The sequence below is a fragment of the Alteromonas sp. ISO5 genome, from assembly GCF_058105165.1.
On record NZ_CM176572.1, the window covers coordinates 4,150,857 to 4,208,527 of the forward strand.

Below are 57,671 nucleotides of genomic sequence, written 5' to 3' on the forward strand. Positions count from 1 at the left end.
TTGGCAATACGAACGACCCCCCGGGCAAGTTCATCTGCAGATAAGTCAAGCTGTTGCGCGAGTTGGTCAAGGTGCTTATCGACTTGCGACATATCGGCCGTCACACTACCACCGCAGAAAAAGTCCGGGTTAATGCGACCTAAGGCCAGATTAGCGTCTGTAGTGGTTATGCCGGTACCGCCTCGCCCATAAGCAACGGGGCCAGGGCTGGCTCCAGCGCTCTGAGGTCCCACATGTAAACGGTTAAATTCATCACACCAGGCGATGGAACCGCCGCCATTACCAATTTCAATCAGGTCAACCACTGGTACCATAATGGGATAGCCTGCGCTTTTGTGGTTACGTTCGATGTAGTAGTTCGACGTAATGGGCAGGGCACTTTCACTAATTAAGCTGCACTTTGCCGTTGTACCGCCAATATCCAGGGCGATAATATTGGTTTCACCAATCAAACGGCCAATGTATGCAGCTGCTGCTACACCGCTCGCAGGGCCCGACTCAACCATGGTAATAGGCACTTGTTTAGCCGCTGCCAGTGTGTCTACGCCACAGTTCGACTGCATGACGTAAAGCTTGCCGTTAAATCCATCGGCATGCAGGCCATCCTGAAGGTGCTGTAAATATCGCTCGGCAGTGGGTTTAACATAAGCGGCAAGGGCTGTACTACTGGTTCTTTCATACTCGCGCCATTGCCGACATATCTCACTGGACGTAATCACAGACAAGTCCGGTTTGGCCTTTTTTAGTATATCGGCGAGCTGTTGCTCATGCACCGGATTACAATAAGCATTCAGCAAACAAATGGCGACTGATTTCACTTGTTGTTCACTGAGTTGAACGATTAGCGCGTCAAGCTCATACGATGCCAATGGTGTTTCAATATGGCCGTGATGGTTGATTCGCTCGGTGATTTCAAAGCGCAAACTGCGCGGAATGAAGGGTTCTGGTTTACAGTAGTTAAGATTAAAAAAGTCGGGGCGGTTACCGCGCCCAATTTCTAACACATCCCTAAAACCACGAGTAGTAATTAATGCAGTGACTTCGCCTTTGCGCTCAGTTAGAGCATTAATGACGACCGTTGTACCATGAGTCATCATAGTGACATCTGATAGTGTTATTCCGGCTTTGTGTATAACATTGAGCACGCCTTGCTCAAAATTTGGCGGTGTTGTGTCTGATTTGGACGTTTTTATTATCTGGTGTCCCTGTTCATCCTGAACAAACTGTACCAAATCTGTAAACGTTCCCCCCACATCGGTGGAGACATAATTTTTCATCATTCAGATACCTTTATCTAACGAATACTGTAACAGGGCTGAAGTAAACCACGGGTAAAATTGTTGCAGGGTATTGATTTGAGCAGGGCCATACTGTCCTTCGGCGGCGAGAATATTCGCTGAACCTATTAGCTGCTTATTGATCATTACCGGCAGATTAATTACCGCACCGAGCCCCAACGCAGCAATGGTTTCGTAATCGAAGAAAACGTCCTTAATCGCCGCCAGTGAATTCGCCACAAAGATTTGTTTGTCTCTAATGACTTTATCAGTCCAGGCGTTTTGCGGATATGACTTGGTACCGGATAGCGGATAAACGATTTCATTGGATGAGTAAACCCGGGTCGCCAATTGCCGCTCATCGTCTACTTTACTGAGGGTAAACAACCCCACTGGGCAGGCCCTTGCGAGGTGTTGATTCAACACTTCGCAAGCCTGGGCTAAGGGGCGAGTTTCAAAGGCGGTATTCAAGCTGATAGATTGCATCGTGTTACTCAAAATCCCAACGAACCTCAACGCCATACGATCGTGGTATGCCAGGTTGAACAAAACCACCTAAAACGTACTCAGCGTTGTATTCTTCATCAAGCAGGTTTTTGGCCCACAGAAAAACACTCCACTGGCCATCGTCACTTAACAACCCAACACGGCTACTGACCAGGTTTAATGCGCTGCGCTGAGTCGTGTTATTGGGTTCCCAGTACTGTGCCCCCCGACGTTCCCAGTCCACTCTGAAAGAGCCGCTCCAACCATCGAAAACTGGCTTTAAATAGCTGAACCCGGTATTAAAGGTGTAGTCGGCTACATAAGGCGCTTTATTACCGATGGCTGCCGGCTCAAGTGAATAGGCCTTGATATCGCTATCGGTGATTCCGGCATTGACATAAAATGACAACGCATTGGTTATTTGCTGTTTATATTCAATTTCACCACCTGACAATTCAACTTCATCAATATTCGTCAGTACCTGGGCGCCAACATCGCCAACAAACAGGTAATAGTGTTGATTGTCGATGGTATTGTGGAACACAGAGGCGTTAAACTGGGCGTTTAATGCTGGCAGTTTCGCTTTCAGGCCAATCTCAACGTTTTCAGTTTCTTCGGCTTTGTATAAATCATTGACGCCTACCAGGCCAACACTCTCAGCTGCTTCACCAACGCCACTTTGATTGAAGCCACCACTGCGAAAGCCCTGAGCATAGGAACCATAAAGACTGATATTCTCAATACCTTTATAAACGATTGAAACTTTGGGCTGGAATTTTGAAAACTCAGCCTTGCGTACTTCACCACTGTTAGTGTCAAAACTCAGCGGCGCTTTATTGGTTTGCTCACGTTCGTCTTTGTCGTACCGGCCGGAGACAGTCACTTCAGTAGTAGAGGTCAGATCATAGTTAATCTGGGCGAATACAGCTTGTGCAGTATTGTCGTTATCATCGGCTAAAAAGCTGGTCAGCGGATTAGATGCTGTGGCCAAGCCGGGATCCCGTTGTATGCGATTGATACCTAATCCCAGATCATAGCCGGTAGACGATGAGATAAATCGATCAGTTTGCAGGGAATACACACCCGCAATCCAGCGTAGCCGACTATCACTATCTGAGGTAAACCTGAGTTCATAGCTATCGGCGTTGGTATCCAGATACTGAGTCTGAGTGCCGTCCAGCACATATTCGCCAAACAGCGAAGTGAGTGAGTTGTAGCGAGAGTAGGGGAGTTGATCGCCGGCAATATATTCTTCGATGGTGTCCTGTGCTGCGGTAAAAGTAGCGGTACCTACCGCCACCTGCCAGTCAAGCTTTAAGGCGATTGAAGAAATCGTCCTTTCGTTCTGGCCCAGGTTATTCGCCTCGATATCCACAGTAGTATCATTGGCGTCATCTATACCGAACAAGGGCTGATACACATAGTTAAGTGCACCACCATCCGTATCAATATAGTTTAGTCTTAGATCCGCGCTAAAGGTATCGCTAATATCCCACACAAAACGCCCTCTGGCACTACTCTCATCCTGGAAATCAACGGGAGTATTAAGATATACGTTATCGATTAACCCATCGAAAGTCTTAACCGCGCCGGAAACACGGTACCTGAAATTCTCGGTTACCGGGCCAGAGATACCGGCCGTTAACATTTGTAGTCCACCGTTACCTAAATCGAGTTCGGCAAAACCGGTTGTAAAGTCATCCGGCATTTTAGTGGTAATATTAATTGCCCCACCGATAGCATTACGGCCATACAAGGCACCTTGTGGACCTTTAAGGACTTCAATCTGGGCAATATCAACCAATTCGGCATTAAACTGATTCGGACTCACCTGTAAAACACCATCAACCGAAATGGCAACGGGCGATTCGCCGTTCCTTACCTGAGAGAGACCCCGAATGGTGATGAAACTACTCCCTGCGTTTTGCGCTTCGGTTAATGTCACATTGGGCGTTAAACCAATAAAGTCCGACGGCCGCTCGATCCCCATTTCCTGAATTTCCAGCGCACCAAAAGCAGTGATAGCAATTGGCACATTTTGAATGCTTTCTACCCGTTGACGTGAAGTAACTTCAATAACTTCAAGCATTTTTTTATCCTGCGGCGCTTCTTGCGCCAGAGCAATGCCTGAAGTTGCGCTAGCGCCGAATAACGCACTGAGTATCGCGATGCGCAGCTTTGTGGGTTTAGGATGGGGCGATGTGTGCATGGATCTATCCTCATATATTATTTTTCGCAGGTTGGGGCGATCGTTTATGCCACAACCGGTTGAAAGCAAGCGTATGAAAATAAGTGGTTGATGACTACAAGCCGAAGGGGTAGGATAAAATCAGCACTACCCGTTTGGGTAGTTACATAAAATGGGCTAAACCCAGCCGTCATACAAGGTAGATACGCTTCCATCGCTATGCAGGACTCGTCACTGATTCAGCAAAAATTCACACCTCCCAGACAGCACTTAAAGGTCTGTCAGCGTAGTGATCTAATGGCTAAAATTGATACCGCCGGACCGCTGTTGCTAACCCAGGTAGTAAGTCCCGCAGGGTATGGTAAGACAACATTTTTGTCGCAATATGCGGCACATGTAGCAGCGCAGGACAGTGATGTTACGGTAGCCTGGTTTTCTTTGGAAAGTTCAGATAACGAGGAAAATCAGTTTTTCCGATTGATCAGTGCTGCAATGGCCCATCTGAATATTGTTAGCTGGACATCACTTCAATCGAGCAACAATGCAAACAGTCAGATGCTCGATAACTTTAGTCAGGATATTCTGGATGCCCTGATTAAGTATTCCAGGCCTGTGGTCTTTATTTTTGATGACTTTCATCATATTCGTTCGCGGCGGATACTTCAGTTTGTCGAGGAATTACTGAGCATCAAGGCAACCGGTCTCCACTTACTGCTGGGCTCAAGAGTCACCCCGAACATGAATATCGGCCATTTAATAGTGTCAGGAACGGCCTTGCAGCTTGAAACCAGTGACTTACGTTTCTCCCGGACTCAGGTACAGGAATTACTGGGTGAAATTATGAATGAAGAGGATCTGAATGCCTTTTATGAGCGTTCGGAAGGATGGCCTGTTGCAGCCCAGCTTGCCAGCATATGGTATCGTCAGCGCCCGCAAAGCAATTACCGTGATATCGTTGCTGGCAGTAGTGAAATGCTCAATCGCTATTTAGAAGAACAAGTGTTTAGCTCACTTGCTGATGAAACGCAGGAAATCATTCTGGGGATTTGCTTTCTGGAAAGATTTAGTGCACAGCAGGTAGATTACATGCTGCAACGTGACAACAGCCTGGAAATTCTGCAACCGCTGTTTACGGAGTACGCTCTATTATTGCCGATCAATGAAGCCCAATTTTCTTTTCGTTTTCACCACTTATTTGCGTCATTTTTGCAAAAAAAAGCACTGCAGACATATGGCAGTCACTTTATCAGGGACATGCGCTTAAGAGCATCCGCCTGGTATGTGATACGAGATGAAGTGTTAGAAGCCGTTAAACAGGCTATTAAAGCGGATAGACCCGAGCATGCCATAGAATTGATAAAGCAAGGGGGAGGGTGGCAAATTGTTATGACAAAAGGAATTGGGATTGCAGAGTCTCTGGTCAATCAATTTTCTACCGATATTATTTCGTCTTCGGTAACCCTAAGTTTATTAAAAAGCTACCTGGCCATTAAGTTTGGTCAGTTGTATGCGTCATTGGAGTATTTTGAACTCGCCAGGCAATTGGTTGAAGGCATTGAACCCGGCAATGATTTGCATAAAGATGTCCATACTATTGATGTGTTGCTATCGACTTACCGTAGTGAAGAAATGTCATTGGCAAGGATCAAAGAGTGTCAGGCGCTGATCGGTACGCTGCAAGAGGACGACTACGTCCGGCATGCAACTCTCCTGGCGTTTGTAGTGATTAGTTTCAACCATATTGGTGAGTTTAAAAAAGCCGAACACTACGCTCGCCAGGCCATTACTCAGATGCAACTCGGACAGTGTCAGGTGGGGGTGAACTATCTGTTAATTCATTGTGGTCTGAGCCTGTTATACCGCGGTTTTTTAGACGAAGCGAAAGATATTTTTACACGTTCAGAAGACATGTCTAAACAGCTATTTGGACTTGATACCGGACTTAAATATATGTCGCAGGCTGGTATGGCGTTGGTTTATTACCAGCAAAACCAGCAGGAGGAGGCAAGCAAGGCGCTTGGCTCATGCTTGCCAGTACTGGAATCAATGGATTGTTGGGTGGAGTTATATATTGTTTGTTATCAGGCTGCGATAGATATTGCTCTGTTGAATAATAATGTCACACAGGCCCGGGAGCATATTGAAAGAGGGTTGATTGTTGCGCGTAAAAGACGGTTTACCGTATTGCGTCAATACCTCAATATATCAGCATTAAAAGTGGCGGTGTTAACCAATGAACTGCCAGATTCAGTGTTGCCCTGGGAAGGATTGTTAAAGCAGGAAGATGCCATTGTACACTGGTCAATCAGACTCACATTGGCTAATGCACTGTGTTTGTATTTCTATAAAAAGCACTTTTTAAGCAAAGCCTGCGAATACGCAGAATACAGCTGTCAGGAGTCACACAACATTCATGCGCCATTTGAGTTTGCTTATTCACAAGGGCTAAAATGTGTTTGCTTACACGGCCAAGGTTATTCTGAACAAGCTTGTAGCACAGCAATTGCTTTGCTTGAGCAGGTGCATACACATAATCTGGTGCAAGTGTTAATGTTATTACCCGACGCATTTGAAGGGATTATCGGACAGATACGCAATCATTATTGGCACGAGTGCAACCCAATGGTTCGTCAGTTAATTGAAGCTTACAGAGCACAAAAATCTGAACGAAGCGCTGTTCGACATCAAAACGCATTAGTGCTATCACATCGCGAATCTCAGCTTGCAGATTTGTTATGTGAGGGGCTTTCAAATAAGGCAATTGCCAATCAGCTTGGCATCTCAGAAAACACAGTGAAATTTCATCTCAAGAAACTCTTTAAGAAACTCTGTGTGAATAAACGAGCGCAGGCAATAACGCTTCTGCTTAATACCGGGCTCGTCACACAACGTTTACAATAACTATCCCATCGGCAATACCACGGGCTGTATGCACTCAGGGCCTGATTAACGTAATAATATGTATGACTAGCCGTTAAAGAGAGAGCATTATGAATGTATCGGAATTTTCGAAGCGACTGAATATTAGTCCTCATACCATTCGCTATTATGACAAGGTGGGGTTACTGGATGATATTCACCGATTATCGAGTGGACACCGGTATTTCCAGGAAAAAGATATAGTTTGGTTTGAATTTATCCAACGCCTGAAAGACACAGGGATGCCGATTAAACAAATACGCGAATATGCGGAGTTGCGCAAACAGGGGAAAGCCACACTAGCTTCGCGACATGCCATACTCAAGGCCCATTCATCAAAGCTCAGTGAGCAGATTCAAACACAGCAACTACATCTCGAAAAACTTAAAGATAAGATTAATCTTTATCAATCCGAGCTGGAGGAAAAAGAATGCTTGACTGAGAGTAAACTCTAAGCTGTAGCCTAAGAGTCACGGTAGAGCAATGAATGGTGTTACGGTGCTGACAAACAAGGAAATGCCAAACAAATCAAGGCGTAGTTTTCTAAAAACGTCGACAATCCTAATTGCTGTTTGTTATGGCCATCTCGCTTTAGATGGCTGCTCAATCCTGCCGAAACCAACTTTTAGGGAGAACCAGGAAATGAATAACGACGTGAGTGACAGATATGCTCGAGGCTGGCAAAAACTTAAAGAAATAGATGGGGAGGCTGGCGAGAACGTTATTGACGCTTTGAGTGATATTGCGCCAGATTTAGGACGTTACATAATAGAGTTTCCTTTTGGGGATGTTTATAGCCGAGATGGCTTAGACTTAAAATCACGAGAAATCGCCACCGTTGCAGCACTCTCTGCGATGGGTAATGCAGCTCCTCAGCTAAAAGTACATATAAATGCAGCACTTAATGTCGGGTGTCTGCCGCATGAAATTGTTGAGGTGATCATACAAATATCGGTATATGCAGGGTTTCCAGCCGCATTGAACGCCGCTTCAGTAGCTAAATCTGTGTTTGCAGAACGAGGCGTTATCTAGCACAAAAAATAGGTAAATAAATTGGACCCTCTCTTACTGGTGATGGCGGAAGAGATTCGAACCACCAGTAAGATCTCTTTTCAAACGCTGTAACTGAGTAAAGCAATGCTGACGGTATAAATACCAAGGGATTTTCACTTAATCACACTATGTTGTTACTCTCCGCCATGCTTTGCCAGGTACACAGAATGCTCCCAAACAACGTTGTAGATCGCGTACTGCACTCTCTGAATAGCATACTACATGTTTTCAATCTGAAAGGAGCAGGGATGTTTGCTGAGTTAACTGGATACCGTTGCCAATGACTGATTCTGTTTAACCCGGTTGATGTCGGTAATGGGGGGCGCACCAAACAACCGGCTGTATTCACGACTAAATTGTGAAGGGCTTTCATAGCCCACCTGATAGCCTGCTGCAGAAGCTTCAATGCCTTCATACAGCATAATGCGACGTGCTTCATTCAGGCGTATATGTTTTTGATACTGAAGCGGGGACATTGCAGTAATCGATTTAAAGCCGCTGTATAACGCTGACTCACTCATATGCACTACATCAGCAAGATCTTTCACTTTTAGCGGTGAATTAAAATTCTTACGAATAATTTCAATGACTTTACTAATTCGGTTAGCGTTGGAGTCATATAACAAAAACTGTCGAAGTTGATTACCGGCAGGGCCTTTAAGCATACGGTACATCAGTTCCCGTTTTAACATTGGCAGCATGATCGGAATATCCTGCGGTGAATCATGTAACGCGAGCAAGCGTGCAAAGGTTGACATGGATTCAACATCGGCATCGACCATCTTAATACAGCTTTTTTGACAGGGTTCAGATTTGTGTTCGGCCATGTCAATCAGCAGTTCAGACAATTCTCGCAAATCCAGTGATACACTAATTCCGATATAGGGGCTGGTTTCACAAGCTTGCACAATTTCACCAGTGACCGGCATCATAATCGGGATAATGAGATAGCTTAACTCGTTGTAGTGAATTTTCTGATCACCCACGTACAGATTTTTGCTGCCTTGTAAAAGCAGACACACCATAGGCTCATAAATAGTCGGACTATTGCAGGTTTTAGACGAACTGCGTAACGTTCTGACACCTGGTACATTGGTGTCGTTGAAGCCTTCTTCAGTGCTAACTCGCTCCGTCAGCGCGATTAACGACTTTTGATATTGTTTGAGTTGCTGATCCATAAATCCCCCGAATTAACGGGTTTAGTATAACCGCTATTTTCTTATCGCCTATAGAAAGCCCCTAAAATATGTAGAATCATGCAATCATTGAATAGAATTGCACAATCAGCATTATTGTAGGATCAGGAAAGCGGTAAATACCTGTATGCATACAGGCGTTTATGTAAAAGCCTCTAAAGCGGACCTCTATTATATTTATTCACTTGCACGATTCTCGCGCACCTTTGCACGATCCTTTAGTAGCTGCAGAATCGTGCAATCAACAGCAAGGATCAGATATTAACCAAATGACCTTCCTTTAATAGTATTCAACTCGTTCGAGGATTCGGCCCAAGGTCACGTTTACTTGATGCCGTCCCGTTTGTTTTTATTAAAAGGAGTGATTATGTTTCCATTAAACAAAGCCCCATTGATCATTATAAGTGTTCTGGCTACGGCTGTTCTGGTTGGCTGCAGTGCAGATAAAAATGAGCAATCGGCACCTGCTATGAGTGCTCCTACCGTTAGTGTGGCCGAAGTCGTCAGTTTACGCTTAAGTGAATGGGATGAGTTCAGTGGTCGATTAAGTGCACCTGAAACAGTTGCTCTGATACCGCGTATTTCAGGTTATATTGAGCGAGTACTGTTTACCGAGGGAACATCAGTAAAAGAAGGTCAGGTTCTACTACAAATCGATCCTGCTCCATTTCAGGCAGAAGTAGAGCGTTTACAAGCACAATTAACCAGTGCAAGAAGCCGAGTTGATTTAGCTCGTTCGGAGTTTGAGCGCGGCAAAACACTGATTGGTCAAAACGCGATATCGCAGGAAGCTCTTGATAATCGTCATGCGGCTGTGCAACAGGCAGATGCTGATGCTGCTGCGATTAAAGCAGCCTTAAAACGTGCTGAGCTGGACTTATCTTACACCATGGTAAAAGCGCCAATATCAGGTCGTGTATCGCGTGCACAAATTACCCAGGGTAACTATGTTACAGCCGGGCAAAGCGAACTTACCCATATTGTTTCAACCAGTAAAATGTACGCGTATTTTAACGTGGATGAGCAAACCTACCTCAATTATGTTCGCGACGAACTCACTGAGTCGCAAAGCGGAATGCGCCAGCCGGTATCAATGGCTTTAGCGGGTGATACTGCCTTTGGTTATTCCGGTTACATCGACTTTATCGATAACCAGGTAAGTGAACAAACTGGCTCTATCACGTTAAGAGCAACTTTCGATAATCCAAATAGAAACCTGATGCCCGGCTTATATGCCCGGCTACGACTAGCTGGCACGCCAACGCATGATGGCATTCTGATCGACGAAAAAGCCATTGGTACTGATCTCAACAACAAGTTTGTGCTGGTAGTAGGAGAGGGAAACATCGTCGAATACCGCCCGGTAAAACTGGGCGAGTCATTGGGCGACCTGCGCATTGTCAAAGCGGGCCTCGAATCCGGCGACAACATCATTATTAGTGGCCTGCAACGGGTGATGCCGGGTATTCAAATCACACCTGATGTAACCACGATGGCAAACCCTGCTGCCATTGCTGCTATCGAGACGGCTCAACGTAAACTCGATCAGAAGCAAATTGCGTTAACCGCATCGTATACCTTTCTAGCTGGTCAGTAGGAGTCGACTCGGATGTTTTCTCAGTTCTTTATACGCAGGCCGGTGTTTGCATCGGTACTGTCATTGCTATTTATTATTACCGGGGGCATCGCCGTATGGCAGTTGCCCATTACTGAATATCCAGAAGTGGTTCCGCCTACTGTTGTGGTAACTGCCAATTACCCGGGGGCTAACCCTCAGGTTATAGCCGAAACCGTAGCCTCACCACTGGAGCAAGAAATAAACGGTGTTGAAAATATGCTGTATATGTCGTCGCAATCTACCGCAGACGGCCGTATGACACTTACCGTTACCTTTGCCATTGGCAGTGATGTGGATTTAGCGCAAAGCCAGGTGCAAAGTCGCGTAGACAGAGCATTACCGCGCTTGCCACAAGAAGTACAGCGACTCGGCGTGATCACCGAAAAGGCCTCACCAAACCTTACTCTGGTTGTGCATCTATACTCTCCTAATGAACGCTATGACATGCTGTATCTGGCTAATTACGCAACACTCAACGTGATTGATGAGCTGGCCAAAGTCAAAGGCGTTGGTCAGGTTCGCCAGTTTGGTGCGGGCGAATTCAGTATGCGAGTGTGGCTTGATCCTTCACGGGTGGCGGCGTTAAACCTGACGCCTGTAGAGATTTCGAATGCTATCCGCGAACAAAATCAACAGGTTGTGGCCGGAAGCCTGGGCGCTCAGCCGGTAGCGAGTGCCGATTTTAATATTCTGATGAATGTGAAAGGGCGCCTGGACAGCGTTGAAGAGTTTGAAAATATCATCATCAAAGTCGGCGATAATGGTGAGATTAGCCGCTTAAAAGATGTTGCACGCATAGAGCTGGGGGCCGATTCCTATGCGTTGCGCTCAACCATTAACAATAATCCCGCGGTGGGAATGGGCGTGTTTCAGGCCGCAGGATCGAATGCAATTCAGATTTCAGATGATGTTCGCGCTACCATGGAGCAGCTTTCACACAACTTCCCTGAAGGGGTCACTTACGAAATCGCTTACGATCCAACCGTTTTTGTAAAAGGTTCAATCAAAGCGGTAGTCAAAACCTTGCTTGAAGCTGTTTTGCTTGTGGTGATTGTTGTTGTTTTGTTTTTACAAACCTGGCGGGCTTCAGTGATTCCATTGGTCGCCGTGCCCGTATCACTTATTGGTACCTTCGCATTTATGCAGTTGATGGGTTTCTCACTCAATGCGCTATCGTTGTTTGGTTTGGTGCTGGCCATAGGGATAGTGGTTGATGATGCCATTGTCGTGGTTGAAAACGTTGAAAGAAATATTAGCGAGGGGTTATCACCGTTTGATGCCACAGTTAAGGCAATGAAAGAAGTCACTGGCCCTATAGTCGCTACGACGCTGGTACTGGCATCGGTGTTTATTCCAACCGCTTTTATGACCGGCCTTACCGGCCAGTTTTATAAACAGTTTGCGCTCACCATTACCATTTCTACCTTTATTTCTGCGATTAATTCACTAACGCTGAGCCCGGCTTTATCGGCACTATTATTAAAAGGCCACGACGCCCCAAAAGACCGTTTAAGCCGGATCATCGATACGCTATTTGGCCGTTGGCTATTTGCCCCGTTTAATCACTTTTTTAATAAACTTTCCCGAGGCTACGGGTTTGTGGTTAAAAAGGTTATTCGTGGTGGCGCGTTGGTTGTTACACTTTATATTGTGTTAGTAGGCATCACCGGATTGCAGTTTCAAACCACACCGTCGGGCTATATTCCGGCGCAGGACAAACAATATCTAATCGCTTTTGCCCAATTACCCAATGCCGCATCACTGGACCGGAGCGACCGTGTAATTAAAGAAATGACATCTATTGCGCTGGCCCATCCAGGGGTAGAAGCAGCGCTTGGCTTCCCCGGACTGAGTGTGAACGGTTTTACCAATGCAACGAATAGTGGCATTGTGTTTGTCATGCTGTCTGACTTCGATGACCGCAACGATCCCTCCCTGTCGGCAAATGCAATTGCCGCAGAGCTAAACGGCCAGTACAGCAGCATTGAAGAAGCTTTTGTGGCGATATTCCCACCGCCACCGGTAATGGGACTGGGAACCATAGGCGGCTTTCGCTTGCAAATCGAAGACCGGGCAGGGTATGGCTTTAAAGAGCTTAACGACATTACCTCACAAGTAATGCAAAAAGCTTATCAAACGCCTGAACTGGCCGGAGTATTCTCCAGCTACCAGGTTAATGTTCCGCAACTGGACATTGCCGTTAACCGGGATAAAACCAAACAGCAAGGCGTGGATCTCAATCAGTTATTCTACACCATGCAAGGTTACATGAGCTCAACTTACGTAAACGACTTCAACCTGTTTGGTCGCACCTTTCAGGTCAACATGCAAGCTGATGAACAGTTTCGCGCATCTGCTGAGCAAATAGGGCAGTTAAAAGTGCGTAATAACCATGGTGAAATGGTGTCACTGGACTCGTTTATACAGGTAAGAGATATTGCCGGACCTGATCGTGTTATGCATTACAACGGTTTTACTACTGCCGAAATTAACGGTGGTCCGGCACCCGGTTTTAGTTCCGGCGAAGCACAAGCTGCTATTGAGCGTATTCTGCTCGAAACATTGCCTAACGGCATGACCTACGAGTGGACAGAGCTTACTTATCAACAAATCCTCACGGGTAACGCCAATTTGTTGGTTTTCCCGCTAGTGATAGTGCTTGTTTTTATGGTACTGGCTGCCCAATACGAAAGCGTTCGATTGCCGATGGCAATAGTGCTTATTATTCCGATGACATTATTATCAGCGTTAAGCGGCGTGCTGCTTTATGGTGGCGATAACAACATTTTGACCCAAATTGGCCTCATTGTACTGGTAGGACTGGCAACCAAAAATGCCATCCTTATTGTTGAGTTCGCTAAAGAGTTACAGGATCAGGGCATGACCATAGTGGATGCTATTTTAGAGGCCGGTCGACTGCGTTTACGCCCAATATTAATGACCTCTATTGCTTTTGTAATGGGCGTTGCACCATTGGTATTTTCTTCTGGTGCCGGTGCAGAAATGCGCCAGGCCATGGGAGTGGCAGTGTTCTCTGGCATGATAGGCGTAACCGTATTCGGGCTCTTACTCACCCCGTTATTTTACTACTATCTGGCAAAGCGAGTTTCGGTGAATGCTGCACCGGCACAACTTGCACATAAGGAAACAACCAATGAATAAACACTGCCATTATATAAGTGCATTGGTGTTATCCAGTGTGCTATCAGCCTGTACGGTTGGTCCTGATTACCAACCACCTCAACAGATTCTTTCCGTTAATATGGAGAAAAGCTATCAGCCAGTGTTTTCACTATCGACATGGTGGGATAGGTTTAACGATGACCAGCTAAGCAGGTTGATTGAACAGGCACTAGCCGAAAATCGCACTATTATTCAGGCTTCCGCCAACGTTGACCGGGCTTATGCGGTATTTTCGGGATCACAAGCCGACCGCTTGCCAAATGGTACAGTATCCGGCGGTTATCAGGCCTCGAGAAATGCTTCATTGCTCAGCCAGGATAATGGTATAACAATGCGAGGGTTTACCAACGGACTAAGCCTCAGTTGGGACACTGACTTATTTGGCAAATTACAGCGTGCTACTGAAGCTGCTAAAGCGCGAGCCGAGCAATCTGCTCTGTTGTGGCAAGACGCGCGGTTACACATTGTTAGTCAGGTGGTAAAGAGTTACGGCCAATACCGAGGCGCGCAGCTACGCCTGACTTACGCTGAGATGAATTTGCAGTTCTTGCTACAAAGCAAAGACATCATTCAGGCACAAATGAACGCAGGTAGCGCCACTAGACTAGAAATGGCTCAAATCGATACACAGATATATCGTGTTAAAACAGATATTCCGGCTATTCGTATCGCCTATGCTACGGCTAAAAGTACACTGGCTGCGTTACTGGCAACACCGGTACAGGAACTACAAATAAGTAGTTCTGCATCGCTACCACGCTTAAGCCAGCCGGCTTCCATTGCCGACAACAGCAACTACTTAAAATTTCGGCCGGATGTGGCAAGCGCTGAACGCAACCTGGCTGCGAGTACCGCACTGATAGGTGTCAATAAAGCCGATTTATATCCGTCACTGACAGTCAGTGGCTTCCTTGGATTCATTTCGTCACCGGGACTTGCGTTAAACAATGCCAGTGAGAGCTGGAATACCGCTCCGACGATACAGTGGTCTGGGTTGAATATGGGTGCGGTAAAAGCCCGTATCAAAATGGCCGAAGCTGACGCGGATATCGCCATGGCACAATACGAGCAAACCGTGATCAATGCGGTAAACGATATGCAGTTATCGTTAAACAATTATCAGTTGAGTCGCGAACAACTGGCTAATGCCGAGCGTCAGTTTGACAGCAGTCAGCAGGCGGTCGCCATATCCCGTTCACAATATAAGGCGGGTAAGATTGATTTCTTACTTTTGCTTGATAGTGAAAGAGAATTGCTAACAAGCCGCGATCAACTCGCACAAATAGAGCTGTCGCATTTTTTGCGGATGGTTGACGTATACAGGGAATTCAGCGGAGCAGTAACACTATAAATGTATTCGTATTAACATAGAAAATGAGTGCAGCTCCGTGGACCGGGTGAGAATTTTTTGCCAGATAAGGTCTACGGAGCAGTCAGCCAAGCCCCCTCAACCGTCCATACACCTTACTGCGCATAATGTATATTATGTTAAATTAGCTATTGAATGATAGTTTCCCTGTTCTGCTACTGATGATTGCCACACAAAGCGAGATTTTCTGCCAGCAAGAGATTTCTGGAACTAAAGTATGTATCAGCCTTCCGATTTTATTCTACGTAGAATGATTCAATTGAGGCCTTTCCTGTAACCTTGCCAAACAACTCAGTAGTCATAACGCTTTCAAAAATTTTGACCACTTCATCTGGCACTACTTCGTTATTATGTTGAAATAATACTGCATCATGCATAGGGATTAAGATTTGAAGTCCATTAATTTTTGAAATCTCTAAAAGAGCTTTTTTGAAAATATATGTCGCAGTGCCTTGTATTACATGATTAACGGCACTACGTTTCTCTTTTTCTGTAGGCTCTGAATTCGATTGCCTATTGAGATTATTTGCAGCAATTGTAGAAACTCTTCCTTCACGTGAGAAATCACTAACGACCTTTGCTTTCCAAGCCTCAAAGACAGAGAACTCTGAGAAGTAGTCACTTGCATTTTTCTGGCTTCCACCCATTTCACTAACAGCAATAGAAATGTTCTCAACTGACATACCATAAGCATAAGATAAAAATAATTTTTTAGCCGTTTTCCTCATTCTTTTATCATTAAATACATAAAGAGCAAAATCAGTATAAGTATCTTTATTTTCATATATATGCTTCATTTTTGGGTCGGCTGAAACAGCAGCCATAATACCAACTTCAAACTGATCATAATCGATATAACAAAGCATCATCCCTTCATCGGGTATGAAAATATTCCTGTATTGTTTAGATATGTTCTGTAGATTTGGCGACCGATGATAGATTCTGGATGTAGATGTCCAATGAGATTCTACTATGGGCGTCAATCGATGATACCTGTATGATATAGAATTAAACGCCCGATATGTTTTATGAATTTTTTGCAAACTTCTTAAATCACTGGAAAAGCCGTCTTTTGAGGGTAATAAATCTAGTAAAAAATCAAGACTATAACCTTCTACTTTGTAACCTACCTTTACCAGCTTTTCCTTAATTTCGTCATTATTCGGTATTTCATAAAGTACATTATGCTTTTCTGCGAACGATTTCAGTTTCCTGTAATAATCCAATTTAAGATTGTCTTTAAGTTCACGAAGTAAAGCATTATTAATACGAATACCTCTGCAAGCCGAAAGCGTTAACATGTTAAAAAGCGGTAGCTCCAGGCTGTAAAACCTTTCAAGCTCACCTAAATTTGAAGCTAATGTCGTTACTTTTTCATAGTATTCAGCTAACTTATGTGCAAAGAGCATATACACGTCATGTAGCAAATCATTTCGCCGATAATACATACTCATGTACTGCTCAAAGTCGTCAGCTGATTTATATAAAGGCTTTATAGTTTTTGATATGTCCCATGGCTGAATATCCCCTCTTACTGATTTTACTCCAATAACAATTTTGGATAACAAAACGACATCAATAATATTGGTTGGCAAGCTGCAATGTTTCTTAAATAAAGAGCTAGAAATTAACCAATAGTCATGTGTAACAAGTAAGCAATCAAGTGCTACAATTTTTTCTGAAGATACTTCACTGAAAGCTTCACCATCGTATATAAAATATCTATCCTCTCCACTTTCGGAAAAATCTTTCTGGTACGTGAGATATATTACTTTTTTATTACTCATATGGTGATAACTCATCATAGATCTCATCGATAGTTGTCATATCGAAATCCTTGAGATACACAGTATCGCCTCGGAAACTTTTATTATTCTTGAGTCTTGATACAGTTCCTCGAAGCCTATAACCAACCTTCCCGAACATAGGTTTAAGTTTTACATTTGGTGTATTTTGAAGAGCTATTAAAAAGTATCTTTGATGTTGATATGGCCAAGTTTCTTGAAAGACTGGAATGAATTCTTCTACAGTTTTTTCTAGCCCGATCGATGCAAGATAAATGAAACACGCAGGGACTTCAGGTCGATTTATACTTTGTCCTATTAGAGTTTTACAATGTTCTACCAACTCAATTGAATGGAATTTCTTGTATGCCAATAGCAAAATTAAGTGATAATTTTGCCATCCGTGGATCGCTACATCTTTATCCAAAACAAAATTGGCTATTAATTGGTTTTGTTCTTCAGAAAGATCAAGTTGCATCAATAGTTTACAGAACTGGTCAGTTGAAACTGGTTGCCTATCAAACTCCTTGATTAATGTGTCGGCGATTTGATTTGCTAAAATTGACTTTGAGTCAAACAGATTTGACGAAATAAGTGTTTTGAATCGGTTAATACAATAACGGAACGGTCGACTTTGTGTTTCTCCATCTTCAATCTGTTTATTCAGAAAATCAAATAATACAGGAATAGATCGAGCTATAACTTTCTTGCTCTTAGACTTCCACATAGTATCAATAAGAGTCATTGTGTCATCAGAGCTTGGAAAAAACTCTTGAATGTTTTCACTATACTTATCAAGAATAACTGTTTTCTTAGAGTTTATATTTAAGCCAAGTTTTCTTAGCTCGAATATGAGATCGTTTAGTGCTCTTTTTGCTTGATGTTCGTCGTTACATATTATTCTAATATCATCAACATAACGAAAATAATCATAACCTTTTTCGACCATTTTCTTATCAACAGCATCTAGTACCACATTTGCAATAAATGAGGATGCATCTCTATTTTGCGGTAAGCCATGTCTTTCACTGTAACACCACTTTTCAAGTAGAGTCCTCAACGTACTAATCGCACTTCTAACTTTATTCTTATCAGCTCCACTGCCTTGAATTTCAGAGATCAAGTTCACAAATGCATGTTCTATTGCATCTATCGATATTTGTTCAAAATAATTGAGCAGGTCTGTTACTAATAGAGTCTTTTCGTCAATCAGAGCAAGTTGACTTATATTCTCGAAGGAATTCCATAGCTCAATCCTATGCTTAAAAAGGTACTTTTCTTTTCCATATTTATTATAGCGGTGACTGAATACACGATTAGATAATAATGGGTCGAAGTATGGTATTAGGTACGTACAAATTGCCTGATAGAGAAATCTATCATAAAAATCTAATTCTAAAGTATAGCGAAGCCCTAACGCCCTTTTCGGAACATCATAGACAGCTTTATAACCAGATTTGTATTCACCATGATTTATCTCAAGATTTTGAGATAGTATTTCATGAAGGTTTTTCCCATTAGATAAGAGATCTTCATAACGAACAGCATCGTAAAACCAATCATCTCTCATATCCTGACGGAGGTGCTTTAGTGTGGCACCTATGTTAATTGGAAACGCAAGTAGGTTTTCATTCTGTAGTCTAGTCACAAAGTACCTGTACTTAATTAATTTGATAGCTGGATTGGTCTGAACAGACTGGTTCCACACATTGTGCATCTTTAATTCGTTTCAATCTTTTTTCCTCCCACTCGGACATAGGATCTAATTTGTCCCAATATAAATACTGGAGCTTTTCTGCATCAGATAAAGTTACGCTGTACTCTTTCGCCATATAGAGATAAATCCGTGCAATGTCCCCTTTAACTTCATTGGATGGCTCAGTAGTATCCATAGCGAAATCATTCTCAAAATCACACTTGCCATATACCCTCTCCTCACCAGGAATTTCACCATAGGCATGATTTGACCTGTCGCCGTTTAGCTCGCCAATGGCTGGCACTAGGTTCATGAGGTCGTTGTGAGCCTTTTTGAACTCAGGATGGACTTTATACGCGCAATCACGGCCGCTCAGAAATTTCCCATCTGATTTCTGGCATTGAGGATAATTCTGCGGGTTCATCCACCCATCCAGATGACCACCAAGTTTTTCTGCTGGAACAACATGTTCCCACTCAATGCGTGAAATCCGTGCGTTTGGTTTGTTGGTGCTGGTAATGGGATTTCGTGGCGTATAGCCACAGGATGCTGGCATGACCATGGTTTCCTTTTTATCGCCATCACCATCGATATCGCTGGCGTCGTCAAAAACGAAATCACACTGACAATAAAAGGTTTTTAGGTGGTCAAAATAAACTAATTCTTCAGCCATTTTCTTAGCGGAAGAAAAGCTTCCTGGATGATCAGCTAGGGCGTTGAAACAGAGGCATAAAAAGGTGAGTAAGCAAAGTTTGCTCGCGACTTGATTCATTCTCATTTGGCACCTCCCTATCAAACCCCAGACTCAACTTGTCCGTGTTTATATCCTTTATGTTTACAACTCTACCAGATAATAACTCAATTGCATGAATTTCTTGATGAAACTCCCCTACTTCTTCAGTTTCATAAGTAAGGAAAGCTCGGATGGGGAGTGTCATGTACACACGAAATAGTGCTTCATATTCATTAATAGATAGGGACATTGGTCTGACTCCTTGAGTAAGAATAGAAGTTTAACCTTACTTTGGTTTACACCATTAAAATACTGGTCTGAAGGAGTGAAATTGGAAAGTGTTGGCCCTGCATTACGCCGCTAAAATGTAACAAAATGTTTCAGACTAGACATGAAACTCTTAAAAAGGAGGTGTTAAACTTTTAAAAAGTGAGTGCCTGAGAATAAAAAATAATCACAAAACCTTTAAAAAGAATATGCCCTTTCTCCTCTAGCCCTTATCCCGCAAGGTTTTGCAACTCATTGATTGAGTGGTCAAATTTTAACCGGAAAGTGATGAAAATACTTCAACGTAAACCATTGATATTGGCTACACTGCTGCGAACTGGTTAAAAAAACAGTTATGAAGTGTCTCCCGCCGAGGGGAGTTCATTTGCTAACGGGTTAACTTTTAAACTTAGCATTCTTTATCTATATATCAAGTAAAGAAGCCCGTTGTTGAAGGCGAAAATTTTTTGGATGGAAGTCTGATGAAACACATCACTACACACCATTGCTTGGACGCGTCGACACAAAAATGGACTAATAATATAAACCTGGTTTCGCGGCATATTCCTTTTCCGCGCTTCATCACAACAAGTCATGTCATGGCGTGGGGTGCGATATGAAAGGCAGAAACATCCCCCGTTATTCACGGCAACATTATACGATCCACCTTTGCTCTTATAAAATGGGCTTTACTGTTAAAGTTGAATCCTTCGCAGAATTACTTTACGCCTATCAATGTGAGTTTAGTCAGCATGTGAGGCAATATACCTCGCAACCAGCTAGCTTCTGGTTCACTATTGACGGGAAAGAACGTCGTTATACGCCAGATTTCTTGGTCGTTATGAATGATGGCACTACGAAATATGTTGAAGTTCATTCCCTGAGTGCAATTAGCGAACGATTGGGTGAAAAGCTCGCTCATTTTCGAAATTTGGCGCTTACCAATAATTGGGAATATGACATCGTCGATGCCCCTAAAATCGGCCAATCTGAACAATCTTACCTTCAGAATTGTGCACGCATAAATAGTGTTCGCACAAAACGGCTTCCAAAAAACATTGAAGCGCTCTCCTTTCCAACAACAATTTCATTCGGTGAACTCATTAGCTACCTTAAAGGCCATTCCAACGCCCCCGTTCAGGACGCGATGGCATTGCTTGCTCAAGGAATATATAAGATTCCTAATCGCGATTTGGTAACGTCACTAGTATTGTCACGGGGTGATTTATGAGTGCTGACTTCGTCTTTCCCTTATCAAATACTCAATTCACCAATGAGTATGGCAATATTGAGTCTATATTATTTGCTGATTCAGACTCGGTGATGATGTCTGGCGATGAAATTCAGACATCAAAACGAATCTTATCTCGCGAAAAATTAAGGGAGCAAATCAAGAGCCAAAAGCTATTCACCAGGCATGTAACCCAAGCCTCACACATAAAACTTGAGCCGTATCAAATACAACAACGAGACGAACGTTTAAAAATTGTCACTGTATTAAATGAGCTAGTCCAGGAAGGTTATAAATACTCACGTGAAGATACGTATTCACTACTCAAGTCCAGAGTTCTTGCACGCCATCCTGAGTTTCATGGCAAGGCATTCCCAGGAAAATCGACGATTTGTAAGTGGATGTACAAGTGGAATAAAAAATCCCAAGACAATGATGCTCTCTGTGGTGTTAAGAGAAGCCGGAGTAACAAACTTACGCCAGCGACAGAAGCGCACCTTGAACATTTTGTAGCCACTATATTTAGTGATTCAGGGTCGAATATCATAAAAAACCACTATAAGGCCTATCGTTCAGATGCATTAGAAGCCGGTAAATCAAATGCGTCACTCCACCCTGCCTCAGAGCGTACGTTTTACAGGCGACTTTCCAAGATGGCTACATTAGACACTTTACTCAAAAATAAAGAATTGCCGCCTAAAATCAGAAATAGACTGTTGTTAACCTGCCAACAGAAAATCCGTACGGTTGCGCCGCTTCAACGGGTGGAAGCTGACAGGATGGTTGCTAACATGTATCTGCGCGATGATAAAACAGGCAAACCGATTGGTCCTATTAGTCTTTATTTCGCCATTGATGTCCATACCAGAGCGATACTCTCGACAATGATGACTTACGGCTCAGAGCAATCTGAAGATGTCCTTAATTTGTTGCGACACTGCGTCTTACCGGACATTAACAATCCTTGCAAAGGATTACCTAAGGTATTGATATTCGACAATGGTAGCGGTTTCAACAATGAACTGATGATTAAAGCGGCACAGCGGATGGGGGCGCAATTAACATTTGCGCCATCTAACGCACCTCAGAAGAAGCCTTTCGTTGAAGCACTGAATGACAAGGTTCGAATCGAATTCTTTCAAGGTTTCAGGGTTTATTACCCTGACGACAATAAACAGACTATTGGCTTCATCAGTTATAACGGAAAGCGATTGAATTCTGCTGAAGGCGATTCGTTTGACTCAGCAAAAATAGCTGACATTTATGAATCAGATTTTAAAGAAGCGTTGGCAAAATATGTGATTAGCTATAACAACACACCACACAAAGCATTAAACGACAGTACACCGGTTGAAGTGTGGCTGCGTGAAACGGCCAAGCGGCCAGATTTACTGTGCATGGATTACGACAGTATGAGCCGTGCCTTTCATGTGAAACGAGCGAAAGCCAATACTGTCATCAATCATAACGGCTCCGTTCGAAGCAATAAAATGGATTTCTATAGTGATGAGTTAAAAGCTTTTTACCTGGAACATACAAAGTATGTCGGTAAAACGAAATCGCTCACTTGTGACCTTCATTACGATCCGTTTGATTGTCGGACGGTAACGGCGGTCGTCACTGATGGCAATACCTCAAAAGAAATTATTTTAACCAATACGATAGCGGATATTGCCGAATCGCTAGCCCCTGTAAGCTTTTATGAAGCACTCGAACAAGATCAGGATACCATACCTATACTCAGTAAAATTAGGTATGACGTTAATGACGCTGATTTCGACCGGTCAATTCGTTTATCAACCGTATTCAGACCAAAGCCAAAAGTTTCATCTTCAGACGAACCAGGGAAAAATGAGCGTCCAGTGGTAGAAAACATGCCTGAACGCACTTCGGAAGAAGGTACGACCTTAATTGAGCAGATCATGAAACCAAGGCATAACGAAAACGCCCACGCAATCACTAAGCCGTCTATAAAAAATGAAGAGTTTGCACAAGGCAAAGTCACACCGCTGTCGAAGTTCGAATCTGACGATGAACCAGACCTTTTCTGATTAGACCAAGAATAAAACTATGAATAATTATCAGCTAATGGACATCTTCCTGTCACCATCAACTTCGAATGCACTTAAGGGTATCGAAGGCGTTCACGGTGTGTTTTATGAAACCGACGCTGTTAAGAAAGGCGTCCTCATCCATGCTGACTCTGGACAAGGCAAAACCTTTCTGGCTAAGCATTACATTAAGCGCTACCCGCCAATCAAAAACGATGAGTTAACCACTATTCCTATCTTTCATTTTTCGTTTAAGTCACCCAAGAAAACCGGAGATGAAATACTTAAGCTACTCATCGTCGCGTTAGGCAGTGATGTGCCAAAACGCAGTGCCACTTCTGCCGATTTAGAATTGCAATTCATACATCTATTGAAAGAAAAACAAGTTGAATTAATAATTTTCGATGAAATCCAGGCGCTAGTGACAACCTACGATGGTATTGAGTTTCAGAGAATTATTAAGTTCTTTTGCTGGGTGTTAGATTGTGAAGAAATACAATGCTCCTTTGTGATGATGGGCACGGAAAGCGCAAAGCGCTTTATGACTTTTGGAAAAACAGCTCCCAAACTTGTCGATACCGAGCACTTTTCGCGAAGAATGCGTCGCCCTATCCCATTACGATTGTTACGCCCTAAAAAACAAGAATGGTTGAACTGCGTTAATTGGTACATCGCCCGGTGCTGCCTTCCTCCACTCACGTTTCAAACCCATAAATCTTTCCTCTGTAGGCTTTACCTTGCCTACTATTACGAGAGCTACATGAGCACCCTGCGTGACCTATTGCTCAAAAAAAACTGTCAGCAATGCTCTACCATTGAAGAACTTATCCATGTTGTGAGAGAAAATTTTGATACTGAGTGTAAAAGCGACACTAACTACTTTGACCTTGAAGATATTTCCGACGCAAAAGTCTTTGATGAAATAAATAACATCAGTAAGACGGCTAATATGCCTAGTGGCTCAAACCATCCTGTGGGGATAAGCGTTTGAAGCTAAGTATCTTCCCTAAATCATTGCCCAATGAATCACGAATAAGTTACACGTTACGAATATTAAAGCGTCATGGCTTCCAAAACGTTCTTCACTACCTGTCAGTACCGGTTGTTAAACGCCTTGCCGCGGGTAACCTAGGAAATATCCCCGAATTGGATGCACTCCTACCACCAGGAGGCTTGAAGACAACGTATAACCTTCCATTCGCTAAATCATTACGAGTGGAATCACCCAAAGTCTGTCCTGACTGCATTAGGGATACTGGATATCTGAAAGATGAGTGGCAAAGTGCCTCAAGGGCGCACTGCGACGTACATAGTTCATCTCTCATAGACACTTGCTCTTATTGCAGTTCATCACTCTCATGGGATTTACACCTACTCTCAGCGAAATGCGCTAACCCACTATGTGGTAAACAGCTGAAATCTTTATCTACTGAGCATTGCATGGACGAGCAGCAGACGCTCGACTGTATCATGGCCTATTACGTCTGGCACAGCTGGCCGAATGCGATAGGTTTAAACCGTAATAAGCTAAGCTTTCAAGCGCCTTATCAAACTATTGTTGATTGGGGATATCGCTTTTTGAATCAGCCAGACAAGTACGAACAGTTGAATGAACACGTACGTTATTCATCACCAACGGCTTTGCCTAGTAGTTTTATCCAGGCCAAGTCACTCTTTTTATCGGCCCAGCTAAAAAGTATTTGGAACAACGACTCAGAGCTTTTGATTTCTTCAAATGAAAAGCAATTGAGCGTGAATTATGACTCACCATTTATTTTAAATAAATCAATGCTCATTAAAGTGCTTAGGATAACCAGCCTGAGTCTTGACCGGTTGCTAGAAAAGCAAATTATTGTGACATCGAATGGGCGAAGAAGTACGTCCTCATCACTATACAGCGTTTCGCCATTACTGACATTATTAGGCAAATATCATGAAGATGTTCCCCCGAACAATAGGGATAGTTTAGCAAACCAGAGAGTTACTCTCCTACGCAACGGTATCGACATCTGTGATGTCCTCATTGCGATGAAGGATAACGCGTTGGGTGTCACCTATCAGCCTATGGCTTGCCTTTTGACTTCCTTGTATGTAGAGCCTGAAGAACTTAACCAATGGGCAAGACGAGTCTTTCGTGAAAAGCAAGATGTTCAAATAACGTTACAACAAGCAACAGAGATACTCGGTATTACTCAACCCAGATTAATCAGTCTAAAACGAAAAGGGCTTTTAAAGCAGCCTGCTTATGACCAAACGGGTGATTTTGTGATGTTCGAAGATGTAAAACGTTTAGTATTTGAGTCGGAAAGACAGATTGCTCTTTTCCATACCAAGAATGGATAACAGAGAATACGCTCCCTGAATGAGAAATGTAAATCAGTGAACGGGTCATCTGAATAGTATGGCTCTTACACTATCAGACAGTTACTTATTAAAAATTGGACTTACGCTTTAGACAATGAGCAGTCATTCAATCTTATAAAACTGGATTTCTGCCATTGGTCATAAGCGGACATCGTGGTACTGGCTTGCCACGGACTGCTTTGTACGTATAGCAGACATTTTACCTTTCCCATGAAAATACAGCATATGGTTTTTCAACTGAAGCGAGTGTTACTATGATGTTTTAGTAATATGCTGTTAGCTTTCATGGAGATTTCGGGAAATATGAGAAGAAGTAATGTTTTCGGAGAAAGAGCGCTAAGGGACTTTCTTGAGGCGAGCAAATCGAATTTGGCTCACTCTATTGAATCCGAAAGGGATGATTACATTCTAAATGTTAACGAAGATGATTATGTGGCCCATAAAGTATCAGAGGCGACTGTCGAATATTTAGAAATTCATGTTGAAAGCATCTACGCTTCTTCTAGCGAACATATGATACCTGCCGAGAGTTTTCCTCGCGATTTTCAAGTCTATTCAGGTAAATCCTATAAAAAGGATGTGATTAAATTTCATGTTCCGATAAGTGGCAATATTCAGTTACTACACTGCATGCCCAGTAATAGAATTATGTGGACCATGGAGATAGAGGTTAGTCCTAATGAATTTTGCTTTGAAATAGTCAACTTCAGAGATAACGCTGATGAGATAGTTCGTAGAAAGGACGAAAACATCAGAAATATCATGCAGCAATATGAAAACGTGAAAGCCGAGGTGAAAAAAGCGAACGCTAGCTTGGAACAACATATTCGTAATGCATTTAATATGCGAAAACAGAGAATTCAAAAGAGCACTGGAGTGCTAGCTTCATTAGGTGTTCCAATAAAAAAATCTAGTGCGACATCAGAAACATTCTCTATTCCTGCGCCACAGAAGCGAAAGAAACCTATTTTAAATAGGCCAAGCGTACAGGAGGCGGGCTTTTCACAAGAGCCAAGCCTTGATCAGTCTACATATATAGACATCTTGAAATTAATCCACGATGTGGGAAAGGTATTTGAGCGGCTGCCTAGCTTGTACGCTGGAAAAGAAGAAGAGCATCTTAGAGATCACTTTCTAATGATGCTAGAGCCAAATTTTGAAGGTTCTGCAACTGGAGAAACATTTAATAAAACTGGTAAGACAGACATATTGCTTAGGCATGAAGGCTCAAATGTATTTATTGGTGAATGCAAATTCTGGAAAGGTGAAAAAAGCTTCTTAGCCACAATTAGTCAGCTATTGGGTTACCTTACGTGGAGGGATTCAAAGGCTGCGGTTATTATGTTTGTTCCGAACAAAGACTTTACCAGTGCGGTTGAAACTGCCAAAGAAGCATCTCTAAAGCATTCCAATTTTCTCAAGTACATTGATGAAAAAGATGAAACCTGGTTTAACTACGAGTTTCATCTTGATGGTGATAGAAACAGAGTCGTAAAGCTGGCAGTTATGCTCTACCACACGCCAAGGTAAAAGCTAACAAGGCGCTGCTGCCGGACAAATTTCCGCCGCGCTCCGAATTTGCCCCAAAGAGCGGCGTTAATGTCCGCTATTCGCTCATTTGAGCCTTAAACAGTGTCTGCCGAGACGAGAAATTGTCAGAAGTAGACATTACGACTAGATGTGGGGTTTTTCATGACGCAATCCCCGACACGAAACCTTCGACATGACACTGTCCATTTGTTTGTATAAGACAGCTTACGGAACTCAAAAAGTACACTATTTGTGTGTACTTTTATCGGCTGTATTTCTTGATTTTAGCTTGTCGCTCTTTTAACTGGGCGTCAGTTTAGGGTGGCGTTTCAACTGTGACTCCATCAACTCCAATTACAACAGTTGTACCGTGCTCTCTGGCAAGTCTGTGCACCTCAAACATTGGCATCGTAACAGGCTGCTTCACCAGCTTTCTCTATTTTTTCGAAGTCTTCTTTTTCCGTAAACTGTGCTTTTTTCTGGAATAGATGCCGTAAGTAAAAATTGCAACTATCGCGAGTGTCAGAATTGAATAACCTATCACTGCGTAATCGTTCATATTAACGTTCACCTCCTGAGAAGGACACCCAGGTCGCAAATGCCAGTAAAACCGCCAATCCGATTATGCCGATGATGAAGCCGTCGAGTGTCATGTATCACCTATAGTGTTGCCTATTCAGTGCTATTATAGTTAACTAATAACGAGTAATACACCGGAGGTAATACCGCAATGAGTATCATCCACGAGTTATAGGCCATTTTCCTCTCTCTACTTCCCATGTTAATTTTGGCTGTGGTTATTGTGGCGGGTGTGTCTTATGTTTACCGTCACCCTGAGGAATTATGAAATCAGCATCCAAAATTTCGAAGGTGAAATGACGCTATATGTAATTATCGGTATATCTCTTTTTGTTGTAGGTCTGACTGTCTTTACAGCTCATATTGGCTATCGAGAATGGAGGAAGAGTAAGAAGAATGGATAGCATACAGGTCATTGTGATTACATTGAGTATCGCAACGCTGTTAATTGGATATGTTGGTACAGCTTATGTACTCAGCAGACAGCCGAAATCAAAGGGAAAGAAATGATCTGGTTAGCAGTTTTCTTGGCGTTTATGCATGTTTTGCTGTTAAGTGCCGCAGGATTTTTTGTGATTCACAAAGCACAGTTACGGAAAAAACTGTAATTATTCGCTACTATTTGCTACTTAGATTGGTTCACGTGGTTTCTGTTGCTGAGAACCACGTTCAGGAAAATCTTGCCTCACCATAGGCTGCTCAGTACGTGAAGCCGCCGATCAGCCCCATGAAATATCTAGAGATGGAACGGTGTAAAAGCACTATGCCATGTAGAAGTTGTTTTAACCCCCAAATTAAAAAGGAAAATACAAAATTATCAATTAAAAGATGCCCGTCTAAACTTCAGTGAATACTCTTCGTTTTCATGTTGGAAATACATTTCAAATTCTCTTAGCCCCGCCTCCTTTAACTTTTCCGAGTTTTTGAAACTTAGATCGACTGGTCTGCTTGCTAGATATATAGAACCCAGCTCTGAGTCCGCGGGAGTTTTGTAGAACCGTGGGAAATAGTAGACTCCAACATTTATTTCTTTGTTTAAGTTGAACTCAGATATTTTAAATTGTGGCCCGTTTCCGAACGTGACTATTTCGTAAGCTGAATTCTTTTTATCCCACTTGAACAAGGCCCTGACGGTTGACTGATTAATTCTCCCTGTTTGATCATGAAAATTTTCAAGTTTGTCATTTAGATAATAGCCTCTATGCCAAATGCGTAGATGCCATATACCTTCCAATTCATGGTCTTCCACTATTGAAATACTATTCGCATAGATAGCACCAGTTGTGCCAAGTATTGAAGCTAGACCTGTTAGCCAAATTGATTTAACTATCCAAGGATCCTGAATATATATCACCGAAGTAACATGAAACACCCAAAGTGACAGCGTCAAGGCCGAAAATGCAATGCAATGCAAATCCATGATACTAATACGCGAATTCAACTCCGAAGTGCACCACTCGCTAAATTAGGCAGCCTTGCGTAATTCATTGAATATCGCGACAGGTTGTCTGAAGCCGAGACACTTTCTCGGTCTGGCATTTAATGCCCGTTCAATCTCAGCAATTTGCTTGTCCGTTACTGTCCGCAAATCGGTACCTTTACGTATGTATTGGCGAAGCAAACCGTTAAAGTTTTCATTCAGTCCGCGCTCCCAGGATGAATAAGGGTTCGCGAAGTAAATATCCGTTTTAAGCTTCTCTGCGACCAGCTCGTGGTCACAGAATTCGCTGCCGTTGTCCGCCGTGATAGTTCGGACATGACTGCGATATTTCCACAACATGCCAACCATGGCACGGGCCACATCGACTGCGCTTTTCGCTGGCACTTTGCGTATCAGATACAGCTTACTTTTACGCTCCACCAAGCTAACAATCGCGCCCGTTCCTTGCTTGCCTAAAACCGTGTCAGCTTCCCAGTCACCGAACCGCTTCTTCTTGTTCACGATAGCGGGACGATGCTCTATGCCAACGCGATTTGGGATAATCACACGCTTCGCGCGGCTACCTTTACGGTATCTTCGGCGGCTCTGACGTAGCTGTTTATACAACTTGCCACCACTTAACTTATCGCGCTGGACATAGCCATAAATCCACTCGTGACTGACGTGATGACCGATGATTTTACCTACACCAGCTATCTGCTCAGGGCTCCACTTTTCGTTAAGCCCGAACTCAACAAAAGTAATCGTCAGTTCAGATATCCTGTACTTTGCGGCCTGACAACGTCGTTTTAATGCCTTGGCCTGAGCGACTTCTGGTAGGTAATGGCTATCTCGAATTCGATTACGTTTAACTTCTCTACTAATGGTGCTGTGACTCACATTAAGACGCTTTCCAATCTCTCGATAACTGAAACCCTCGCGTAAGTAGGACTCGATCTGGTATCGTTGTCCTTCGATCAACTGCTTGTAACTCATGGTAATACTCTAATTGTTTGGCGACTTTAGAATACCACCAACAGGCAGTTGATCGTCTGTCACCCATTAACCATGAGTGGTGCACTTATTATCTGAATTCGGGTATACTAATCGGCGGCTTAGTAAACTGTTCCAACTGAAAAATACTAGCAACCACTTCTTCAGGTAAGACCATGTAAAAAATTACGATTATTGTTATAACTAAAACTGCAAAGATGAAAGTGAACGAAATTAGTTTTACAAGTATTTGAGTGATTACTATTTCACAGTATTGTTTAAACACTTCCGGTGACCAACTGCTCATTCTTGATTCCTTTTTGTTATTCCCTAGCTGCTCAATTACGTTTGTAATAGAGTAATTATCTTAGTATCAGTGCACTTCATAACCAAATTTTTTATCCTTAACAGTGTGTTGGGGTCTGAGACCCGTCGTTTTGGGCAGCTTTTCCCACGATTCAGATTTAGCGATTGATATTATGCAATCGGCAGGCTATAAAATGAGCAGTTGTAAATTAAATTATAACAGCCGATTTCTGGCTAATAATGTCATTTACCAAAAGGAATAGATGCGATGTCTGAAGGAAGAAACTTAGTTGTCTGTTGTGATGGAACATGGAATTCAGCAGATAACATGGACGGCGAATCTCCAGCACCGACGAATGTTTATAAACTCTTTTCATCTCTTGAAGCAGACAGTACAAACCAGTTCACTCGCTATCAGGCGGGTGTTGGAACCGAAGGTTTCATAGACCAGATTACTGGAGGTTTACTTGGCATTGGTTTGAATGAAGATATCCGGGATTGTTACCAATGGCTGAGCGATAAATATCAACCCGGTGACCGGGTTTTTTTATTTGGCTTCAGCCGGGGAGCATTTACTGCCAGAAGCTTAGGCGGCCTAATTGCTTTAAAAGGTTTAATGGATTTTGAACAGACACAGGCTAATACGGACAGTTCAAGACAAGATATTGTCGATGACCTATTTCAAAAAGCGTATAAAGAGGAGGATACGAGTTCCGACTACGTATTTCACCCTGAAACTGACAGCGTTTATTTTATAGGCGTTTGGGATACTGTAGGCTCATTGGGCATTCCCGATGATAAAGCTATACTGGACATGTTCGATAGACCTGAGAACTATAAGTTTCACAATACGAAGCTAAATAAGAATGTTAAATTCGCTCGCCATGCAGTCGCGCTAGATGAACGTAGAAGTAGTTTTAGCCCCACACTTTGGTCTGTGATACCGCCTACTTGTGACGTGAAACAAGTATGGTTCCCGGGTGTGCATTCTGATATTGGTGGTGGGTACAAGGAAACAGGCCTTTCAGATTGTACACTTGAATGGATGATCACAGAGCTAAAAGCACTGCCCCATAAGTTATTGTTTGATGATGAGATGATCAAGCAAATAGATCCAAACCCTCTGGACCTGCTACATAATTCGTACTCCGGCGTCATGACTGTGTTACGTAGTTTGCCAAGAGCTTTCCCTAATATTCTTAGTAGCTGCGATGTTAGTGATTACGCCAGAGACAGGTTTAATACCCCCCCTATTCAGCAAGGTAAATATTTACCTCATCGTGAGTTTATAGATAACAAAGTTAGTGTCGATATCTATGCAAAACACCGTTGGTATTGGACTGGTATTTATTTGGAAGAAGGCACTTACGAATGTACAGCTGAAGGTGAATGGGTCGATAGGACAATACCCTGTTCCCCGAAAGGAATGAATGACGGTAAATTTCATGTGGGTGAGCTGGTTCAAATGCTCGGTACGGTACTGGGCTGGTTCGAGACAGCTTTAAACCGGGTCCGCAATAATGAGCATAACGACGACTTTATTTCTGTAACAAAGCGTGTTGAAGAAGCAGACTGGTTTTCGTTAATAGGCGTAATTGCTAATCAAGAAAGCCCGAGAAATGATGGCGATCCACCTCCTCCACAAATCGAAATCATCGGCGACTCTGCAGTCATTTCCGTAGAAAAATCAGGTTATCTATATTGCTTCGCTAACGATGCCTGGGCAATGTACGATAACAACCGCGGCTACGTAAAACTTGATATTGAGAGGTTGTCTTAGGAACTCTGATTTAGAGGGTAGTTAGTACCGGCCGTTCGATTAAGCGAGAGGCCGACTTCATCCTCCGTTAAATAGTTTTTTGAACATGGAATACGGCATATCAGGCAGAGGATAGAGAGCGTCTATGTTGCTATGTATAGTATCGACTGGTGTTTCAACACATTTTAATAGCCGAGCACGGATTAATATCCCAAATCCCAATGCGATTGACTGTAATGACAACTGGTTGTGGTGGCCTATTCAAGCCACATTTCGGCGTCTTTTAGTTAAATTAGCTGTAATTCTGAGTTAATTTGATTGTTTTATTGACTTAAATATTCAAGTGAATTTCTTAATCTTAATTTTTATGTTCGAGATCAGGGCTATTGGAATTATTATTAGATTGAACAAGCTTAATCCGCCCGGTTCCTGGCTGCAAAAAATGTTTAACTAATGTTTCAAAAGTCTTCTCATCTTTAACTAAACCATTTAACATTTTTCTCATTTGAACTTTTTGAAGTTTTCTCTCTTCCAGTTTTTTCCCGATATCAAAAAATATTTCCATAAGAAAGTCAAGTAGACCGATAAGCCTATCGTAATCTTCATTTCTAATTTCAGCCCTTAGTTTTGTAATCGCAATACTAAATTTTGCATGTTCAGCCAAAGCTTTTGTACTTTGGGCATACATTTCTTTATCAGATATCTCATGACCATTCTCTAACAACTTTTTAAATGTGCTAATTGCTTTAAAACCGATCTCCTTGAGATCGAGGATTGAGCTATGAACTCTCTTCCAATTTTCCTCATTCAAATTAATCCACATCTTTTGTTTAGATATTTCAACTTCTAACTGTGCCTTAAGCGTCTCCAATTCACTTTTCCCTTGATTTATAATGTCCAAATAATCTCTCTTATATTTATCCTTTAATTCTTCTAGATTTACTTGTGATTGAGAACTAAGTTTAGATATTTGGATATTAAGTGCATTTTTTTTATCTTCAAGATCCTTCTTTAGCTTATTATTCATTTTCGCAATTCTATGATTATTGTAGGCCGTAACTGAGACACTAACTAAACCTAATATCATTGATGTATATAAGATTTCTGCGGGTATGTTTGACATATTTCTTCTCTCAAAGACAAAATTAACGATATATAAGCAAAAAACAGCCTCTTTACTTCTGATCTTTAGTACCAAAGACACCTACTTTGCAATCAAAGCCGTCTACTTCGTCCACAGGCAATCTTTTGGCTAACGCCGTCTTTATATCTATACATTGTTGAAACAACACGGCCGCGTCTGTTATCCTCGCAGATTTACTATTATGTTCACGGTTGACTGAACCAAAATTAGCACCTAAAAACAACATCGATGCTATCAAAAAAAGAAAATACGACAATTTCAAAGTATTACTTTTTTTGTTTTCACCTTTGATCGCAACAACACTTGCCATCAAAGTAACCAAAAGAGGTATTACTGCATCAATGACTGGTTCTCTTGAATTTCCAGCCATATAGCCTGATATTACAGATGCAAATGACAAGGAGACTGACAAGATAAAATAGTTAAAACCGAACTCTATTTTATCTTTCCTGAAACGTTTTCTTGCGCCATTTAAAAAAAGTATAACAATAAATGTCATAACTGGTATGGCAAAAGATATCAAGATTAAATTTCCGATAGCGAGAAAAATCACTTCAAATTCAGATGAAATCACTTATAGTCCCCGGAATCTATTAGTTTTAAACACTCTTTTGTTTCATTTTTTTCATCTGATATCGCAGATCTTTTTGCTAAATCTTTTGTTGTTTCACTTCCTATTTCAAAAGGTATTGGCACTCTAATAATTGGTGGGCTGGTATTATATTTCCAATCAAACGGGCAAGTTCTAATTAAATTATCTTCATCATTACTTGTTGGAAATTTTTTCACCAAATCACTACATAGAGATTGGCATTGTTCCTTACTTGTTGCACTGCTTACTGCGCTCCAAAACGTTAAAACTATTGAAATAAAAAAATATCTACTATTTATATTCATATAAACTTGCTATTAAAACGTCGCTGTTAATGTCAACATCCATCCACCTACATCATGTTTTCCCGTCAATTTTCCAGAATCTTGTATGGCTGTAGAATCCCCTGGCTTTAAGCCGTCTACTAATTTTGTAAAGTCAGTATCTTTAAAATAGCCAATACCAACGTTCCATGATTTCCCTTCACCTTGATATGCACCAAACATTACGCCCAAACCAAAAATAGAGCCTAAGTCAGTTCCTTCTTGAGTCGCTAAACTAACCGAAGCGTATGGCCCCACTCCTAGTTTATTCTTACCGGATTCGTTAAACGTGAAATAATAGTGAGCCTCTAACATCAGTGCTGCTTGGTAATCTATCTGTTTACCAACTCTAATCGTCCCCTCAGTGTCGCTTTCGTTTGCTTTCTCAATTGATATGTCGTCTAAAATCGTATCATTATAAGCAAGCATCACTAATGCAGGATTCCAGTCGAAACCTCCAAAGTTGGCTGCCTTTTTCTCTTCTTCTTCAGCACTAGCGGCTGCCTTAGCCGCTTCGACAACATCTGCTGGAGATGGATTCTCTGTTGGTGGAGTATTTGTAGCTGTTACGCTGGCGGCCAAAGCTGGGCCATTAGACGAACAGCGAAGTCTACTCTCAAACGGGTCAACTCCTGAAGAGATTTCTGCGAGTATTGAAGTTCGGTTTTGAGCGGCTTTTGTCTGTAATTCAGGAGGCAAATCTGGGTGGTTTTTGGGTGCGCTAAAACCTCCTTCAATGCATGATGCAATAGTTTGATATTGGTTAGCATATCCGCTAGTAATACCTTTAAAGTATCTTGAATTCTCGTCGTGACAGAGACCAGTCGATGTGATTTTTATTGGTGTATTAGCCACATACGGGCCGAAATCACATGAGCCTAGAGTCGAAAACGATATCGGTAGTAGTACAATTAAAACTAATAAATTTTTAGGAGTCTTCATGGTAATCCTTTACTAAAAAATGTTCCAAACCGCTTTTTAAAGTTTAATCTCTGATATTTATAATGTTGCCGATGGAGGCAATGAACTTTATCAAGTCATCATGCTCGTAAAGTTCCTGCATAATTTTGATTGGTTTACTTCTGAGGCTGTCTGCTTTTTTTATGGCATTCCAGTCTAGCTTTTTCAGAGAAACACCAGGACGTGCCGATTCAATTACCTTCATGAACTCCCAAGCTATAATTCCTTGTCCGATAGCTGTTGGGTGGACTCCATCTAGACTAAAAATCCCCCCAGACGCTATTTTTCCATCTGGTGTGGTATCATAGTATTTGGTATCAATTGGTGGATAATCGAACTGAAGCTCCTCTGGCAATTCATAACTCGGTTGTCCTAAATTTCTTTTCCAAGCCATATTAGTTAGAGCATTACCAATATCGACAATATGAAACCGCTCTACTCCAAGCTCATCATTTTTCTTCTTCACCAAATCCTTGATGATTTCATTGAATTTCACAATTGTCTTATCAATGAAAACGGCGTCTCTAAATGGTAAAAATTGACCAGTTTCTTTTGCAGATTTGGGGGTTAAAGGGAAATAAGAATAAAACTCATAGTACAAAGCTTTTTTACCTGGTCGTGATGGGTCATCAATGATTCTTTGTTCTCCCATCCCTTTAGCTAAAGGAGCAATGGTGACCAGGGGCACCGTACCTACAAATACCTTCCAGTCACTGTGTTGGTTGTTTTCCATCGCAAGAACTACTTTTTCAAGTAGTTCCTTATACTCAGCACGGAAGTCATTTGGGTGCCAAAGGTTCCAGCCACAACGGTCTTTTCTGTTTGCAGAAAGAACTTTGACAGGATCATTTGGTGTTGGCTTTATTTTAAGCCCAAGAACAGTCCCTAGCGCATTATTAGCACCTAACCATAAACATAAGTTTTCTACCCCTTCATCGGAAGCACATTTTTCTAGCCAATCTACCGCTGAAAAGTCTCCGTATACATCCTCTTTAGTCTTTCCCTCAGGGTTTAATATTCGATATGCATTTCGAGAGAATGGATTACTAACACTACTAAGGTAACCATCACCGCTTCCGTCACCATTCTCCACGGCTTTTCGACAGGAATTAGGAGTGACCATAAATGCGTCACCTACATCCATGCCCTCGACAGCAATATTGTGAAACCCTTGAGAGTCAAATGGGCTGCCAACCGGTTTACCTATCTGGCCCTCACCTCTCTCATAGTAGTCTTCAGCTTGGTCAATAACGTTGTTGATGACAGATAGAACTCCTAGCCATTCAAGGCCACGAATATTCGTCCCAAATTTTTTCTCTAACGCTCGTAAAATGCGCTCTAAATCAATTTTAGTCTTGTACCTATCGTCCCAACGGTAGTAACGATAATTTTGTTCTGAGAGAGCTTCGGCAAGTATGGTGCTGTAACTGAGGTGTGTATTGGCCGCGCAGCCAGACATGAAACCTTGAGAGATGCTATCTCCGATGGTGAATATCTTGGTCATTTTTAAACATCCATGTAGTGCTAAAAAAGGCTAATTTTAGTTTTATTGTTTCACTACAGCTCAAAGTGACAGTATAAAAATAAAACAGATTGGCTATTATTTCAACAGTGTCTAGTTTAATAATAACTTTTAAAGAATTAGTCGCAGTGCTGATACATGTATTTTATAGCTTACGATTTATGAGGGACTAATTAAAAAAGCAGGCGGAGAGAAACTTAACCCGCTACATACCACTGGAATCAAGGACAGAATATTATGCCCAGAACGTATCGAGAGCGCAGAGCAAGTATAGCTATAGCTAGAGGTGAGACAAAAGACTATCTTACCTATCGCAGAATGATGCGCACGCTTGCGAAAGATCGTGTCAATATTGTTACACAAGGAGATTCTTGGTTATGACTGAGCTTCGCTCAGGCCAATACCAACCTTCACCTGTGAAACGCGTTGAGATTGATAAACCTTATAGCGGTAAACGTCAATTAGGGATCCCAACAATCGTTGATCGCGTGATCCAACAAGCGATTGCCCAAGTCCTTATGCCTATTTTCGACCCAACCCTCTCAGATAACCAGCTTAGCTAAATTGATAGTATGTCGAAATAAGCATAAAGTATCCATGGATGAACGCTGTTCAAGGATGATGAGTAATGAATAAGCCAGAAATTGAATAGTCAAAAAAAGCTTATGAACTTCTAAAAACATTTATACGGGCAAATGATTTTAGAAGTGACTATTATTTCGGCCTTACAAGCCATATCAGATCCCCAGATGAATATATAAAAATTCGTCGGGATGAATTAAACCAAATTGATAAAAACTCATCGGACAATAACGAAGAAGGAATGAAAAATAAGGCGAATAAGATTGCCAAATTCGAAAAATGCCACATGAATAATGCTAATATACTATTCCAAAGACACAAGTTTATTAGTCAATTCATGCCCAAAGCGCATTTTAATAATGTTTATGATGCGGCATTTGCAATTTTGAGTGGAATCGCTGGACTTTTCAGGGTTAAAAACTATGAATTTAGATTCGGAAATGAAATTTTCCATAATAAACCAGGAAAATATCACCTAATACAACTCTTAGATTCATCACATGATTATGCAAAAATAACACGTTTTTTTAGAGGTCTATCATCAGTTAAACACAAAAATATTACACCTATGGACAGGCCTGTTAATAATGCTGAGTATGTTTCTAAAGAACTAAGACGCGAAAGACATTACCGCATAGAGCATTTCAGAAAATATTTACGCAATAACTTCACACTCTACAATGACATTTTTTGTGCTGCAAAACCTGAAGACATTGAGTTTTTAGAACTTGCATTTATGCAGCACTTCAAGAGCGAAGCCTGCCTCCATCCTCCTCTACTTGATATCACTTATGACCCTTTGACCGCTCTTTATTTCGCATCCTCGAATCCTAAAGATGGAGAAATCGGTATCGTATATATGGTAAGCAAAAAAGACGTGAATGATATGGAGAGTATTGCTTCCGTTAATTTTCAAGCTGCTATTTTGCCAGATATCACAAGAATCTCACGTCAAAGAGGATTTATAATTGACAGTCTTAGCGCCGGTGTATTTGAAGCAAATATCCCCTATAAGATTACTTTTGACCAGCACGCCAATGTCAGATATTTAGATTCTGATATAGCAATTGATGATTCACATAACCTAGATGATGACAACATCGCTAAAGGCTTCTGTCTAAACTATGCATCGAAATTCAAATCATTAGCAACTGACTTAGCATTTGAAGTTGAAGAACCTCCCCTTCTATTTGATAAAGTGCGGAATAATATGCACGAGTATGCTGAAACTCAAAAAAGTGAATACAAAGTAGAGCCGGACGTAATTCACGATAGAATTGATAAGCTTATTAATTTTCACCAGGCCGCTATTGCAACTGGGGAGTTCCCTATTAATTGGACCTCATTAAGAAATATAAGAAGAGCAGTAGATAATATCGTCACATGTTCATTCATCACCGTAATTGATTACTACGATTGCAGACTTTATTCAGATGACAATGAACGAAATAAATCTTTCTATAAACTGTGGGACCAGCACATGAATTAAACCAGGGTTCTACCCCGTTTTTACGGACGCTTAATAAAGAACAGCTACAATGCACTTATAATCGCCTTTTACCTGAACAGTGCCTCATGCTTTTTATTCTCGATATCCATAATAAGATTACGAAGTTCATCATCATCACTTTCGTCACCATCATTCAGCAGATATAGCGTATGGAGAGCTTTCAGGACATCGAAACGATTATGACCAGCGGCTATGAGTATTTTTACTTCACTCAGGTAATCATCATAGGTTTTCATAGTTACTCCTTCTTTTGGCTCCAATAATATAAGTTCTGTGCAACTTCTCATCTAAGGCTTCATAAATATACAATTTAGGTTATATCTTTTGTTGTTTCCTGCTAACGAAGAGTCGTCATTGTGAGCAGATGTCTTCTAGCCCTAAGGAGGAGCCAGTCGAGCCAGGATAAGATGTAACGAATTTTAGGTTACTCCGGTCTTTGGAGAAGTAGCTAAACTTTGCAAACAGTGTTTAGCAAGTCTTTCGCAACGTAGTCGGCCTGCAAAACCATGAAGCTCCCAATATCGAACAACGGCTTTTATGGTAAATACCTTTTCTCCCCCGATTAGCCTCATAATGCGTTAGCTCATTGCCGGAAACCCGTGGTTGGTTCCATTTTCGAACATACCACGCTGTAATACCTTCTCTGGAATTGCCCGTCCGCCAGTAATAATGTTAATGCGAGAGCGCGACAGGACGAGATGATATTGAGCGCATCCCGCTGCATCGTCTGTCTAATTATAACGAATTCGTTATAATTAAAATCATCGGAACCCGATGAATGGGCGAATGGATAACATTCAACTCTATTGTCCTCAGCGGCACAGTAGCGACATTTGTCGGTTTCATCGCGAGATTCACTTTGCAAAGCAGCAGGCCAGAACCGATGATTAGCTTCCAGGAAATTTGGGATAATTTTTCCACGCTGATGCCACCGATAGTTACATTTGCCGTGATCGTCGCAGGCGCGATGTATATCTTGCGTCACCCTGAGAAATTATGGGTGCGTAGCAGGTTGTGCTTCTTGTATTGCTTATTGTTGCTACCCAGGCAGGGTGGCTTTAGCCCAGGCTTGTCTATGTGATGATTAATATTGCTAAGAAGGAATATGCAATAAGTGCATATTCCTTCTTAGCGCAGGTTGAGATGTTGTATTTTATGCAACAACTCGCTGCACACCCTAACGGAAGAATACAATGCTCGAAGAAGCCATTTTTTATTGCCTTTAGCGGTGATGATAGGTGCCACGATGTATGTTGCAATTTATCATCTAAACGGACGAGCACTCTCAAATATTCTGATGACCCATTCTCAAAAAGTCCGATAGTATCTCTCGAAATAATTGACTATCTGCGAATTCGAATGAGTAATGAGAGAGAGCGAGAAGTCATCAAGCAGAGGTTTTCTCTCGTTTCGACTGGCTTGGCGGCGCTGCGATTGTTCGTTGTCCGATATCTTTGACCATGGCGTAGCAGCGTCAGTGTGGCTATCCATCCAGTGCACGTCGAGCAGTTAACTCTTTGTACTGCGCCAGGTCAATTGAGTCTCTCCTACATTGAACCGCTACACTTAAAGCCTACCGACTGAGAACACGCTAGCAATCGACAAATAGGAGATTCGATAACATTACATAGCGAGAAAGCTCACCTGATGGCTATTAGTTGCACCGTCACGAAGTAGTTGCCTGAGCCGCATTAGCGGCGATTCAAGCCTATCATGATAAAGTCATAATGAAACTATCATAATGATACTTTCATTATGAATAAAAAATAAGCTACGCTTTGTTTAAGAAAGTTCTGTTCAGCGTTATTGCAGACCTCCACACTTACGAAAGCAAGAGTCTTTTTCATGCCAGTGGCTGCCATTCATTAGTTCTTGATTGGACGGCAGCTGTGTACGTGAACCGGACCTTGGTGCTATGCACTTTCCACCCTATTGATCAGTAGATTTACATGAAAATCATCTACACACTGTGATGCCAATTCACGGCAAGGACGCCAATGAGTTGAGTATTGAGTTTCCCAACCCGCTTCGTTTATTGCTTGCCAGTGTATCCCAAGCATTTAAACAAAATCATGCAAATAATCCACCGTGCTATTGCAATAGACATTATTAATCGAGCCGTTTTTTTAAAAAAGCAGGCTAAGACAACAGCTGACTTATGTTCAAAGGTATTGGCTTTAATTGTATAAGATAATCTGTATATTGCGTTAGTATAAGAATAGTTAATGCAATAAAACTAAGGATATTTATGATTAAGTTGTTAAAGGACTTTATTGGAGCAATTGAGTCAACTTTCTCAACGTCACCACAAATGCTTGAGGATTTACTTGAGTTGCTGGAAGAAAGGTTAGAAATCGAGAACAATCGTTTGTCAGACAACTTAACGGCTTTTGATTTAGAGCAAGCAATTGAATATGTCTCTTCAGTTATTAACAAGAAACATTCCTTATTGGGTTCTGGTGAACTCATAGCAGAAGCAATTCGTGATAGCGTTATTGTTGATTACCTTTTTGAAAATAACTATGTGAAGCCGTTGCAGTTGAAGTTCCAACAACTCGTCTACACTGATGAGTATGGAGATTTAGTCCTCGAAGCTTTTTATACAGAAATGAGACGTTTCGGAGAATCAAAACATTGGGAAGCTAAGGCTCATCTAAAAAAATACATAGATCCGAGAGCTTTAGCATTCTTCAAGTCTAAAAGTCTCTTGCCTATTTACTTATTAGACGATCCATTAAATGATGAGGGTGTGTATTCTGCATGTTCATCGGTAGCGCAAGCTACGCCTCTGGATAAAGAGCCACTACTAGATTCTTTAAACTCCGTAACAGATCCCTATCAATACGAACAATTAATTAGCTCTTATATTCAATCTCTCGGTTTATCAAGCCGAGTTACAAAAGGTTCAGGGGATCAAGGAGCAGATGTAGTTATTGAATTTGAAGGTATCGTTTGTGTCGTTCAATGCAAGTTGTACAGTGGAACTGTAGGAAATAAGGCTGTTCAGGAAGTGTCAGCGGCTAAAGGGTTTTACAATGCAGAATCAGCGATTGTTGTGACTAACTCAACATTTACAAAATCAGCGAAGCAACTTGCAAAAAGTTTAAGCGTTCAAATTACTCACCACACCAGTCTATCAGATACATTATCGAACGTGTTTAATTTAAACCTAAATGAACCTAATGTAGATGACAGTTGTAGCTATGTCTATAACGGTGACCGCCTTGATAAAGCAATTCAATCTAATGACACTCAAAGGTTGTTAGACCATTTAGAGTCAACACTAAAAAAGTTAGATTTCATATATTACCGCAATGAAAATCATTTTAAGTTCAGTGGTATAGATGGATTTACAGACATTTTGTTATTTTGTATTTCATCTGAAGAAGAAGAACCTTTTTATGACTTTTTAACCTTTTATGATGAAATGGAAAAAAGGGATGTATTCAATTGCGATATTAAAATTCTTTTCACTCTTAATGACGTTAGTACCGAAGTTGCTAGAAAAGCAAAAGCGTTAGGTTTTGAATTAATAACCGACGAATCGATTATTGATAGAATTAGCGAGTTACAAGTTCCTGAAGACTTTTATGATGACGAGTTATGAATTAATTTGGATTAGTAACCGCGATTTCGGGACGACTCAATCTGACATTTTCAAAAATAAAGCACGACTAAAGCTGACAGTCCGTAATTTGTCTCAAGTTGCCTTTGAAGCCGTGGGGCTGAAACGTACTTAAAGCTGACATTGACAATTTTACTACTGAAATCACAAAACATGGTTATTCGGTGGGAACGAGTGTTACGACGATGCTGCTGTAGATATTTTTTAATCGCGAAGATGCACGATTTAGTTCAACTTTAATAAGCATTCCAATAAAAAATTCACCAGCCTGTTAAAATGGCTTTTGCAAAAGGAATTGAAATGAGTTGTATAGCTCAACTATCTGACAACGCTAAGTTTAGTCTACTCGCTTCCGTCTTTTCCAAGAATTACTTTTTATGGATTGGATCTGGTTTTTCGTACAATTTTGGATACGGAAGTTGGGAAGCTGTTCTCATAAAAATAAGTGAATTCATTAATTATCCTCTCGAGCTTGATGTTAAAAACCCTCTAAAAGCCGCTGAGTTACTATGCTCTTTCGCAATAACTCATTGCGACTATGACGAATACAAGTTTAATTCACTTGTCGCGCAGTCACTGATAGACCTCAAAAAAGAGGTAGATGACCCTGACTGGTTAAGGAGGTTCAGAGCCTTTGCGCCAAATAATCTAGTTACTACAAACTGGGATAATCTTTTAGAAACTATTTTCGACGGAATTCCTAATGTCGTCGTTAGAAAAGACAAATGCCCTCAAATATCCGCGACAAGGAAAAACATTTTTAAAATTCACGGTGATATTGGTAGGCCAGAAAGTATTGTTGTTACACAGAGTCAATATTTTTCGTTCCAGAGAGAAGACACCTATCTCAATAGAAAAATATACACCCTTTTTTCAGAGGCTTCACCAATCTTTATTGGTTACAGCCTAACAGACCCAAACATTGGATTTCTCTATGACGAAGTCTTTGCTCACCTTGGAAAAGATAAGCCAGCAGCCTACATGATTGTTCACCCAAGTGTGAGTGAACATGTTTACAAAGAGTCTCAGTTGTTATTCGAGAACAAGAACATATTCATAATTAAAGCTGAGATTAGTGAGTTTTTAGAAGACCTTGCGGAAGAGTTTAAATCTTACAAAAAATCTACAAAAAGGTTTTTTGATGAGCATGAAAATATTCGAGAAAGGCTTGATGGATTAGTAGATAAAGTATCCGATAGAAAGCGTATTTCAAGTGACGACGTCCTTAGTATATTTAGCAACAAGGATTCTCGACATCAAGCAGTGGCAGCGTTAGTGGAGATCCTGTCCAATCAAATTTTATATCAAGAGTTTGGTAAAGAATTATTAACTCCTGAAAACAGGATGTCCTATCGTGAAATAGATCAGATGATACAATCTGTCATATGGATGACTAATGAAGATGGATATCCAAACAATAACGTAAAAGAAAAACTATATGCTGCTGTGATGGAGCTTTGTGCGAAGTCAGACGGAGTTTGGGATTTTTATTCAGCAGAAAAGCCGTTTATGAATATATTAAAAATTTCTCCGGGAATTGAAAGTGATATATTTGAAGAAAGAATAGATCATATAGTTGAAATTTTGCGATGGTCTGGCCCCGATAAACTTGGTAAATGTTGGGGGACATGGGAAGTATTCGTTAAAAAAATAGACTGGTTAAATGAAGTCGATATCGATGAAATTATTGATGAGTTGAGTGAAGCAGGAAGATTCCCTTTCAGGAGTTCAGATCAACAATGGTTGGAAGTATTAAAAACCAGTAAAAACTGTACTTCAGAGCAAAAAGATAGAATCGATGCTTTGATGAATGAATAACAAAACCAATCACAGGGATTCAGCGCAATATACTCGAGACCTAGCTGAAGTTGAGAACGTCCGCTCCTTGTCTTTAACTGACGATTCCAATCAGCCCGCCTGACGTCCGCAGATCGCTCAAAGCAGTCATAGGGCTAATCTGGATCATAGTATCGTGCCTGCATATAGAGTATTTATATTAAAGCCCCATTCTTTCTAGAAATATTGATGGATTAAATTCAATATAGGGGTTAGATTTACCGCCCGCTGTCACTTCTTACTAATAGTTATCATGCCTTTGAATCCGACAATATGTGGAAGTCCGGTTTCTATTAAAAAAATAAATCTCATTTTATGTGTCAGTAAATTTTTCGACAAAATTATAAGTCATTGATAATCAGTCGATCTCAGTGGCAGAGATTCTCAAGTTAAGTGGCAGTCATCACTACTGACTATTGCCACACAAGACGAGATTTTCCGCCAGCAAGAGATTTTCTTGGCGACTTCAACACACTCTTCTGTCACGGTTGCTTTTGGTTAAAAGCGGTCATTTCGAAAATGTCCACCAAGCTCACTCTAGAACCAATAATTTGGCTGTCGTTGTAATATCTGGTCGGCTTTAAACACGTTGCCACCACTGCACTTTATAAGGGTAACACTCTGGCCCTGGCGTCATTGCGGACAGTGCCCAATGATGGCATATCGTTGTTGCTAAATTTCTGCACATTAACGTCGCTGCCAAAAATATCTTCCAGCATGGCTTGTATCTTGTCGCTATCAGTATTGCTCATCTCATTGTATCTGTAAAAAGCCTGTAAAGCCTCTCTGTCTATGCCCCTGGCATCCGCCTGTTCGAGAATATTGGCATTAATATCGACAAAGCCTTTTTCATTGAGGCTGCCAACTATACTGTCGCCCACTTTAAATACAGCAGTTTGCGGCACCTGTTCGTATAAAATACGGCGTTTTTGTTCTGCCTCCTCCCTTTGCATACTCAGCTTTTGATTGTTGGTCAGCGCCTCCATTCTGCTGTTAATTTCTGAATCGACAAAATTGCTGTAACTCATACCGTTAAATAATTCAAAGGCTTCCGCATTTGTAGGAGCAGTACCGGGGGAAAAGGTTTCTATCGACACATCACTGCCGTATTTTTCTTTCAGCAAATCCATCAGGGCATTGAGGTCACCTTTGGCTTGTTTGACATCTCCGGCAACAAAATTTCTTGAGGTGCTTTGCCCCTGCTGCCCAAACATAGCGACCACTTCGCCGTTCACCCGAACCAGTGCGCTTAATTCCCGCAATTTGCCGCTAGCTTCATAGTCAAGCCTGCTCTGTTCAATGCTTCGCAGTGTTTCCATGCTATCTTTCATGGTCAACATTCTGGCTTTATCGGATTCCGGCAATTCCTGCAGTGTCCCCATTTTGTAAGCCATGTTTGTGACTCCCGGTTGCAACAAAGATAAGCCGGACTGCTTTTGCTGTTCGATGGCAGGCGTCTGGGTAATTGACTGAAATTCACTGTTTTTGTTTTCTAAAAAATCAGCGCTGACGGCATTTGTTTGGCGATAATGAATAGCGTCCGTACTTAAATTGATTGAAGTCATTGTCTTCTTCCTTGCTGGTAACGAGTATATTTACTGACTTATTATCGCGAAGACAGCAAGAGACATACCATAGGTTTCCTACAGTAAATATGGTGACTTTTTCCCTGAAAAAGCCTTGTCACCACTAAATAACCATTAACCGGTAGGCCTCTCCCGGCAAGTGTTTGCCTTTCCACAGATTTAAAACGGTAAAACATAGCCAATCTCTCCTAATGGAAGTTAATTTCTACATGGCTGGGACTTTCGGTAGTAAGCTACTCATAAGGGAACTTGGAGTAGCTTATGAATAAACATAAACTACTCGTCCAAATCTTTCTGGTGGGAAGTTTCCATTCCTCGGTAGCTTGGCTTCGAGGGGGATTTCGATTTGGACCTCAAAAGTCTTGAGGTCTCCGCACATGGTTAAATTTAAAGTGGTTTGAAGTTACCCTCCCCCCAACATACGGTGCTTTAATACAATCCAGATGAAATAGCCGTGCCTTTATGGGTAGGTTTAATAACCACTAATTGAGTCCTAAAGTTACCGCTCCTGAAAGCGTTTCTTAGCTGGTTTACTTAAGTGGAATAGAATTCTCGCTAAAATCCCTTTTTTACGCGAATATTTTACTCAGAGTGCACGGTTGAGGCAGTCACTCTAAACAGGTAGCCAACAACTGCCCTAACGACTCTAATGATTAAGGTCTTCATTATCTTTAATTATTTTCTTACAAGGATGAGAAATAAACATTAATTTAATCCAAACGTTGTGTTAATTTATTGTAAAAACCACTGTTCAGGAAATAAGTAAATGAACACTTCGCCGGTTTTGCTTCCATTTCAGAAAAATACCTTACTGCAATCTAATGATCTGGATGAAGCTGTTACACTTATCAACAACCTGGTTGAAGAACGAGAATTTATGGCCCTCAATTCTCGCCAGACCAGTGAAATAATGGTGACCTCCCAATCTGTTGGTAAGTCCAAGCTAAGCGCCGCCATGTGGGGCAGGAAGATGCTCGCCCGCTCAGTGTCACTTAAACATTTTTGTTTGATTGTGCCACTTTTGGGGAAAGTATACAGCCGCCGCACCGGTCGCTCTATTTCGTTGGGGCAAGTTTTTCTTTTTCCTGCCGGTTCCTTTACCGACGTTATCTGGGAACTAGAAACAAAAGCCATTGTCATCACCATTGATTCGCAATCCATCCGAGATTACTTTGACATTTCAGAGACTCTGAGCCTCACAGATGACGAAATTCTATTAAATCAACACAATAGTGCAATTGCAGACTTACTTGCATTGGTAAACTGTATTATTCAACAAAGTTATACAGGTAACGATTTACTGGATAATTCCCGGGTACAGCAACATTGGGAACAGTTATTAATTGAAAGCTTGTCGTCTAGCTTGCCTTCACCTCACCATTTCTGTACGCGTAAATTGCTTCCGTTTCATCTTAAAAAATCAGTCGAGTTTATCGAAGCTAATATTCGAAATTCAATTACCGTTCAGGATTTGGTTAGTTTGACTCAATCGAGTCGACGTTCTCTCGAGAATGCGTTCAAGGCAAACTACAACCTGAGTCCAATGAAATATGTTACACAGCAAAAACTCAATGCTGTGCGAAACATACTCCTGTCGAGTGAGCCAGGTGAGGTTAATATTGGCGAAGTGGCTGAACAATTCAATTTTTGCCATGCCAGTCACTTCGCGGCCCTGTATCAGTCTATGTTTGATGAGAAACCTTCTGACACGTTGAAAAATATAAATAATAAATAAAATTCATATTTTCATTAGTTTACGCAAGTTTCATACAAACACGTTTTAAACGAGTAGCCTATTTTCTTCATTTTTTCTAAGTCCGAGACATACACGCCATTCTCTTCAACATACACCTGCCAGGCGGCTAAAAGCTCAGCCAGTTTCTCAGGTTTAACGTCAGCGAGGTCACGCTGCTCAACCGGATCCACTGCCAAATTAAACAGTTCCCACCGACCTGTTCCGAAAGGCGGTTCAAGGTAACGAATTTTCCAATCACCTTTTCTCATTGCTCTACGACCAAAAAGCTCCCAGCCTATCTGACGCGGTGCAGACAGTTTTTGCTGATGCTGAAGCTGTGGAAGCACAGACAGCCCCTGAATAGGAAATACCGTTCTGCCATTGAAACGTGTTTGAGGTTGTTCAATGTTTAGTGCATCAAGCACCGTGGGCATGATATCCATTACACTGACAAATTGAGACTGTATTCCTTTAGGTACCTGCTTACCAGGCAGCTTAACAATAGCCGGAGCAACAATCCCTCCCTGTGCCGTAAACCCTTTAAACAAACTGAATGGGGTAGCACTCACCTGCCCCCATTGAGGTCCATACCAAATATATGAGTTACGGCGACCATAATTAGCGAGCTCATTATTAAATTCGCTTTCAATCCAGGTTTTGTTGCCTGGTAGTGGGGCTGGACTGTTGCCGTCTGCACCATTATCAGACATGAAAACAATCAGAGTGTTCTCCAATTGATTGGTTCGGGATAGGTAATCCAATAATCGACCTATATGGTAATCCAGGTTTGTCACCATAGCAGCATAGACTTCCATTTTACGCTGCTCCTTGATTCGCTCTGATTCAGATAAATCATCCCAGTCTGGAAGGCCGTCAATCTTTACATGAGCATCGATGTCATTCGCAATAATACCCATTGCTTTCATTCGCTTAAGGCGACTCTCTCGAATTATTTCATAACCGTCTTTATACAAGCCTTTATATTTATCCAGATATTCATCTGGTGCTTGCAACGGCCAATGGGGAGCAGTGTACGCAGCATAAGCAAAGAATGGCTTTCCACTGTCAGCATTACTGTCAATGTAGTGAATGATTTGGTCAGTATAAAACTGAGAGGAAAAAAATCCTTCAGGCACCGATACCAGTTTCCCATCCTCTCTATACAGCGCTATAGGATCATTGGCAATCACCCCTTTCTGATCATCAAAATGACTCGCGCCCCCTTGCAGAAGAGCAAATGACTTATCAAAGCCTCTGGCAGCCGGACTTTGATCTTCGCTTCGACCCAGGTGCCATTTCCCTGCCATATACGTATGATAATCATTGTTTTGAAGCACTTCAGGCAACGTTGCAACCAGCCTGTTCAAGTAACCTTCATACCCCGGCTTCCCTTTCTGATTAGGTTGAAGTACTTCAGCCATGTTGCCCAATCCGGCTCGGTGGCTGTCATTTCCTGAAAGCAGCATAGCTCTGGTAGGCGAACAGGTTGGTGCTGTATGAAAATTGGTGAGCTGAATTCCTTCGTCGGCCAGAGCATCTAAGGTCGGAGTGTCAATTTCTCCGCCAAAACGTCCAATATCTGAATACCCAAGATCATCGACAACGATAAACAGTACATTAGGATTGTCTGTCTTTGACGTCTGCGAATTGGCAGGTTGACTTATGACCAGTAAACCTGCAGCGACAACACTAAGGAAAGAAGCAAAATTTAAACGTGACTTTTCCATGTGAATTACTCCTAGGATAAATCTGAAACAGATGAGTCAGCGTCGTGCTGCTGATTCTCATTTAGGAAATAAAGCAGAGCCGGGAGCAAAGTAAGGGCGCCCAACATATTCCAGAGAAACATAAAGGTAAGCATCAGCCCCATGTCGGCCTGAAACTTTATCGGTGAAAAAAACCAGGTACATACGCCCAAAGCAAGAGTCAGTCCTGTAAAAGTGACGGCTTTTCCCGTTGTACGTAAACAATTGTCGTAAGCCTGGCGCAGACTGAGTCCCTGAGTAAGGTAGTATTGAGTCCGGCTAAATATATAGATACCATAATCGACGCCGATACCAACCCCTAAGGCGATAACTGGCAAAGTCGCAACTTTGACCCCAATCCCTAACTGCGCCATCAGAGCCTGACCAAGAACAGAAGTCAGAGCTAACGGCAAAATAATGCAGATAGCAGCCTTAAAGGACCTAAATGTAAGTAAAACCATCACCGTGACGACACTGTAAACGGCAATCAGAATAAGTGTTTGAGAACGATCTATTTCCTGGTTAGTCGCAGCAGCTATACCTGCATTACCCGCCCCGAGTAAGATACGCACTTCCTCGTCATTATTCTCGTCCATGAATTTTTGTACTGCACTGACAACCTCGTTTAACGTATCAGCTTTATGATCATTCAGAGCGACATAAATCAGGCTAAGATCGCAAGGGTTATTATAAAAGACCCCTTCCGGCAAAGACTGTACATTTGAGAATATTGCTTTCTGGTTTCTTGGCAGATTATACCATTTAAGCTGCCCATCATTGAGCAATACACTCATCTTACTGGTGTGATTAACCGCGGACTCTGCGCTTTGAACGCTATCGAGTTGCTCTAAACGCCACTGCAGACGGTCCATTATTTCCAGCGTCTCGTAGGCAACACACTGGTAATCTCCGGTTTCAACCATCAGTACAAGCATGTCTGAACTGGTCGTGTAGTTATCAACGATAAATCCAACATCTTGATTGTATTGGGAGTCAGCGTGAAACTCAGGCGCCCCTTTATCAAGATCACCAACAGTAAGATCTTGGCTGTAATAAAGCCCTAGTCCCAGAATGACGATTGCAATCATTGCAACATATCGGGCAAACGGCTTGGTGGTCACCATACACAACGAGTCAGCCAGTTTATCCGGTTTGTTTTCACGATGAGTAGCGTGCTCCACGCCACGCTGGCTTATACCGACATAGGAAAATAATACCGAAAGAATAGCCAAATTGGTCAGTACCAGTGCCAGTACACCAACGGTCGCCCCTGTTCCGAGTTCTCGAATAACCATAATCGGAATAAGCAAAAGTGTTAAAAAGCCGATAGCATCACTCAATAAGGCAGACAACCCTGGACCAGCCAAATCCCTGAATGCGAGTCTGGCGGCATCTTCTTTATTGTTACCACGACCTGATTCTATGGCCACAGCATTGACAATCTGAACCGCATGGCTCACACCAATAGCAAAAATAAGAAAAGGAATCAGGATAGAATACGGATCCAGCCCTAATCCGAGTACATTGAGTAATCCAAGTTGCCAGATAACCGCCAGAATTGAACAAAATACAGGGAGTATGGTGGCCCTGATACATCGCGAGTACGCATAAAGTAAAGCCAATGTTAGCAATACTGAAATCACGAAGAACATCGCAACAGCCCCAACCCCGTCAATTAGGTTACCTACCAACTTACCAAATCCGACAATGTGCAGAGAGATATCTGCAGTTTGATATTTCTCTCGAAGGTCTTCTAATTGATCTGAGAGTTGCTTGTAATTGGGTTTTTCTCCAGTTTGCGGATCGACAGTCAATATGGGAAGCTGAATTATGGTTGACTTAAAATCATTCGCCACCAGGCTACCAATGACCCCGGATCGCATCACGTTACGCTTAATTAACGGAATTGTACTTTCAGTGCCATCATAATCGTCTGAAATCACAATTCCACCATCGAATCCTTCTTCTGTAACAGCAATCCAGGTTACGTTTTTAGTCCATAACGACTTCATCGCTGCTCGGTCAACGCCCGAAATAAAAAACGCATCATCACTTATTTGCCTAAGTGTTTCTAAGTACTCAGGTGTGAAAATATCGCCGTGTTCCGTCGCGACAGCAATCTGAATGCTGTTGCCACTTGGTACATCTTGTTGATGTTTGAGATATGTCTGAATATATTCGTGCTCCAGGGGGATCATTTTCTCGAACGAAGGTGCCAGCTTTAGCTGAGACACGTTGTAGCCCAGAAACACAGTGATCAGAAAACCTGCGAAAAGAACAAACCTCCTGTGATTAAACAGTGTTCTCTCTATAAATCGCTCTGTATTTGTTGTTGAAGTCATCAAAAATCCTTGCTTAATGCATGAAAGCAGAGGGAACTGCTAATGGATAAATGCCACCTTGTCCGACAACGTGAAAGTTGCGATCAGTACAAACTGGAGCTGATAAATGCTGGCGACCAGCAAATGGAATATTTTTTTGGGAATTACGCTCAACGTAATAAACCTGTCCACCTAAACCGGTTACAATCGCGCCACCGTCAGATAGCGTACAAATCCCCTGCAATACCGAAGACGTTTCTAATTGAATTAGAGACCAGCTATTCCCGTCATCTAAGGAGTGAAGAATTTTGCCTCCCATCCCCAACAAATAAAGCTCTCCATTACGATCCGTAGCGTGTACCTTTAAAATGGTGCCATCGTAAGGCAATGAAACACTCTCCCACTCCTCGCCGTTTACCGAACGAAAAAGCAACCCACCCTCTCCGGCTATAAACATCATGCCAGCAGGTGTTGCGGTTGTGCTGTATAAATGTAATAAGCCAGGGTTTGGTAAGTCTGGAGTAATAAATGTCCAGTTGACGCCGTGATCTTCGGTTTTGAAAGCCCAGCCTAAAGCGCCAACGATGATGCCAATTCCCGACGCTTGCATATGAATATCAAAAAGGCTCGCAGCTCCACCGTCCTTTGAGCTGTATGCGATTTCATCTCGAATAAATTGCAGGTCGTAAATCAGATCCGAGTTGGGGTCTTGCCGTTCTAGCAATGACAAGCGTTCTTCTACTGTCAAATTTGCAAGATTAACCAGAGTCTCGCCTGATAGAGCCACTTGCCAAACTTTAGCATCACTGCTGCTGAGCACTATTCCATCATGTCCTGTAGCCCAAAGTTTTGCGGGGTCTCCTAAACTTACAGCCGTGAGATTTACTCTCACTGGCACTGATGATTGTAGCCATGGCTCTGAAGAATGTTCTCGATAAAGTATATGTCCTCGTTCACCTGCGATAACCTGTAATCCGTGTCGGGTTTCCGCATCAAACAGAAAGGAGTGAATTGCATGTTCACTCTTTATTGCTGGTTCATTTTGCCGGTCTGCTAAAGCCGCACCCGGCAAACAAAAAGTCAGTAAAAACATTCTGACTAAGATGGTTTTCATAATATGTTCCGAATAAAGACAGCTGTTTTTTAAGCCTGGGATATTTCTAATTACGCCTCTGCCCAGTGCAGGCTTTGTGCCTGCGCCTGCACAGAAAGCGCAACAGTGCTATTTAACGAGTACCCAGGCGGCGTAATGAGTCTGGCGTGAAAAACTTTTCTTCAGGAATAGGTTTATCAAAATTAAAGGTACCGCCCTCTTCATTTACGAGTGGCAGAGCGTTGTATCGCTGAGAAATTAAATCATGGTGCACCTGGAGTGCTTCGTGGGTAACCTGAGCCTCCCAGTATGTTTTCAAGTAGTTAAACGATACACGCCAGATCTGATCGCGCTCGTCATATTTATCGATAATCGCCACAGCCCAGCTGTCTTCATCGATATACATCACCCGCTTTTTATAGATATGGCGTTCATCGTCCTTAAGGTTAGCCTCTATCACCCACACTCTGTGCTTTTCATAGCGCGTATAGGTTGGGTTGATATGGAAGGGTGTTATCAGTTCCTCATAAGAAATATCTTCGCTTTGCAGTCGATAATTGTTATACGGAATGTACAGTTCTTTTTTACCAATGAGGGTCCAGTTGTATTTATCTGGTGCGCCAAAATACATGTCGAAGTCATCCATGGTTCTATAACCATATGAAGGCGGTACGGGTGTGTCATACTCAAAGACCGGCGCTCGGCGGACTCTTCGTTGACCTGAGATGTATCGCCAGACATTGCGCTTACTTTCGCTAGGATTTATGTAGTCATGCACAAGAAATGTATCGCCCGCAACTTTGGCCGGTGCCGTTTGTGAGGCTAGGAACTTGGTAAGGATACCGGATTCATCATTTTCAATGTAGTATGGAAACACTTGGAATCTGTCAATTTTATCCTCGATAAACCGACCATTAATATCCGGAGTTACCTGAGTAAGTGAAAGCTCTTGATACTTCCCCTGGTAGCGCAGTAAATGGTTCCAGATAACCTCAGTACCATTTTGTGGGAGAGGAAACGGAATCCCGGCGTGAGCATTCTTTACTCCGTTACCATCAGTCTCTAATTCCGCGGTTGTTGCTAATTTGCGGGTATTCTCAACATACCAGTCAGGGTATGTGGTTGTTCTGTGAGTAGGATAAACCGGCATTCTGAAAGTTTCCGGATAAGCCTCAAACAGCGCTATTTGCCCTACCGATAACGCGTCATCATATTGCTGGTAATTGCTTGCATCAATCACAAACAAAGGCTTCTCATCTATGTAAGGATCCGGGTGAATACTTCCAGGCCCCTGATAGTTAGCGGGAATATTCTTGATACCGCTACCATCCCAGGCAGGAATAGAGCCGTCACTATTACCCGCTTTTTCGGCTCCCATTGGAGTTAATGTATTTCCAAGCCGATTAGCCATCTCTTCGGTGACTGCCGCATTGGCACTACTACTCAAACAAATTGATATGTATAGGAATGCAACGTTTCGAAAATTTTTCATCTTTTACCCTTAAGTTCTTTAAAACATATACTTAATAGCGAGTGACAGATTGTCTCTGTCGTCCACAATACTGTCGAAGAAGTAGTTGACCCCAAACGAGGCTTCTAGTGTGTTTTGCCAGTTCGCACTGATATTGACGCCGAAGGATTTAGCTCCGTCTGTGAAACTACCTGCTGCGATGGCTGAAATACCGTCTACATCATGGGAAAAGTTGACGTTAACGCCGAGGTCAGTGCCAGAAAGAGCCCTTACATATTGGCCTACGCCATCAAAATAGGTGAGACTAAGGCGGCCTTTATAACCCCACGCAAATTGATCAGCTACATCTGGGCCTCTAAAGATTTCGCCATCCTTGAGGCCTGGTGTATAAACGGCCCCAAGTTCAATAATAAAACCAACAGCGTCAGCCAAATCTCTGAACCCATCGGTAGTCGATAAGTTTTTATTGATAGTTAATTGAGCAACGACAACATTCTCCGGTGTAACTACCAAACCATTTCGAGTTCCGGGATTCGCCACTCCTTTAACGATAGCGGGACTACCAAATTGTGTTGTTTGCACCTGAGTATCCTCGTGGTAGGCAATCTCACCAGAGAAAGCGGTTTCCCATGCCACGGTGTTGAAACTGATACCGTAAAGACGAACATCTTCAAGATAGCCGATATTGTAATAAGCATTTGGATCTACATTTGTCGGTGGTCCGGACACACCAACAGAGGGAAGTTTGGAGTGATAATTTACAATATAAAAACCGAAATCGGTTTCGTTGAGCGCTTCTGAAAACCAACGTACCGCAAGGCCCCACTGACCACTATTCTTTGCATCCAGATCCGGTCCACGTAGCCATCCCGAGTTCCCTTCTGCTGGGTGCCCTTCATCTGCCGGTGTTTGGATAGCTTTACCGCCGTCTTCCGCTATAAAATCGTTGGTAGAAAAAAACGTCCCTGTAGGCGGAGCGATAGTAGGTTGCCAGTCGTATTGATAATACCCTTCAACAGTCAGCGAATTAGTGAGACCGACGCTTGTAAATAATGCCCCCTGAGGTAAAAGGATGTCTTTGACAGCAGTGCCGGGTAATCGAGCCTGAGTAATATCAGCTGGATTAATTGCGTTGCTTATACCCGACTGAATAAAGGCGTTCTCTCCCCAATTAATTACCTGATCACCTAACCGAACCGTGAGTGCGGTCTCGCCAATAAAGCCCTGAAAATATGCAAAAGCATCCAGGATTCTAATATTTTTACCTGCCATATCTTTTGTTTCGTCACTAAAGTCATATGGCGACTCCCCGACAAACACATGGCTATTTGAAATCTCATTAGTACCATCGTAATCTGTTCCCTCATGCATTATCACCTGATCATAGTAACCAAGCACTCGATTGAAGAAACCTATAGTATTGCCACTTTCTAATTTATTCTTTAACTCAAAGTCATAGCCGAGTTTGATGACATTACTTACGATATCACCCTTACCGAAATTGTAATTCCCATCATCAGCATTAGGGTTATGAGCAGTAGCAACAGTAACCGCTGGCAATACCGGGATACCATCTGCTCCAATTTCCATTTGAGTTCTGTCAGGGTCTCTCAACCTGAGCATTGCCGAGTAAGTTACTGTAGTATCAAATGTGCCTTGCCAATCCTCTCCAAGTGAAAATTCTTTAGCGACTACTGCTGGTGATAATGTCGAGATTACTCCGGACAAACACATAGCAATTGCTAGCCTAGAAAATCGGTGCTCGCGATAGCGATGCACTGCTTCAAACCGATTAGATTTCATTAAATTCACCACTTAATTAATAGGGTTGTTTGTTTTTATTTTGTAAACATCTTGTTGCAAGGTAGATTTATACAGACAGAGTTGGCAGTGGTGGTAACAGGAAAGCGCAACCGGTATCGCAATTGCGCATTTAAATTGTGGTCAAACCTGTACTTCATTGACTGGAATGACTTTTCGACAGATAGATCACTAGGGGCTGTTGACCTTAGAAATACCGTTTACATTCAATGGGAATAAAACAATTTAAGCTAAGGAAGATGCGAATAAGACCCTGATGTGAGATCAGATCATAGCGGCATGGTAAATCTCAATCACCAATGCCCATGAGCCAACCGTTAACTGTTGCCGATAGCGAGTTTTCCAGCAAACGTCGCCAGACTCGTCGCGAAGTTTCCCTATCCCGAATGGATAATTTGTGCCGTGGTTTCAACCGCTGGAAGTGATTGATCCCTTTTACCTTAAAGCAGGCAACGGTAGGCGCTCCTACTCATAGAAACCATGTTCCGTATTCACTGTATACAGCAATGGTATAGCTTTGGTGATGAAGCGATGGAGGATGCGTTATATGAAACTGCGTCAATACGCCAGTGCGCACAACTGTCACTGGATAAGGCCATACCCGACCGTACCACCATCATGAACTTCAGGCACTTGGCGGAAAAGCACAAGCTGACGCGCAAACGATTCAAAATGGTTAATCAATGGCTGTCGGACTGCGGTGTGATGATGACGAAGGGTACACACTGACAGATGCCACGATTATTGAAGCGCCTAGCTACATCAAGAACAAACAAGCAGCGCGACCCGGACATGCATCAGACCCAAAAAAGCACTGAATGGCACTTCGGCATGAAAGCCCATATTGGGGGAATGCCAAGAGCGGTCTCATCCATACGCTGGTGACCACCGCCGCCAACGAGCATGACCTGAACCCATTGAATAACTTACTGTATGGCGATGAGGAATTCATCTCTGGCGATGCCGGATATCAAGGGGTAGAGAAACGGCAAGAACGTAAAGATAGGCAAGTTGACGTCTTGGGTGTCTATACCTAGCCAAAGTTGCACAAGACTTTATACAATCATGATTTAATCACCTACAAAATGGCATTCATCACCCCAAATAACCAGATAAAGTTTCAACGTAAAGAATTGTAGTGAGCATTCGCAACACTACCTTTACTGTGAATTATCTAAAGTGAGAAGCAATGTTTGCACAGAGGATATTATTAAACTCTTAACAAGTGACTCCTTCTCAGGCCCATGGACACCAGTAGTATCAGATGCCAGTACCGGCAACGCACAACAAGCCGCTTCAGGCGGTTTGTTTACAACTCTGAATGATAGCGGTAATCAACTTACCGTTGAGCTCCCTTTGCCTTGAACGGTTCAACCACAACAAATGAAGTGTCTGAGCCATCTGTGTTAGCAATTTTTGGTTTAGGATTACTGAGTCTGGCTGATGTGCGTAGACGCAGAAAAATCGCTTAACCTGAGCTTTTATTAATTGATACAAGGCTTAAGCAACCTGGTTGGAAACACTATGACTGGGCAAACATTCAATCAGAACCCTTCTGGGGTTCTGTTTCGTTAACAATCAATACCATAGTTTTTTCAGTCATTTTCTCATCTACAAATCCGTTTTTCGGTGCGATAACCTTTTTTATCCGGAGAATAATCTGATAGCAAGACTGCCCATTTACCAGGTCTCCATAAATACCTGGTTATTTAAGGCGTAATACGCCTAGCTTATAAGGTTCACCACCGTAACCACCATTAAGCGATGGCCCGGAGTCACCCTGGAATACAAACTGTAAATTAC

The 57,671-nt window shown here is 42.2% G+C and carries 39 protein-coding genes and 1 pseudogene (2 of these 40 cut by a window edge); 19 read left to right on the top strand and 21 right to left on the bottom strand.

All coding sequences use genetic code 11. The features are described 5' to 3' along the window. The 3 genes in view from AC2T0J_RS18580 to AC2T0J_RS18590 are tightly spaced (at most 4 nt apart) and all read right to left on the bottom strand, a layout consistent with a single transcriptional unit that may run on beyond the window. Nucleotides 1-1,280, bottom strand: partial view of a hydantoinase/oxoprolinase family protein gene (locus AC2T0J_RS18580; RefSeq protein ID WP_489807240.1) — the 5' portion only. Its footprint begins 790 nt before the window's first position; only the first 1,280 of its 2,070 coding nucleotides appear in the window; the start codon lies at nucleotides 1,278-1,280; its stop codon lies beyond the left edge, outside the window. Beyond that, nucleotides 1,281-1,763 (bottom strand): GAF domain-containing protein, encoded by a 483-nt coding sequence (locus tag AC2T0J_RS18585; RefSeq protein WP_489807241.1) that lies wholly within the window; start codon nucleotides 1,761-1,763, stop codon nucleotides 1,281-1,283. Nucleotides 1,764-1,767: 4 nt separating this feature from the next. Beyond that, nucleotides 1,768-3,972 carry a TonB-dependent receptor gene (locus tag AC2T0J_RS18590; protein WP_489807242.1) on the bottom strand — a complete coding sequence of 735 codons (2,205 nt, stop codon included), beginning with the start codon at nucleotides 3,970-3,972 and terminating at the stop codon, nucleotides 1,768-1,770. A gap of 276 nt (nucleotides 3,973-4,248) precedes the next feature. Here AC2T0J_RS18590 and AC2T0J_RS18595 point away from each other — a divergent pair, with 276 nt between their 5' ends. From AC2T0J_RS18595 to AC2T0J_RS18605, 3 genes are all read left to right on the top strand, one after another. Next, nucleotides 4,249-6,852, top strand: a complete 2,604-nt coding sequence (locus tag AC2T0J_RS18595; protein WP_489807243.1) for a LuxR C-terminal-related transcriptional regulator — start codon at nucleotides 4,249-4,251, stop codon at nucleotides 6,850-6,852. Between the two features lie 89 nt (nucleotides 6,853-6,941). After that, nucleotides 6,942-7,325, top strand: a complete 384-nt coding sequence (locus AC2T0J_RS18600) for a MerR family transcriptional regulator (RefSeq protein WP_489807244.1) — start codon at nucleotides 6,942-6,944, stop codon at nucleotides 7,323-7,325. Nucleotides 7,326-7,512: 187 nt separating this feature from the next. After that, nucleotides 7,513-7,902 (top strand): carboxymuconolactone decarboxylase family protein, encoded by a 390-nt coding sequence (locus AC2T0J_RS18605; protein WP_489810370.1) that lies wholly within the window; start codon nucleotides 7,513-7,515, stop codon nucleotides 7,900-7,902. A 281-nt stretch (nucleotides 7,903-8,183) separates the two neighbouring features. On the opposite strand, the gene AC2T0J_RS18610 is transcribed toward AC2T0J_RS18605, so the two are convergent. Next, entirely contained in the window at nucleotides 8,184-9,101 is a 918-nt protein-coding gene (locus tag AC2T0J_RS18610; protein ID WP_105936383.1) for an AraC family transcriptional regulator, read from the bottom strand. 385 nt (nucleotides 9,102-9,486) lie between these two features. Here AC2T0J_RS18610 and AC2T0J_RS18615 point away from each other — a divergent pair, with 385 nt between their 5' ends. The 3 genes from AC2T0J_RS18615 to AC2T0J_RS18625 are packed head-to-tail and all read left to right on the top strand — an operon-like array spanning nucleotide 9,487 to nucleotide 15,271. After that, entirely contained in the window at nucleotides 9,487-10,716 is a 1,230-nt protein-coding gene (locus AC2T0J_RS18615; RefSeq protein ID WP_489807245.1) for an efflux RND transporter periplasmic adaptor subunit, read from the top strand. A 12-nt stretch (nucleotides 10,717-10,728) separates the two neighbouring features. Further along, nucleotides 10,729-13,899 carry an efflux RND transporter permease subunit gene (locus AC2T0J_RS18620; protein ID WP_489807246.1) on the top strand — a complete coding sequence of 1,057 codons (3,171 nt, stop codon included), beginning with the start codon at nucleotides 10,729-10,731 and terminating at the stop codon, nucleotides 13,897-13,899. Next, the gene (locus AC2T0J_RS18625) at nucleotides 13,892-15,271 is read left to right on the top strand and encodes an efflux transporter outer membrane subunit (protein ID WP_489807247.1); all 1,380 of its coding nucleotides are present in this window, start codon (nucleotides 13,892-13,894) and stop codon (nucleotides 15,269-15,271) included. Before AC2T0J_RS18620 ends, AC2T0J_RS18625 begins: the two co-directional genes overlap by 8 nt. 254 nt (nucleotides 15,272-15,525) lie before the next feature. On the opposite strand, the gene AC2T0J_RS18630 is transcribed toward AC2T0J_RS18625, so the two are convergent. From AC2T0J_RS18630 to AC2T0J_RS18640, 3 genes are read right to left on the bottom strand one after another with little or no spacing between them, the layout of a single operon-like run. After that, entirely contained in the window at nucleotides 15,526-17,076 is a 1,551-nt protein-coding gene (locus AC2T0J_RS18630) for a DNA polymerase (RefSeq protein WP_489807248.1), read from the bottom strand. Next, nucleotides 17,069-18,721, bottom strand: a complete 1,653-nt coding sequence (locus AC2T0J_RS18635; protein WP_489807249.1) for an RNA-directed DNA polymerase — start codon at nucleotides 18,719-18,721, stop codon at nucleotides 17,069-17,071. Before AC2T0J_RS18635 ends, AC2T0J_RS18630 begins: the two co-directional genes overlap by 8 nt. A 13-nt stretch (nucleotides 18,722-18,734) precedes the next feature. Next, a complete protein-coding gene (locus AC2T0J_RS18640; protein ID WP_489807250.1) occupies nucleotides 18,735-19,547 on the bottom strand; it encodes an endonuclease in 813 nt (270 codons plus the stop codon). An 838-nt stretch (nucleotides 19,548-20,385) separates the two neighbouring features. On the opposite strand from AC2T0J_RS18640, the gene AC2T0J_RS18645 reads away from it, so the two are divergent. The 5 genes from AC2T0J_RS18645 (at nucleotide 20,386) to AC2T0J_RS18665 (ending at nucleotide 26,945) form a co-directional block, all read left to right on the top strand. Beyond that, nucleotides 20,386-21,000: a TnsA endonuclease N-terminal domain-containing protein gene (locus tag AC2T0J_RS18645; RefSeq protein ID WP_489807251.1), complete on the top strand. Its 615-nt coding sequence runs from the start codon at nucleotides 20,386-20,388 to the stop codon at nucleotides 20,998-21,000. Beyond that, complete coding sequence (locus AC2T0J_RS18650; protein WP_489807252.1) at nucleotides 20,997-23,051, top strand: TnsB C-terminal domain-containing protein; 2,055 nt, start codon at nucleotides 20,997-20,999, stop codon at nucleotides 23,049-23,051. Before AC2T0J_RS18645 ends, AC2T0J_RS18650 begins: the two co-directional genes overlap by 4 nt. Nucleotides 23,052-23,070: 19 nt before the next feature. Continuing rightward, nucleotides 23,071-24,042 (top strand): TniB family NTP-binding protein, encoded by a 972-nt coding sequence (locus AC2T0J_RS18655; RefSeq protein WP_489807253.1) that lies wholly within the window; start codon nucleotides 23,071-23,073, stop codon nucleotides 24,040-24,042. Nucleotides 24,043-24,491: 449 nt separating this feature from the next. Further along, on the top strand, nucleotides 24,492-25,394 hold the full coding sequence (locus AC2T0J_RS18660; RefSeq protein WP_489807254.1) for a helix-turn-helix domain-containing protein: 903 nt from the start codon (nucleotides 24,492-24,494) through the stop codon (nucleotides 25,392-25,394). Between the two features lie 324 nt (nucleotides 25,395-25,718). Beyond that, nucleotides 25,719-26,945, top strand: a complete 1,227-nt coding sequence (locus AC2T0J_RS18665) for a hypothetical protein (protein WP_489807255.1) — start codon at nucleotides 25,719-25,721, stop codon at nucleotides 26,943-26,945. Between the two features lie 2,044 nt (nucleotides 26,946-28,989). On the opposite strand, the gene AC2T0J_RS18670 is transcribed toward AC2T0J_RS18665, so the two are convergent. Continuing rightward, nucleotides 28,990-29,940: an IS30 family transposase gene (locus AC2T0J_RS18670; RefSeq protein WP_489807256.1), complete on the bottom strand. Its 951-nt coding sequence runs from the start codon at nucleotides 29,938-29,940 to the stop codon at nucleotides 28,990-28,992. A gap of 571 nt (nucleotides 29,941-30,511) precedes the next feature. Between AC2T0J_RS18670 and AC2T0J_RS18675 the strand changes: the two genes are divergently transcribed. Continuing rightward, a complete protein-coding gene (locus tag AC2T0J_RS18675; protein ID WP_489807257.1) occupies nucleotides 30,512-32,023 on the top strand; it encodes a T6SS phospholipase effector Tle1-like catalytic domain-containing protein in 1,512 nt (503 codons plus the stop codon). Nucleotides 32,024-32,360: 337 nt separating this feature from the next. Here AC2T0J_RS18675 and AC2T0J_RS18680 read toward each other — a convergent pair whose 3' ends face one another. The 5 genes from AC2T0J_RS18680 to AC2T0J_RS18700 are packed head-to-tail and all read right to left on the bottom strand — an operon-like array spanning nucleotide 32,361 to nucleotide 36,525. Next, entirely contained in the window at nucleotides 32,361-33,125 is a 765-nt protein-coding gene (locus AC2T0J_RS18680; RefSeq protein ID WP_489807258.1) for a hypothetical protein, read from the bottom strand. 52 nt (nucleotides 33,126-33,177) lie between these two features. Then, complete coding sequence (locus tag AC2T0J_RS18685; protein WP_489807259.1) at nucleotides 33,178-33,720, bottom strand: hypothetical protein; 543 nt, start codon at nucleotides 33,718-33,720, stop codon at nucleotides 33,178-33,180. After that, on the bottom strand, nucleotides 33,717-34,043 hold the full coding sequence (locus AC2T0J_RS18690) for a hypothetical protein (RefSeq protein WP_489807260.1): 327 nt from the start codon (nucleotides 34,041-34,043) through the stop codon (nucleotides 33,717-33,719). Before AC2T0J_RS18690 ends, AC2T0J_RS18685 begins: the two co-directional genes overlap by 4 nt. A gap of 12 nt (nucleotides 34,044-34,055) precedes the next feature. After that, nucleotides 34,056-35,003, bottom strand: coding sequence for a hypothetical protein (locus AC2T0J_RS18695; RefSeq protein ID WP_489807261.1), 948 nt, complete (start codon nucleotides 35,001-35,003; stop codon nucleotides 34,056-34,058). Nucleotides 35,004-35,046: 43 nt separating this feature from the next. Next, a complete protein-coding gene (locus AC2T0J_RS18700; RefSeq protein ID WP_489807262.1) occupies nucleotides 35,047-36,525 on the bottom strand; it encodes a hypothetical protein in 1,479 nt (492 codons plus the stop codon). A gap of 395 nt (nucleotides 36,526-36,920) precedes the next feature. Here AC2T0J_RS18700 and AC2T0J_RS18705 point away from each other — a divergent pair, with 395 nt between their 5' ends. Continuing rightward, nucleotides 36,921-37,106 (top strand): hypothetical protein, encoded by a 186-nt coding sequence (locus AC2T0J_RS18705; protein WP_489807263.1) that lies wholly within the window; start codon nucleotides 36,921-36,923, stop codon nucleotides 37,104-37,106. Nucleotides 37,107-37,366: 260 nt separating this feature from the next. After that, complete coding sequence (locus tag AC2T0J_RS18710; protein ID WP_489807264.1) at nucleotides 37,367-38,614, top strand: FRG domain-containing protein; 1,248 nt, start codon at nucleotides 37,367-37,369, stop codon at nucleotides 38,612-38,614. A gap of 68 nt (nucleotides 38,615-38,682) precedes the next feature. Here AC2T0J_RS18710 and AC2T0J_RS18715 read toward each other — a convergent pair whose 3' ends face one another. Next, complete coding sequence (locus AC2T0J_RS18715) at nucleotides 38,683-38,871, bottom strand: hypothetical protein (RefSeq protein WP_489807265.1); 189 nt, start codon at nucleotides 38,869-38,871, stop codon at nucleotides 38,683-38,685. A gap of 2,012 nt (nucleotides 38,872-40,883) precedes the next feature. Between AC2T0J_RS18715 and AC2T0J_RS18720 the strand changes: the two genes are divergently transcribed. Together AC2T0J_RS18720 and AC2T0J_RS18725 are read left to right on the top strand one after the other, a co-directional pair. Continuing rightward, a complete protein-coding gene (locus AC2T0J_RS18720; RefSeq protein WP_489807266.1) occupies nucleotides 40,884-42,242 on the top strand; it encodes a restriction endonuclease in 1,359 nt (452 codons plus the stop codon). Between the two features lie 294 nt (nucleotides 42,243-42,536). Then, nucleotides 42,537-44,078, top strand: coding sequence for an SIR2 family protein (locus AC2T0J_RS18725; RefSeq protein WP_489807267.1), 1,542 nt, complete (start codon nucleotides 42,537-42,539; stop codon nucleotides 44,076-44,078). 623 nt (nucleotides 44,079-44,701) lie between these two features. Here AC2T0J_RS18725 and AC2T0J_RS18730 read toward each other — a convergent pair. Then, nucleotides 44,702-45,661 carry a hypothetical protein gene (locus tag AC2T0J_RS18730; RefSeq protein ID WP_489807268.1) on the bottom strand — a complete coding sequence of 320 codons (960 nt, stop codon included), beginning with the start codon at nucleotides 45,659-45,661 and terminating at the stop codon, nucleotides 44,702-44,704. Between the two features lie 787 nt (nucleotides 45,662-46,448). On the opposite strand from AC2T0J_RS18730, the gene AC2T0J_RS18735 reads away from it, so the two are divergent. Then, complete coding sequence (locus tag AC2T0J_RS18735; RefSeq protein WP_489807269.1) at nucleotides 46,449-47,417, top strand: helix-turn-helix domain-containing protein; 969 nt, start codon at nucleotides 46,449-46,451, stop codon at nucleotides 47,415-47,417. Nucleotides 47,418-47,431: 14 nt separating this feature from the next. On the opposite strand, the gene AC2T0J_RS18740 is transcribed toward AC2T0J_RS18735, so the two are convergent. The 5 genes from AC2T0J_RS18740 to AC2T0J_RS18760 form a co-directional block, all read right to left on the bottom strand. Then, complete coding sequence (locus AC2T0J_RS18740) at nucleotides 47,432-49,144, bottom strand: sulfatase family protein (RefSeq protein ID WP_489807270.1); 1,713 nt, start codon at nucleotides 49,142-49,144, stop codon at nucleotides 47,432-47,434. An 11-nt stretch (nucleotides 49,145-49,155) separates the two neighbouring features. After that, nucleotides 49,156-51,504, bottom strand: a complete 2,349-nt coding sequence (locus tag AC2T0J_RS18745; protein WP_489807271.1) for an efflux RND transporter permease subunit — start codon at nucleotides 51,502-51,504, stop codon at nucleotides 49,156-49,158. A gap of 13 nt (nucleotides 51,505-51,517) precedes the next feature. After that, complete coding sequence (locus AC2T0J_RS18750) at nucleotides 51,518-52,597, bottom strand: WD40/YVTN/BNR-like repeat-containing protein (protein WP_489807272.1); 1,080 nt, start codon at nucleotides 52,595-52,597, stop codon at nucleotides 51,518-51,520. Between the two features lie 112 nt (nucleotides 52,598-52,709). Next, nucleotides 52,710-54,068, bottom strand: a complete 1,359-nt coding sequence (locus AC2T0J_RS18755) for a DUF1329 domain-containing protein (protein WP_489807273.1) — start codon at nucleotides 54,066-54,068, stop codon at nucleotides 52,710-52,712. 18 nt (nucleotides 54,069-54,086) lie between these two features. Then, entirely contained in the window at nucleotides 54,087-55,850 is a 1,764-nt protein-coding gene (locus tag AC2T0J_RS18760) for a DUF1302 domain-containing protein (protein WP_489807274.1), read from the bottom strand. Nucleotides 55,851-56,173: 323 nt separating this feature from the next. Here AC2T0J_RS18760 and AC2T0J_RS18765 point away from each other — a divergent pair. After that, nucleotides 56,174-56,890: pseudogene (locus AC2T0J_RS18765) on the top strand (IS5 family transposase); the annotation flags it as partial. Between the two features lie 381 nt (nucleotides 56,891-57,271). Next, nucleotides 57,272-57,340 carry a hypothetical protein gene (locus AC2T0J_RS18770; protein ID WP_489810371.1) on the top strand — a complete coding sequence of 23 codons (69 nt, stop codon included), beginning with the start codon at nucleotides 57,272-57,274 and terminating at the stop codon, nucleotides 57,338-57,340. 233 nt (nucleotides 57,341-57,573) lie between these two features. Here AC2T0J_RS18770 and AC2T0J_RS18775 read toward each other — a convergent pair whose 3' ends face one another. Then, nucleotides 57,574-57,671 carry the 3' portion of a glycoside hydrolase family 62 protein gene (locus AC2T0J_RS18775; RefSeq protein WP_489807275.1) on the bottom strand. Its footprint extends 937 nt past the window's final position, so the window shows 98 of its 1,035 coding nt (coding positions 938-1,035); the start codon falls outside the window, past its right edge; the stop codon is at nucleotides 57,574-57,576.

Coding starts and splice junctions, on each gene's coding strand:
- AC2T0J_RS18595 (WP_489807243.1), top strand. CDS start 4,249: ATGGCTAAAATTGATACCGCCGGACCGCTGTTGCTAACCCAGGTAGTA.
- AC2T0J_RS18630 (WP_489807248.1), bottom strand. CDS start 17,076: ATGAGTAATAAAAAAGTAATATATCTCACGTACCAGAAAGATTTTTCC.
- AC2T0J_RS18715 (WP_489807265.1), bottom strand. CDS start 38,871: ATGAAAACCTATGATGATTACCTGAGTGAAGTAAAAATACTCATAGCC.
- AC2T0J_RS18590 (WP_489807242.1), bottom strand. CDS start 3,972: ATGCACACATCGCCCCATCCTAAACCCACAAAGCTGCGCATCGCGATA.
- AC2T0J_RS18670 (WP_489807256.1), bottom strand. CDS start 29,940: ATGAGTTACAAGCAGTTGATCGAAGGACAACGATACCAGATCGAGTCC.
- AC2T0J_RS18730 (WP_489807268.1), bottom strand. CDS start 45,661: ATGACTTCAATCAATTTAAGTACGGACGCTATTCATTATCGCCAAACA.
- AC2T0J_RS18735 (WP_489807269.1), top strand. CDS start 46,449: ATGAACACTTCGCCGGTTTTGCTTCCATTTCAGAAAAATACCTTACTG.
- AC2T0J_RS18700 (WP_489807262.1), bottom strand. CDS start 36,525: ATGACCAAGATATTCACCATCGGAGATAGCATCTCTCAAGGTTTCATG.
- AC2T0J_RS18605 (WP_489810370.1), top strand. CDS start 7,513: ATGAATAACGACGTGAGTGACAGATATGCTCGAGGCTGGCAAAAACTT.
- AC2T0J_RS18655 (WP_489807253.1), top strand. CDS start 23,071: ATGAATAATTATCAGCTAATGGACATCTTCCTGTCACCATCAACTTCG.
- AC2T0J_RS18645 (WP_489807251.1), top strand. CDS start 20,386: ATGAAAGGCAGAAACATCCCCCGTTATTCACGGCAACATTATACGATC.
- AC2T0J_RS18660 (WP_489807254.1), top strand. CDS start 24,492: ATGGACGAGCAGCAGACGCTCGACTGTATCATGGCCTATTACGTCTGG.
- AC2T0J_RS18615 (WP_489807245.1), top strand. CDS start 9,487: ATGTTTCCATTAAACAAAGCCCCATTGATCATTATAAGTGTTCTGGCT.
- AC2T0J_RS18755 (WP_489807273.1), bottom strand. CDS start 54,068: ATGAAAAATTTTCGAAACGTTGCATTCCTATACATATCAATTTGTTTG.
- AC2T0J_RS18625 (WP_489807247.1), top strand. CDS start 13,892: ATGAATAAACACTGCCATTATATAAGTGCATTGGTGTTATCCAGTGTG.
- AC2T0J_RS18710 (WP_489807264.1), top strand. CDS start 37,367: ATGAAAAATAAGGCGAATAAGATTGCCAAATTCGAAAAATGCCACATG.
- AC2T0J_RS18640 (WP_489807250.1), bottom strand. CDS start 19,547: ATGAGAATGAATCAAGTCGCGAGCAAACTTTGCTTACTCACCTTTTTA.
- AC2T0J_RS18650 (WP_489807252.1), top strand. CDS start 20,997: ATGAGTGCTGACTTCGTCTTTCCCTTATCAAATACTCAATTCACCAAT.
- AC2T0J_RS18690 (WP_489807260.1), bottom strand. CDS start 34,043: ATGAATATAAATAGTAGATATTTTTTTATTTCAATAGTTTTAACGTTT.
- AC2T0J_RS18750 (WP_489807272.1), bottom strand. CDS start 52,597: ATGAAAACCATCTTAGTCAGAATGTTTTTACTGACTTTTTGTTTGCCG.
- AC2T0J_RS18760 (WP_489807274.1), bottom strand. CDS start 55,850: ATGAAATCTAATCGGTTTGAAGCAGTGCATCGCTATCGCGAGCACCGA.
- AC2T0J_RS18585 (WP_489807241.1), bottom strand. CDS start 1,763: ATGCAATCTATCAGCTTGAATACCGCCTTTGAAACTCGCCCCTTAGCC.
- AC2T0J_RS18740 (WP_489807270.1), bottom strand. CDS start 49,144: ATGGAAAAGTCACGTTTAAATTTTGCTTCTTTCCTTAGTGTTGTCGCT.
- AC2T0J_RS18725 (WP_489807267.1), top strand. CDS start 42,537: ATGGCTTTTGCAAAAGGAATTGAAATGAGTTGTATAGCTCAACTATCT.
- AC2T0J_RS18675 (WP_489807257.1), top strand. CDS start 30,512: ATGTCTGAAGGAAGAAACTTAGTTGTCTGTTGTGATGGAACATGGAAT.
- AC2T0J_RS18665 (WP_489807255.1), top strand. CDS start 25,719: ATGAGAAGAAGTAATGTTTTCGGAGAAAGAGCGCTAAGGGACTTTCTT.
- AC2T0J_RS18705 (WP_489807263.1), top strand. CDS start 36,921: ATGACTGAGCTTCGCTCAGGCCAATACCAACCTTCACCTGTGAAACGC.
- AC2T0J_RS18620 (WP_489807246.1), top strand. CDS start 10,729: ATGTTTTCTCAGTTCTTTATACGCAGGCCGGTGTTTGCATCGGTACTG.
- AC2T0J_RS18680 (WP_489807258.1), bottom strand. CDS start 33,125: ATGTCAAACATACCCGCAGAAATCTTATATACATCAATGATATTAGGT.
- AC2T0J_RS18720 (WP_489807266.1), top strand. CDS start 40,884: ATGATTAAGTTGTTAAAGGACTTTATTGGAGCAATTGAGTCAACTTTC.
- AC2T0J_RS18745 (WP_489807271.1), bottom strand. CDS start 51,504: ATGACTTCAACAACAAATACAGAGCGATTTATAGAGAGAACACTGTTT.
- AC2T0J_RS18695 (WP_489807261.1), bottom strand. CDS start 35,003: ATGAAGACTCCTAAAAATTTATTAGTTTTAATTGTACTACTACCGATA.
- AC2T0J_RS18610 (WP_105936383.1), bottom strand. CDS start 9,101: ATGGATCAGCAACTCAAACAATATCAAAAGTCGTTAATCGCGCTGACG.
- AC2T0J_RS18600 (WP_489807244.1), top strand. CDS start 6,942: ATGAATGTATCGGAATTTTCGAAGCGACTGAATATTAGTCCTCATACC.